General features: G+C 71.3%; 44 protein-coding genes, 2 tRNA genes and 6 pseudogenes (1 of these 52 cut by a window edge). 22 read left to right on the top strand and 30 right to left on the bottom strand.

Going from position 1 to position 57,531, the window contains the following annotated elements; translation table 11 throughout:
- On the top strand, positions 1–162 hold the 3' portion of the coding sequence (locus SSQG_RS19125; RefSeq protein WP_003991450.1) for a replication initiator. Its footprint begins 1,194 nt before the window's first position; the window shows 162 of its 1,356 coding nt (coding positions 1,195–1,356); its start codon lies off the left edge, out of view; its stop codon occupies positions 160–162.
- Positions 163–297: 135 nt separating this feature from the next.
- On the opposite strand, the gene SSQG_RS19120 is transcribed toward SSQG_RS19125, so the two are convergent.
- On the bottom strand, positions 298–1,863 hold the full coding sequence (locus tag SSQG_RS19120; RefSeq protein ID WP_244299174.1) for a recombinase family protein: 1,566 nt from the start codon (positions 1,861–1,863) through the stop codon (positions 298–300).
- Between the two features lie 73 nt (positions 1,864–1,936).
- Here SSQG_RS19120 and SSQG_RS38540 point away from each other — a divergent pair.
- Positions 1,937–2,068: pseudogene (locus tag SSQG_RS38540) on the top strand (thiamine biosynthesis protein ThiC); the annotation flags it as partial.
- Between the two features lie 53 nt (positions 2,069–2,121).
- Here SSQG_RS38540 and SSQG_RS19110 read toward each other — a convergent pair.
- The 3 genes from SSQG_RS19110 to SSQG_RS19100 all read right to left on the bottom strand — a co-directional run bounded on the left by SSQG_RS19110 (position 2,122) and on the right by SSQG_RS19100 (position 5,658).
- Positions 2,122–2,991, bottom strand: a complete 870-nt coding sequence (locus SSQG_RS19110; RefSeq protein ID WP_003991447.1) for a hypothetical protein — start codon at positions 2,989–2,991, stop codon at positions 2,122–2,124.
- 183 nt (positions 2,992–3,174) lie between these two features.
- Complete coding sequence (locus SSQG_RS19105) at positions 3,175–4,266, bottom strand: metallophosphoesterase family protein (RefSeq protein ID WP_003991446.1); 1,092 nt, start codon at positions 4,264–4,266, stop codon at positions 3,175–3,177.
- A gap of 279 nt (positions 4,267–4,545) precedes the next feature.
- Positions 4,546–5,658: a LacI family DNA-binding transcriptional regulator gene (locus SSQG_RS19100; protein ID WP_003991445.1), complete on the bottom strand. Its 1,113-nt coding sequence runs from the start codon at positions 5,656–5,658 to the stop codon at positions 4,546–4,548.
- 431 nt (positions 5,659–6,089) lie between these two features.
- Here SSQG_RS19100 and hisC point away from each other — a divergent pair, with 431 nt between their 5' ends.
- The 5 genes from hisC to SSQG_RS19075 all read left to right on the top strand — a co-directional run bounded on the left by hisC (position 6,090) and on the right by SSQG_RS19075 (position 14,582).
- On the top strand, positions 6,090–7,169 hold the full coding sequence (gene hisC, locus SSQG_RS19095) for a histidinol-phosphate transaminase (protein WP_003991444.1): 1,080 nt from the start codon (positions 6,090–6,092) through the stop codon (positions 7,167–7,169).
- Between the two features lie 199 nt (positions 7,170–7,368).
- Positions 7,369–8,877 (top strand): cytochrome ubiquinol oxidase subunit I, encoded by a 1,509-nt coding sequence (locus SSQG_RS19090; protein ID WP_003991443.1) that lies wholly within the window; start codon positions 7,369–7,371, stop codon positions 8,875–8,877.
- Positions 8,878–8,897: 20 nt separating this feature from the next.
- Positions 8,898–9,902 carry a cytochrome d ubiquinol oxidase subunit II gene (gene cydB, locus SSQG_RS19085; protein WP_003991442.1) on the top strand — a complete coding sequence of 335 codons (1,005 nt, stop codon included), beginning with the start codon at positions 8,898–8,900 and terminating at the stop codon, positions 9,900–9,902.
- 12 nt (positions 9,903–9,914) lie between these two features.
- Positions 9,915–13,406, top strand: coding sequence for a thiol reductant ABC exporter subunit CydD (cydD, locus tag SSQG_RS19080; RefSeq protein WP_039933114.1), 3,492 nt, complete (start codon positions 9,915–9,917; stop codon positions 13,404–13,406).
- Positions 13,407–13,523: 117 nt separating this feature from the next.
- Complete coding sequence (locus SSQG_RS19075) at positions 13,524–14,582, top strand: M23 family metallopeptidase (RefSeq protein WP_003991440.1); 1,059 nt, start codon at positions 13,524–13,526, stop codon at positions 14,580–14,582.
- Positions 14,583–14,598: 16 nt separating this feature from the next.
- Here the strand turns inward: SSQG_RS19075 and SSQG_RS19070 are convergent, their stop codons facing one another.
- From SSQG_RS19070 to SSQG_RS19055, 4 genes are all read right to left on the bottom strand, one after another.
- A complete protein-coding gene (locus tag SSQG_RS19070) occupies positions 14,599–15,486 on the bottom strand; it encodes an HAD family hydrolase (protein WP_003991439.1) in 888 nt (295 codons plus the stop codon).
- 86 nt (positions 15,487–15,572) lie between these two features.
- On the bottom strand, positions 15,573–16,475 hold the full coding sequence (locus SSQG_RS19065) for an LLM class flavin-dependent oxidoreductase (protein ID WP_039933111.1): 903 nt from the start codon (positions 16,473–16,475) through the stop codon (positions 15,573–15,575).
- Positions 16,476–16,559: 84 nt separating this feature from the next.
- Positions 16,560–17,108 (bottom strand): RNA 2'-phosphotransferase, encoded by a 549-nt coding sequence (locus SSQG_RS19060; protein WP_003991437.1) that lies wholly within the window; start codon positions 17,106–17,108, stop codon positions 16,560–16,562.
- A gap of 140 nt (positions 17,109–17,248) precedes the next feature.
- Positions 17,249–19,006: an SDR family oxidoreductase gene (locus SSQG_RS19055; protein WP_003991435.1), complete on the bottom strand. Its 1,758-nt coding sequence runs from the start codon at positions 19,004–19,006 to the stop codon at positions 17,249–17,251.
- A gap of 181 nt (positions 19,007–19,187) precedes the next feature.
- On the opposite strand from SSQG_RS19055, the gene SSQG_RS19050 reads away from it, so the two are divergent.
- From SSQG_RS19050 to SSQG_RS41415, 6 genes are all read left to right on the top strand, one after another.
- Positions 19,188–20,156 (top strand): ABC transporter ATP-binding protein, encoded by a 969-nt coding sequence (locus SSQG_RS19050; RefSeq protein ID WP_003991434.1) that lies wholly within the window; start codon positions 19,188–19,190, stop codon positions 20,154–20,156.
- Positions 20,146–21,063, top strand: a complete 918-nt coding sequence (locus SSQG_RS19045) for an ABC transporter permease subunit (RefSeq protein ID WP_003991433.1) — start codon at positions 20,146–20,148, stop codon at positions 21,061–21,063. The genes SSQG_RS19050 and SSQG_RS19045 overlap by 11 nt, the downstream gene beginning before the upstream one ends.
- Positions 21,060–21,971, top strand: coding sequence for an ABC transporter ATP-binding protein (locus SSQG_RS19040; RefSeq protein ID WP_003991432.1), 912 nt, complete (start codon positions 21,060–21,062; stop codon positions 21,969–21,971). Before SSQG_RS19045 ends, SSQG_RS19040 begins: the two co-directional genes overlap by 4 nt.
- A gap of 9 nt (positions 21,972–21,980) precedes the next feature.
- Entirely contained in the window at positions 21,981–22,700 is a 720-nt protein-coding gene (locus SSQG_RS19035; RefSeq protein ID WP_003991431.1) for an ABC transporter permease subunit, read from the top strand.
- 102 nt (positions 22,701–22,802) lie between these two features.
- On the top strand, positions 22,803–23,039 hold the full coding sequence (locus SSQG_RS19030) for a hypothetical protein (protein WP_003991430.1): 237 nt from the start codon (positions 22,803–22,805) through the stop codon (positions 23,037–23,039).
- 268 nt (positions 23,040–23,307) lie between these two features.
- Positions 23,308–23,413 (top strand) — tRNA-OTHER (locus tag SSQG_RS41415).
- Positions 23,414–23,492: 79 nt separating this feature from the next.
- Here the strand turns inward: SSQG_RS41415 and SSQG_RS19025 are convergent.
- The 9 genes and pseudogenes from SSQG_RS19025 to SSQG_RS18985 all read right to left on the bottom strand — a co-directional run bounded on the left by SSQG_RS19025 (position 23,493) and on the right by SSQG_RS18985 (position 33,440).
- Positions 23,493–24,311 carry an HAD family hydrolase gene (locus tag SSQG_RS19025; RefSeq protein ID WP_003991429.1) on the bottom strand — a complete coding sequence of 273 codons (819 nt, stop codon included), beginning with the start codon at positions 24,309–24,311 and terminating at the stop codon, positions 23,493–23,495.
- Positions 24,308–25,585, bottom strand: coding sequence for a serine--tRNA ligase (gene serS / locus SSQG_RS19020; protein ID WP_003991428.1), 1,278 nt, complete (start codon positions 25,583–25,585; stop codon positions 24,308–24,310). Before serS ends, SSQG_RS19025 begins: the two co-directional genes overlap by 4 nt.
- Before the next feature lie 517 nt (positions 25,586–26,102).
- Positions 26,103–27,035, bottom strand: coding sequence for a prephenate dehydratase (gene pheA / locus SSQG_RS19015; protein WP_003991427.1), 933 nt, complete (start codon positions 27,033–27,035; stop codon positions 26,103–26,105).
- A gap of 60 nt (positions 27,036–27,095) precedes the next feature.
- Positions 27,096–28,389 (bottom strand): annotated as a pseudogene (efeB, locus tag SSQG_RS19010) (iron uptake transporter deferrochelatase/peroxidase subunit).
- A 6-nt stretch (positions 28,390–28,395) separates the two neighbouring features.
- Positions 28,396–30,507, bottom strand: a complete 2,112-nt coding sequence (locus SSQG_RS19005) for a copper resistance CopC/CopD family protein (protein ID WP_039933107.1) — start codon at positions 30,505–30,507, stop codon at positions 28,396–28,398.
- Between the two features lie 13 nt (positions 30,508–30,520).
- Positions 30,521–31,000 carry a copper chaperone PCu(A)C gene (locus tag SSQG_RS19000; RefSeq protein ID WP_003991424.1) on the bottom strand — a complete coding sequence of 160 codons (480 nt, stop codon included), beginning with the start codon at positions 30,998–31,000 and terminating at the stop codon, positions 30,521–30,523.
- On the bottom strand, positions 30,997–31,650 hold the full coding sequence (locus tag SSQG_RS18995) for an SCO family protein (protein ID WP_003991423.1): 654 nt from the start codon (positions 31,648–31,650) through the stop codon (positions 30,997–30,999). The genes SSQG_RS19000 and SSQG_RS18995 overlap by 4 nt, the downstream gene beginning before the upstream one ends.
- Positions 31,651–31,745: 95 nt before the next feature.
- Complete coding sequence (locus SSQG_RS18990) at positions 31,746–32,486, bottom strand: YcnI family protein (RefSeq protein WP_003991422.1); 741 nt, start codon at positions 32,484–32,486, stop codon at positions 31,746–31,748.
- Between the two features lie 144 nt (positions 32,487–32,630).
- On the bottom strand, positions 32,631–33,440 hold the full coding sequence (locus SSQG_RS18985) for a hypothetical protein (protein ID WP_003991421.1): 810 nt from the start codon (positions 33,438–33,440) through the stop codon (positions 32,631–32,633).
- A gap of 246 nt (positions 33,441–33,686) precedes the next feature.
- On the opposite strand from SSQG_RS18985, the gene SSQG_RS18980 reads away from it, so the two are divergent.
- Positions 33,687–34,157, top strand: coding sequence for an ATP-binding protein (locus SSQG_RS18980; protein WP_003991420.1), 471 nt, complete (start codon positions 33,687–33,689; stop codon positions 34,155–34,157).
- A gap of 74 nt (positions 34,158–34,231) precedes the next feature.
- Here the strand turns inward: SSQG_RS18980 and SSQG_RS18975 are convergent, their stop codons facing one another.
- The gene (locus SSQG_RS18975; RefSeq protein ID WP_003991419.1) at positions 34,232–37,261 is read right to left on the bottom strand and encodes a glycine--tRNA ligase; all 3,030 of its coding nucleotides are present in this window, start codon (positions 37,259–37,261) and stop codon (positions 34,232–34,234) included.
- A gap of 252 nt (positions 37,262–37,513) precedes the next feature.
- Here SSQG_RS18975 and SSQG_RS18970 point away from each other — a divergent pair, with 252 nt between their 5' ends.
- Positions 37,514–38,377 carry a triphosphoribosyl-dephospho-CoA synthase gene (locus tag SSQG_RS18970; protein WP_003991418.1) on the top strand — a complete coding sequence of 288 codons (864 nt, stop codon included), beginning with the start codon at positions 37,514–37,516 and terminating at the stop codon, positions 38,375–38,377.
- Here the strand turns inward: SSQG_RS18970 and SSQG_RS18965 are convergent.
- Together SSQG_RS18965 and SSQG_RS18960 are read right to left on the bottom strand one after the other, a co-directional pair.
- Positions 38,367–39,830 carry an aminopeptidase P family protein gene (locus tag SSQG_RS18965; RefSeq protein WP_003991417.1) on the bottom strand — a complete coding sequence of 488 codons (1,464 nt, stop codon included), beginning with the start codon at positions 39,828–39,830 and terminating at the stop codon, positions 38,367–38,369. The genes SSQG_RS18970 and SSQG_RS18965 overlap by 11 nt on opposite strands.
- An 85-nt stretch (positions 39,831–39,915) precedes the next feature.
- Positions 39,916–41,427, bottom strand: coding sequence for a PP2C family protein-serine/threonine phosphatase (locus SSQG_RS18960; protein WP_003991416.1), 1,512 nt, complete (start codon positions 41,425–41,427; stop codon positions 39,916–39,918).
- A 502-nt stretch (positions 41,428–41,929) separates the two neighbouring features.
- On the opposite strand from SSQG_RS18960, the gene SSQG_RS18955 reads away from it, so the two are divergent.
- Positions 41,930–42,595, top strand: coding sequence for a bifunctional DNA primase/polymerase (locus SSQG_RS18955; protein ID WP_003991415.1), 666 nt, complete (start codon positions 41,930–41,932; stop codon positions 42,593–42,595).
- 55 nt (positions 42,596–42,650) lie between these two features.
- Positions 42,651–43,289: a hypothetical protein gene (locus SSQG_RS18950; protein ID WP_003991414.1), complete on the top strand. Its 639-nt coding sequence runs from the start codon at positions 42,651–42,653 to the stop codon at positions 43,287–43,289.
- A 235-nt stretch (positions 43,290–43,524) separates the two neighbouring features.
- On the opposite strand, the gene SSQG_RS18945 is transcribed toward SSQG_RS18950, so the two are convergent.
- From SSQG_RS18945 to SSQG_RS18935, 3 genes are all read right to left on the bottom strand, one after another.
- Positions 43,525–44,490: a DUF5926 family protein gene (locus SSQG_RS18945; protein WP_003991413.1), complete on the bottom strand. Its 966-nt coding sequence runs from the start codon at positions 44,488–44,490 to the stop codon at positions 43,525–43,527.
- A gap of 110 nt (positions 44,491–44,600) precedes the next feature.
- The gene (locus SSQG_RS18940; RefSeq protein WP_003991412.1) at positions 44,601–45,239 is read right to left on the bottom strand and encodes an ATP-binding protein; all 639 of its coding nucleotides are present in this window, start codon (positions 45,237–45,239) and stop codon (positions 44,601–44,603) included.
- Between the two features lie 170 nt (positions 45,240–45,409).
- The gene (locus tag SSQG_RS18935) at positions 45,410–46,237 is read right to left on the bottom strand and encodes a glycerophosphodiester phosphodiesterase (RefSeq protein WP_003991411.1); all 828 of its coding nucleotides are present in this window, start codon (positions 46,235–46,237) and stop codon (positions 45,410–45,412) included.
- A gap of 304 nt (positions 46,238–46,541) precedes the next feature.
- Between SSQG_RS18935 and SSQG_RS18930 the strand changes: the two genes are divergently transcribed.
- Positions 46,542–47,948 (top strand): S1C family serine protease, encoded by a 1,407-nt coding sequence (locus SSQG_RS18930; protein ID WP_039933100.1) that lies wholly within the window; start codon positions 46,542–46,544, stop codon positions 47,946–47,948.
- A gap of 63 nt (positions 47,949–48,011) precedes the next feature.
- A tRNA-Ser gene (locus SSQG_RS18925) sits at positions 48,012–48,098 on the top strand.
- A gap of 353 nt (positions 48,099–48,451) precedes the next feature.
- On the opposite strand, the gene SSQG_RS18920 is transcribed toward SSQG_RS18925, so the two are convergent.
- On the bottom strand, positions 48,452–48,787 hold the full coding sequence (locus SSQG_RS18920; protein WP_003991409.1) for a hypothetical protein: 336 nt from the start codon (positions 48,785–48,787) through the stop codon (positions 48,452–48,454).
- A gap of 170 nt (positions 48,788–48,957) precedes the next feature.
- Between SSQG_RS18920 and SSQG_RS18915 the strand changes: the two genes are divergently transcribed.
- Positions 48,958–49,752, top strand: a complete 795-nt coding sequence (locus SSQG_RS18915) for a glycosyltransferase family 2 protein (protein ID WP_003991408.1) — start codon at positions 48,958–48,960, stop codon at positions 49,750–49,752.
- A gap of 43 nt (positions 49,753–49,795) precedes the next feature.
- On the opposite strand, the gene SSQG_RS18910 is transcribed toward SSQG_RS18915, so the two are convergent.
- Both SSQG_RS18910 and SSQG_RS40970 read right to left on the bottom strand, forming a co-directional pair.
- Complete coding sequence (locus SSQG_RS18910; protein WP_039933098.1) at positions 49,796–50,557, bottom strand: PIG-L deacetylase family protein; 762 nt, start codon at positions 50,555–50,557, stop codon at positions 49,796–49,798.
- Positions 50,558–50,609: 52 nt separating this feature from the next.
- On the bottom strand, positions 50,610–51,023 hold the full coding sequence (locus tag SSQG_RS40970; protein ID WP_244299503.1) for a hypothetical protein: 414 nt from the start codon (positions 51,021–51,023) through the stop codon (positions 50,610–50,612).
- Between the two features lie 426 nt (positions 51,024–51,449).
- Here SSQG_RS40970 and SSQG_RS44030 point away from each other — a divergent pair.
- Positions 51,450–55,803 (top strand): annotated as a pseudogene (locus SSQG_RS44030) (hypothetical protein).
- 166 nt (positions 55,804–55,969) lie between these two features.
- Here the strand turns inward: SSQG_RS44030 and SSQG_RS42785 are convergent.
- Positions 55,970–56,050 (bottom strand): annotated as a pseudogene (locus tag SSQG_RS42785) (GNAT family N-acetyltransferase); the annotation flags it as partial.
- A gap of 20 nt (positions 56,051–56,070) precedes the next feature.
- Between SSQG_RS42785 and SSQG_RS18890 the strand changes: the two are divergent.
- Positions 56,071–56,310: pseudogene (locus SSQG_RS18890) on the top strand (GNAT family N-acetyltransferase); the annotation flags it as partial.
- On the opposite strand, the gene SSQG_RS18885 reads toward SSQG_RS18890, so the two are convergent.
- The 3 genes and pseudogenes from SSQG_RS18885 to SSQG_RS42780 form a co-directional block, all read right to left on the bottom strand.
- A complete protein-coding gene (locus SSQG_RS18885) occupies positions 56,289–56,834 on the bottom strand; it encodes a DinB family protein (protein WP_003991402.1) in 546 nt (181 codons plus the stop codon). The pseudogene SSQG_RS18890 and the gene SSQG_RS18885 sit on opposite strands and share 22 nt — an antisense overlap.
- 9 nt (positions 56,835–56,843) lie before the next feature.
- Positions 56,844–57,308, bottom strand: a complete 465-nt coding sequence (locus tag SSQG_RS18880; protein ID WP_003991401.1) for a hypothetical protein — start codon at positions 57,306–57,308, stop codon at positions 56,844–56,846.
- 97 nt (positions 57,309–57,405) lie between these two features.
- Positions 57,406–57,531, bottom strand: a pseudogene (locus SSQG_RS42780) (bifunctional DNA primase/polymerase); the annotation flags it as partial.

The raw sequence follows: 57,531 nt of genomic DNA, 5'->3' as shown, positions 1-57,531 counted from the left end.
GGTGTCGACGTCCCCGGGGCGGTTACGGAAAGGAACTGGCGCTACGTCGGCTCCGGCCATACCCCGGGCGCTGCGCTCATCGCCGCTGGAATCGCTGATGACATCGCTCAGAATCGCGCTGTCGCGCGGGAAGCTCTCCGAGCTGGCGGTGATGCCACCTGAGTACTTCTTCGGCGAAGGCCAGCACTGAGCGCGAGGAAGCAGCAGTACGAGCGTGGATCGAGCGGCGGCTACGCGACTCTCCCCCACTCTCCGATGACCAGCTGCGGAGCGTGGGGGAGATCCTCGGACTTCAGCTCATTCGGAAGTCCGCCACACAGGCTTGAGAAGCTCAGGGTCGAATGTCTTGTTGCCCTTGCCACCCGGCACTGCGATCACGGCGCTCAGAACCTTCTTGATCGCCTCGCGCTTCTGCGTGAGTGTCTTCGATCCCCACGCGTTCCTGACGTCTTCCTTGGCCTCCTCGGCCTCCGCCTTCAGAGCTTCGTGCGCCCGCTGATCCGCACGAAGCTCCTTGATCCGCCGTTCGAGGACCGGGAGATTGCGGAAGAACGTCTCATCGTCGATGTCCGTGTCCTCGTCGTCGTGCCAACGCCGCTCCAGCTCGTTGCGGCTCCTGACGGCTCGCTCCAGGGCATCGGCCTTGTCCCAGTCCGGTACATCCTGGGCCTTGCTCGCCGCGTCGCGCTCCAGCTTGGCGATGACTAGTTCCTCGATGGCCTTGTCCGTCTTGTCGCCCCGCTTGTAGGTCTTGTTGCAGCCGCCGTCCACGGTCTTCTTGCACATGTAGGCGTGCCGGTACTTGAGCCAGTCGTTCGCCTTGATTCCGATCATCTTGTTGTTGCAGACCGTGCCGTCTTCCAGCACGTGGCCGCATCGCAGGATGCCGGTCAGCAGGTACTTGTGGACCAGGCCACCGCGCGGCATCCCGGTTCCGCGGCCACGCTCCCTGATCTTGGCCGTGACCGCGAACCACTCCTTCGGAGTGATGATCGGCTCCCACTCGCCGACGATGGGTTGATCGTCGCCGTCACGGACAAGCTCGCCCTTGATCTCGCGATATCCGCACAGCCGCGCGTTCACCAGGACTTGCTTGACGGTCTGGTACTGGAAGGCGTTCCCGCGACTGGTGATGAAGCCGGCCTCCTTCCACCGGCGCGTGATCTCGGAAATGGAGGCACCCGCGATCACGTCCTTCACTGCCTGACGGATGGCTTCTGCCTCGTCCGGGCGCAACGAGACCTTGTCGTCCTCCCATCCGAAGGGGCGCCATGCGGCTACCGACTGCCCACGGATCGCCCGGCTCCGGTGGCTGTTCCTGCTCCTGCGCTCCTTCTTCCTCGTCTCGCTGAGGGACATGGCGACCCCCAGAAGCCCCTTGATCTCGAAGCCTTCGGCGTAGAGGTCCTGGATGCCATTCGAGTCGTGGTAGACCCGTCCTTCTTGCGTGGTGAACGCCTTCAGGTACCGCTCCCAGTCACTCGGGCGCCGGTACAGCCGGTCGTCGTTGACTGCCATGACGCCGTGGATCGGGTACCCGTCTGGCGTCGTCCCGGCAGCAAGATCGGCGAGCAGTTGCTCGAAGTCATCGCGAACGATGTTCTCCTTGCTCGCGCTCTTGTCGTTGTCCGTGTAGCGGTAGACGACGAGCCATCCGAACCTGCGGGCGGTCTCGGTCATGTCCCGGTGCTGGTCCTCGACGCCGTGGGCGTCCTTCACCCGGCCATCGAACGAGATCCGTGCGTAGCAGACGACGCACTTCAGCTCCGGGTCGGAAGCCAGCATGGCGCGCACTTCCTCGACGGACGGCAGTCCCTCGGGCGTACCTCGTAGCTTGCTGACCAACTCCTCGCGCTTGCCCACGTGTTCCCCCTCGGTCCATGTCTGGGCTGCTGGAACGACCGTAGCGCATGTGGAGGTTCCAGTAATTCTCTACAGCATGAAGATCTCACAGGACATCCGCCGTGAACACGGCGGCAGCCGGAGCGAGATCGAGGAGGGCATGGCCCAGAAGTCGAAGGAGTTCGCGGCGAGCGGGAACCGCGTGTACCTGCCGATCACGGACTGACACCGGCGCACACACCGGCGCACACACCGGGGCCGGGGGCCGGTGGCCCCCGGCTACTCCGGCTGGTGCTCCGGCCCTCCGAAGTCCGGGCTGCTGTAGTCCGGACTGCTGAAGCTGGGCCGCGAGCCGCGCTGTCCCTCCTCCGGGCTGGTGAAGCCCGGGCGGTCGTATCCGAGGTGCGGCATACGGCTGACCGGTGCGGACGAGGAGGTGTGGTGCAGCGCGGCCGCCCCGTCGGGGTCGACGAGGGCTTCCCGGAAGAAGGGCAGGACGCCCCGCTCCAGCAGTGCCTCCCGCCAGGCCTCCCTGGCCCTGTCCACCTCCCCCTGCAGCTCGCCGTACGAACCGCCTTCGGCCGTCGGCTTGTTGCGCAGGGCGGTGAGCAGCAGACCCACGGCGGCGACGAGGATCGCTATCGCGGTCACGGCACCGAACACCCAGCCCGTGGTGAGCATGGTCCGGGCGAACGCCTGTTCGGGATTGAGCATCTGCAGGATGTAGCCCACGAGCAGGAAGATCGCGGCGGCGGTGCCGGCCAGGACGGGCGCGAGCACGGCGACGACGGCGACGGCGCCGGCGCCGGCGGTCTCGGCGGCCACCTCCCCCATGGTCGCGGCGAATCCCGCGGCGCCCGTGTCCGGCTGGGAGGAGCCGGACTCGCGCATGGCCGGTTGGCCGGTCCGCACCGGCTGGCGCAGTTCGTCGCGGACCTTGACGTAGTGCTGGTACTCGGTCGCGGCGGCCGCCGTGACGATCGCGGTGGCGTTCAGCGCCATGGTGCGCAGTTGTTCGGAGTTGAGCCGCTGTCCGACAGCGGCGAGTTCCGGACGGTGTGGGGCGGAGCGCAGCGCCTCATCGAGGATCCGCTCGTATTCCTGGCGGTCCTCGCTCAGCAGGTGCTGCGGAACGCTGTTCATGTGCATCCCCCGATGCTCCGTAGGGCTTGGGGCTCGGCATGCTGACGAGCCGTCGGGCAGAAACGGAGGGGAGCCTGCTACGGATAAGCCGATGGTAGAGCCGTGGAGGCAGGCGGTGACAGGGGGTTTACCGAATTTGACCCTTCACCGGTCCGGTCCTGTGACGGGGAGCGCCTGCCCGGTGAACGTTCACGTATCCAGGGGCAGTTGCTGGACCAGCAGCTTTCCGGCCATGGTCACGCCGCCGTCCATCGCGATGGCGAGTCCGTCGGCGTAGACGTGCGGTCCCTCGATGACCGGGTCGCTGCTGTCCTCGTCGTCCTCGGAGCCGACCTCGCCCAGCAGATAGGGAATCGGGCTGTGTCCGTGAACGATGCGGGTGCCCCCGTACGTATCGAGCAGGGAGCGGACGGCGTCCGCGCCGCCCTCGTCGCGGAAGGAGAACCGCTTGGTGAACTTGCGGAACAGGTCCCAGACCTCGTCCGCGTCGTTGCGGGTGATCGTCTCGCGGACGGTGTCGTTGACCTCTTCGATGGACCGGCCGTAGTCGAGGTAGGCGGTGGTGTCGGAGTGCACGAGCAGGTGGCCGTCGACCTCCTCGACGGCGTCGAGGCGGGACATCCACTGCAGGTGGTGGTCCTGGAGGCGGTCCATGTCGGTCTTCTGGCCGCCGTTGAGCAGCCAGGCCGCCTGGAAGGTGGCGGTGCCCGCGCCGGAGTTGACCGGGGTGTCGCCGAACCGCTTGGCGCCGATCAGCAGCAGTTCGTGGTTGCCCATCAGGGCCTTGCAGTAGCCGCCGGCCGCGGCGGCCTCTGCGGACAGCCGCATCACCAGGTCGATGACGCCGATGCCGTCCGGGCCGCGGTCGGTGAAGTCGCCGAGGAACCACAGCCGGGCGGTGCCCGCGCACCACTGGCCGGCGGCGTCGAGCAGGCCCTTCTCCTGGAGGGCAGCCACCAGCTCGTCGAGGTAGCCGTGCACGTCGCCCACGACGTACAGCGGTCCCTGGCCGGTGTTCGGCTGCGGGGCGGCGGTGGTCTCGGGGTCTACGGTCACCTGGACAGTGTCACCCCGGTTGATGACGGGAAGGTCACGCTCGGTCGGCGTGTACCCCTCCGGGTAGGTCTCCGCGGGCGGCGGGGCGACGTCGCCGGGGTGGGCACTGTTGACGTACGGACCGGCCTCGTGGACGTACGCGGGCACCCGGAAGTCGCGCAACGTCGCCGTCCGCTCCGCCTCGGGTCCCTGACCGGCCCCCTGAGTCATCGACCCCTCCACCATCAGCCGCATCTGCACCGCATCGGACTGCCTGGTCGTAGCGGCCCGTGGGTGTCGTGGGCCCATCATAGGAATGCGGATCGCGCCATGTGATGACCCAGGGGTGGTGAATCAGAGCAAGAGTCCAGTTCACCGCGGCTTTCGCCCCGATTGGGCCGGGCTTTGACCACCGTGTGACCGCCCTTGCTCTCCTTCTCTTCGCGGGAACGATCCCTTCTCTGCGGGGGACCGGCCCCGTTTCTCCCCAGGGGGCGCCTGTCCCCCGGCCCGGGGAGGGGGCGCTTACGTCTGCTCGGGTGACCGCGGCGGGCTGACCGTCGTGCGCGGCGAGCGCCGCTGGGACGAGGTGCGCACGATCAGCTCCGTCGGTATCACCTGCTCGACCGGGTGGTCCGATTCCACTCCCTCGATGGCGTCGATCAGGAGCTGCACCACCGCCGTGCCGATGCGGCGGGGCTTCAGGGAGAGCGTGGTGACGGGTGGCTCGGTGTTGGCGTACACGGTGGACTCGCTGCAGCAGACCAGCAGCAGGTCGTCCGGTACGCGCAGGCCGTAGCGGCGGGCGGCGGCGAGCAGGTCGGTGCCGTTCGGGTCGAACAGCCCGTAGACCGCGTCGGGCCGGTCGGGGCGGGCGAGGAGCCGGTCGGCGGCGACGGCGCCCGCGCACGGATCGTGCGCCGGGTAGGCCTCGTACACCGGGTCCTGGCCGACGCGCTCGCACCAGCGCAGGTACGCGGTGGTCGACAGGTGGGTGTAGGTGTCCGTGGTCGTGCCGGTGAGCAGGCCGATGCGGCGGGCGCCGGCGGCGGCCAGGTGGTCGAGGATGCCGAGGACGGCGGCCTCGTGGTCGTTGTCGACCCAGGCCGTGACCGGCAGCGAGCCGGCCGGGCGGCCGTCGGAGACGACCGGCAGCCCCTGCCGGACGAGTTCGCTGACGACCGGGTCCTGGTCGGAGGGGTCGATGACGACCGTGCCGTCCAGGGCGACGTTCGACCACACGTCGTGGCGTGAGGTCGCGGGGAGGATGACCAGGGCGTAGCCGCGGGCCAACGCGGCGGAGGTGGCGGCTCGCGCCATCTCGGCGAAGTACGCGAACTCGGTGAAGGTGAAAGGTTCATCCCCGTATGTGGTCACGGTCAGGCCGATGAGTCCCGACTTGCCGGTACGGAGGGTCCGGGCGGCGGCCGAGGGGCGGTAGCCCAGCCGGTCGGCGACCTCGCGGACATGGCGCCGGGTGGCGTCCGGGAGCCGGCCCTTGCCGTTGAGGGCGTCGGAGACGGTCGTGATGGAGACTCCGGCGGCGGCGGCCACGTCTCTGATACCCGCCCGACCCGGTCGACTGCCTCGCCGTGAGGTTTCCGCGCGGCTCACCTGGTGCTTCCCTGCTGCTGTCATGGCGAGCCGATAGTAGGGCTCATGGGGTGGGGTAGTGCGGACGCATATGCACGCGTTGACAGGCACGTTTTTGCATGATCATTTAGCCCCAATTACTTTGGAAACCAAGGGTGTTGAGCGCTCCCATGGCAGTACGTGACGTGTCGGCGCGTGCGGGCCTGCCAAGGGGGCGATGTTGCGAAGAGGTCTCAACTCACCTGCATGGGGGATGCGCGCCACGGCGTACACCACCGGCGCGTAGATATATGTGAAGCGCGCCCCCGTATTCGTACGCCTTCGTACAGCCATGCCCCTGATGCCCGTGGGACGCGGGAGGCCGGTGCTCGCGGGTCCGCCGCGGCTATACGCAGCGCCGCCGAATCCTCATAAGGTGAGGAGTATTGGATGTCGGCGGCGGTCATGGGCCGCCGGTCTTCGCGAGGAGGACTGCGGTGAGCGAGACGAGCCCGAAGCTGCGTGCCGAGCTGGAGGGTATCCCCACCTACAAGCCGGGCAAGCCCGCGGCGGCCGGCGGGCCGGTGGCCTACAAGCTGTCCTCCAACGAGAACCCCTATCCGCCGCTGCCGGGTGTGATGGAGACCGTGACGGCGACGGCCTCCACCTTCAACCGGTACCCGGACATGGCCTGTACGGCGCTGATGGACGAGCTGTCCGAGCGGTTCGGCGTGCCCCTCGCCCACCTGGCCACCGGCACCGGTTCGGTCGGGGTCGCCCAGCAGCTGATCCAGGCCACCTCCGGTCCGGGCGACGAGGTGATCTACGCCTGGCGGTCCTTCGAGGCGTACCCGATCATCACGCAGATCAGCGGCGCGACGTCGGTGCAGGTACCGCTGACGGCCGGTGACGTGCACGACCTCGACGCGATGGCCGACGCGATCACCGACCGGACCCGGCTGATCTTCGTCTGCAACCCCAACAACCCGACCGGCACGGTGGTGCGGCGGGCGGAGCTGGAGCGCTTCCTCGACCGGGTGCCCGGTGACGTGCTGGTGGTGCTCGACGAGGCCTACCGCGAGTTCATCCGCGACCTCGAGGTGCCGGACGGTGTGGAGCTCTACCGCGAGCGGCCCAACGTCTGCGTCCTGCGGACCTTCTCCAAGGCGTACGGCCTCGCCGGTCTGCGCGTGGGGTTCGCCATCGCCCATGAGCCGGTGGCCGCGGCGCTGCGCAAGACGGCGGTGCCGTTCGGTGTGAGCCAGCTCGCGCAGGAGGCGGCGATCGCCTCGCTGCGCGCCGAGGACGAACTGCTCGGGCGGGTCGGATCACTGGTGTGCGAGCGCATCCGTGTGGTCGACGGGCTGCGCGCTCAGGGCTGGACGGTGCCCGAGACCCAGGCCAACTTCGTGTGGCTGAGGCTGGGGGAGCGCACGGTCGCGTTCGCGCAGGCGTGCGAGCAGGCGGGCGTGGTGATCCGGCCGTTCCCGGGCGAGGGCGTGCGCGTGACGGTCGGGGAGACCGAGGCGAACGACATCTTCCTGAAGGTGGCGGAAGGGTTCCACAAGGAGCTGTAGGGCTTCGCGAGGGCTTTGCGCGCCAGGTCGGGGGCCGAACGGGTTCGGCGCGGCGCGGGCACGTGCACTCAACGATGTGTTGAAGTTCGGGCCAGGGGGTTGACTGGGACTGGGGACCCCCTTACGTGCTCGAAAGTGCGTGCTGCATAATGGCTTGTGAATGTGAACGCTTTCACAAGCGTATGTAAGGAGCGGCCCCGTGGACCTGGCTTTGGCGCCGGAGACCCTGGCGCGATGGCAGTTCGGCATCACCACCGTCTACCACTTTCTGTTCGTCCCCCTGACGATCTCGCTGGCCGCGCTCACGGCCGGACTGCAGACCGCCTGGGTGCGGACGGAGAAGGAGAAGTACCTCCGGGCGACGAAGTTCTGGGGCAAGCTCTTCCTGATCAACATCGCGATGGGTGTGGTCACCGGCATCGTGCAGGAGTTCCAGTTCGGCATGAACTGGTCGGACTACTCGCGCTTCGTCGGTGACGTCTTCGGCGCGCCGCTCGCGTTCGAAGCCCTGATCGCCTTCTTCTTCGAGTCCACCTTCATCGGTCTGTGGATCTTCGGCTGGGACAAGCTGCCCAAGAAGATCCACCTGGCCTGCATATGGATGGTCTCGATCGGCACGATCCTGTCGGCGTACTTCATCCTCGCGGCCAACTCCTGGATGCAGCACCCGGTCGGCTACCGGATCAACGGGGCCAAGGGGCGGGCCGAGCTCACCGACTTCTGGCTCGTGCTCACCCAGAACACCGCCCTGGCCCAGGCCTTCCACACGCTGTCCGCGGCCTTCCTGACCGGCGGTGCCTTCATGGTCGGCATCGCCGCCTTCCACCTGGTCCGCAAGAAGCACGTGTCGGTGATGAAGACCTCACTGCGGCTCGGTCTGGTCACCGTCGTCATCGGTGGCATGCTCACCGCGATCAGCGGCGACACGCTCGGCAAGATCATGTACGAGCAGCAGCCCATGAAGATGGCCGCGGCCGAGGCACTGTGGGACGGCGAGAAGCCGGCGCCCTTCTCGGTCTTCGCCGTCGGTGACGTCGACAAGGGACACAACAAGGTCGCCATAGAGATCCCCGGCCTGCTGTCCTTCCTCGCGAAGGACGACTTCACCTCGTACGTGCCCGGCATCAACGACGTCAACAAGGCGGAGCAGGAGAAGTACGGGCCCGGCGACTACCGGCCCAACATCCCCGTCGCCTACTGGGGCTTCCGGTGGATGATCGGCTTCGGCATGACGTCCTTCGCCCTCGGCATGGCCGGGCTCTGGCTGACCCGCAAGAAGTTCATGCTTCCGCAGCATCTGCGGGTGGGCGACGACGAGGTGCCGCATCTCGTGCTGCTGCCGAAGAAGGCGCTCGGTCCGACCCTCACCAAGTGGTACTGGCGCATGGCGATCCTCACGCTGGGCTTCCCGCTGATCGCCAACTCCTGGGGCTGGATCTTCACCGAGATGGGCCGCCAGCCGTGGGTCGTCTACGGGCTGTTCCAGACGCGTGACGCGGTCTCCCCCGGTGTCTCCCAGGCCGAGGTCCTCACGTCGATGATCGTCTTCACCACGCTGTACGCGATCCTCGCCGTCGTCGAGGTCAAGTTGCTGGTCAAGTACGTCAAGGCGGGCCCGCCCGAGCTCACCGAGGCCGACCTCAACCCGCCCACGAAGATCGGCGGCGACTCCCGTGACGCCGACAAGCCGATGGCCTTCTCCTACTAGGCCGAGGGAGCTGCACAGTCATGGAACTGCACGACGTCTGGTTCGTCCTGATCGCCGTCCTGTGGACCGGCTACTTCTTCCTGGAGGGCTTCGACTTCGGGGTCGGTGTGCTCACGAAGCTGCTCGCCCGCGACCGGCCCGAGAAGCGGGTACTGATCAACACGATCGGCCCGGTCTGGGACGGCAACGAGGTGTGGCTGCTGTCGGCGGGCGGTGCCACCTTCGCCGCCTTCCCCGAGTGGTACGCGACGCTCTTCTCCGGCTTCTACCTGCCCCTGCTGCTCATCCTGGTCTGCCTGATCGTCCGGGGTGTGGCCTTCGAGTACCGCGCCAAGCGGCCCGAGGAGAGCTGGCAGCGCAACTGGGAGACGGCGATCTTCTGGACCTCGCTGATCCCCGCGTTCCTGTGGGGTGTGGCCTTCGGCAACATCGTGCGGGGCGTGAAGATCGACCAGGACTTCAACTACGCCGGTGGCGTCCTGGACCTGCTCAACCCGTACGCGCTGCTGGGTGGTCTGGTCACGCTGGCGCTGTTCACCTTCCACGGGACGGTGTTCGTCGGGCTCAAGACCGTCGGGGACATCCGGGAGCGGGCGCGGAAGCTGGCGCTGCGCGTCGGAGCGCTGACCGCTGTGCTGGCCCTCGCCTTCCTGCTGTGGACCCAGGCCGACCGGGGCGACGGGGCGTCGCTCGTCGCGGTGGTCGTGGCCGTGGTGTCGCTCGTCGTCGCGCTCGGAGCGGCCCGGGCGGGGCGTGAGGGCTGGGCGTTCGCCCTGTCGGGGCTCACCATCGTGGCCACGGTGGCGATGCTCTTCCTGACGCTGTTCCCGAACGTCATGCCGTCGACGCTGAACCCGGACTGGAGCCTGACGGTCACCAACGCCTCGTCCAGCCCGTACACGCTGAAGATCATGACCTGGTGCGCGGCGATCGCCACGCCGGTCGTGATGCTCTACCAGGGCTGGACGTACTGGGTGTTCCGCAAGCGCATCGGTACGCAGCACATCGCCGAGTCCGTGCACTGAGGTGTGTTTCACGTGAAACCAATCGATCCGCGTCTGCTCCGGTACGCCCGTGCCACCCGGGTCTTCCTGGTGGCGGTCGTCGCCCTGGGGGCCGTCGGGGCGGGGCTGGTCATCGCACAGGCGATGCTCATCGCCGAAGTGGTGGTCGGCGCGTTCCAGCACCGCATGTCGGTGGCCGACCTCGGCACTCCCCTGCTGTGGTTGGCCGCCGTCGCGGCCGGGCGGGCGCTGGTCGGCTGGCTCACCGAGCTCGCCGCGCACCGGGCGAGCGCGGCGGTGAAGTCCGAACTGCGGGGGCGGCTGCTGGAGCGTTCCGTGCGGCTGGGGCCCGGGTGGCTGAGCGGGCAGCGGACGGGTTCGCTGGTCGCCCTCGCCACCCGGGGCGTCGACGCCCTCGACGACTACTTCTCGCGGTATCTGCCGCAGCTGGGTCTCGCGGTGGTCGTGCCGGTCGCGGTGCTGGCTCGGATCGTCACCGAGGACTGGGTCTCCGCGGCCATCATCGTCGGCACCCTGCCGCTCATCCCGGTCTTCATGGTGCTGATCGGCTGGGCCACCCAGTCCCGGATGGACCGGCAGTGGCGGCTGCTCTCCCGGCTCTCCGGTCACTTCCTGGACGTCGTCGCGGGGCTGCCGACGCTCAAGGTCTTCGGCCGTGCCAAGGCGCAGGCCGAGTCGATCCGGCGGATCACCGGCGAGTACCGGCGGGCGACCATGCGGACGCTGCGGATCGCCTTCATCTCGTCGTTCGCGCTGGAGCTGCTCGCGACGATCTCGGTGGCGCTGGTCGCCGTGACGATCGGCATGCGGCTGGTGCACGGTGAGATGGACCTGTACATCGGCCTGGTCATCCTGATCCTGGCGCCGGAGGCGTATCTGCCGTTGCGGCAGGTCGGGGCGCAGTACCACGCGGCGGCGGAGGGGCTGGCCGCCGCCGAGGAGATCTTCGGCGTCCTGGAGACGCCCGTGCCGGTGTCCGGTTCGCGGGACGTGCCGACGGGCGCGGTGGCCTTCGAGGGTGTGACCGTCCGGTACCCGGGGCGGTCCGCGGAGGCCGTGTCGGACGTGTCCTTCACCGTGGCTCCCGGGGAGACGGTCGCGCTGGTCGGGCCGAGCGGTGCCGGCAAGTCGACGCTGCTGCAGGTCCTGCTCGGGTTCGTGCCACCGGCCGAGGGACGGGTGCGGATCGGGGGAGTCGACCTCGCCGACGCCGACCTGGAGCAGTGGCGTTCCCGGATCGCGTGGGTGCCGCAGCGGCCGCACCTGTACGCCGGGACGATCGCCGAGAACGTACGGCTGGCGCGGCCCGCCGCCGACGACGAAGCCGTACGCCGGGCGCTGCGCGACGCGGGGGCGCTGGAGTTCGTGGACGCCCTGCCCGAGGGGTTGGACACCGTGCTCGGCGAGGACGGGGCCGGGCTGTCCGCAGGGCAGCGGCAGCGGCTCGCGCTGGCCCGGGCGTTCCTCGCGGACCGGCCGGTGCTGCTGCTCGACGAGCCGACGGCAGCGCTGGACGGGGCCACCGAGGCCGAGGTCGTGGCGGCGGTGCGGCGGCTGGCGGCCGGTCGGACGGTGCTGCTGGTGGTGCACCGGCCGGCACTGCTGGGGGTGGCGGACCGGGTGGTGCGGCTGGCGGAGCCCGAGCCCACGGCCGTCCCTGTGACACGCCCCGCCGCACAAGGGGCTGAGGCCGGGGCCGCTCCTGCCGAGGCCGAGCTGCCCGCTCCGGCCGGATCGCTCCAGCAGACCGCCTCAGGGGGCCTTCTCGCCCGGGTCCGGGGCATGTCCGGCCCCCGGCGCGGGCGGCTGGGACTCGCGCTGCTGCTCGGCAGCCTCGCCCTCGGGAGTGCCGTCGGGCTCATGGCCACGTCCGGATGGCTGATCTCGCGGGCCTCACAGCAGCCGCCCGTGCTCTATCTCATGGTGGCCGTGACGGCCACGCGCGCCTTCGGGATCGGACGGGCCGTGTTCCGGTACGCCGAGCGGCTCGTCTCGCACGACGCCGTGCTGCGGATGCTGGCGGACACCAGGGTCGCGGTGTTCCGCAGGCTGGAGCGGCTGGCGCCGGCCGGTCTGCGCCGGGCCCGCCGGGGCGACCTGCTCTCCCGGCTCGTCGCGGACGTGGACGCGTTGCAGGACTACTGGCTGCGGTGGCTGCTGCCGGCCGGGGCGGCGGTCGTCGTGTCGGCCGCGTCCGTCGGCTTCACGGCGTGGCTGCTGCCGGAGGCCGGTGCCGTGCTCGCGGCCGGGCTGCTGGCGGCGGGCCTGGGCGTGCCCCTGGTCACCGGTGCGTTCGCCCGCCGAGCCGAACACAGGCTGGCACCCGCCCGCGGTGTGCTCGCGACGCGGGTGGCCGATCTGCTCACCGGCACCGCGGAACTGACCGTCGCCGGTGCCCTGCCCGCGCGGACCGCCCAGGCCCGCGAGGCCGACGGGCAGCTCACCCGGATCGCCTCGCGCGCTGCCACCGCCACGGCACTCGGCGACGGGCTCACCGCGCTGATCTCCGGCCTGACGGTCACCGCCGCCGCCCTGGTCGGAGCGCAGGCGGTCGCGGCCGGGCGGCTGGACGGCGTGGCCATGGCCGTGGTCGTCCTCACCCCACTGGCCGCCTTCGAGGCCGTGCTCGGGCTGCCGCTCGCCGTGCGGTACCGGCAGCGGGTGCGCCGGAGCGCCGAGCGGGTGTACGAGGTGCTGGACGCCCCGGAGCCCGTGCGGGAGCCGGAGCGGCCTCGGCAGGCACCCGCGTCGCCGTTCCCGGTGGCGCTCAAGGGGCTGGTCGCCCGGTACGCCGGGCAGGACCGGGACGCGCTCGCCGGACTGGACCTGACCCTCGAGGAGGGCCGCCGGGTCGCCGTGGTCGGCCCCTCCGGCTCCGGCAAGACGACCCTGGCGCAGGTACTGCTGCGCTTCCTCGAGACGGACGCGGGCTCGTACACACTGGCCGGCGTGGACGCGTACGCGCTGGACAGTGACGACGTACGCAGGCTCGTCGGGCTGTGCGCGCAGGACGCGCACCTCTTCGACAGCTCGCTGCGCGAGAACCTGCTGCTCGCCAGGAAGGGCGCCACCGAGGGCGCGCTGCGTGCCGCACTCGGCCGGGCCCGGCTGCTGGACTGGGCCGACAGCCTGCCCGACGGGCTCGACACGCTCGTCGGCGAGCACGGGGCCCGGCTGTCCGGAGGGCAGCGGCAGCGGCTGGCGCTGGCCCGCGCGCTGCTCGCCGACTTCCCCGTCCTGGTGCTCGACGAGCCCGCCGAGCACCTCGACCTGCCGACCGCCGACGCGCTCACCGCCGACCTGCTGGCCGCCACCGAGGGCCGTACGACGCTGCTCATCACGCACCGGCTGGCGGGTCTGGGCGCGGTGGACGAGGTGATCGTGCTGGACCAGGGACGTGTGGCGCAGCGCGGGGCCTATGCGGAGCTGGTGGCGGCGGACGGGCCGCTGCGGGAGATGGCGGCGCGGGAGGCGGCGTCGGAGGAACTGGCGGGAGCGCGGTAGCGGTCCGCAGCCCCCGCCGGGGCGGCTCGCGCGCACTGATCCATTCGGGGCACCCGGTCCCCCAGCCGTACGACGTGAACAGGACCGGGGCGCCGAGGCCGGGCGACGATCACTGACATGCGCTCATACCGCCGTCATCGGCTGCTCGTTCCGGTACTGCTGTGCGCCTTGGCCGTCCTGGCGGCCCGGCCCACCGCGGCGGACAGGCGGCACGGGAGCCGTGGTGCCGGGGACTCGGGTGTCAGCGCCGAGGTGGCGCGGCTGTACGAGGAGGCCGCGGTGGCGACGCAGCAGTACGAGACGGGGCGCAAGAGGGCAGAGGCGCAACGGGCCCGGGCCCAGCGGGCGGAGAAGCTGCTGGACCGCCAGCGGCGGCACATCGCCGGCCTGCACGAGGACCTGGGCCGGATCGCCCGCGCCCAGTACCGGGGCAGCGGTGGGCTGCCGGTGGCCGCGCAGATGATCCTCGCCGGCAGCCCCGAGGACCTGATGCGCGGTCAGCACGCCTTCTCGCAGGCGGACCTCGCCGTGAACAACGCGATCGCCAAGAGCCGTCGTGCCGAGACGCGGCTCGCCGCGGACGAGGCCGAGGCCGCGGCCCAGTGGCAGGCGCTGGACCGGCGGAACACCCAACTCGCCCGTCTGAAGGCGGGCATCGAGCGGAAGCTCGAGACGGCACGCACACGGCTTCAGAGGCAGGCGGACGCCTCGGTCGCCGCCGGGGCGTGCCGGGGGGCCGTCCGGCTCGACGAGCCGGAGACGGGGTTCACCACCGCGTGGGTCGCGCCGGTGGAGACGTACGAGCTGTCCGCGTCGTTCGGCAGCGGCGGATCGCGCTGGGCGAGCCGGCACACGGGGCAGGACTTCGCGGTGCCGATCGGCACACCGGTGCGGGCCGTGGGCACGGGCCGGGTGGAGAGGGTGTCCTGCGGCGGGCCCTTCGGCATCGAGATCGTGCTCAAGCACGCGGGCGGCTACTACACGCAGTACGCCCATCTCGCGTCCGTCGCGGTCGACCAGGGCCAGCATGTCCGCCCCGGCCAGTGGATCGGCCAGTCGGGCACCACCGGCAACTCCACCGGCCCGCACCTGCACTTCGAGACCCGGGTCACACCGGAGATGGGCTCCGCGGTGAACCCGGTGTCGTGGCTGGAGGAACGAGGGGTGACGCTCTGAGGCGGCCGTGCGAAGGCTAAGGAAGCTCCCCCAGCAGCCGCTCGATCACGATCGCCACGCCGTCCTCGTTGTTCGCGACCGTCCGCCCCGAGGCCGCGGCGATCACGTCCGGGTGGGCGTTGCCCATCGCGTACGACCGGCCCGCCCAGGTCAGCATCTCCACGTCGTTGGGCATGTCACCGAAGGCGACGACCTGCTCGTGCGAGATGCCGCGCTCGGCACAGCACAGGGCGAGCGTGCTGGCCTTGGACACCCCGGGACCGCTGATCTCCAGCAGTGCGCTGGGGCTGGAGCGGGTCACGCCGGCGCGGTCGCCGATGGCGAGCCGGGCCAGGGTCAGGAAGGCGTCGGGGTCCAGGTCGGGGTGGTAGGCGAGGATCTTCAGCACCGGCTCGCCCGCCGCCGGATGGTCCGCCGACAGCAACTCCTCGGCCGGAGCGAGGCTGTCGGGGATCTCCATGTGCAGCTTCGGATAGGCCGGCTCCTGGTAGAAGCCGTACGTCTGCTCCACCGCGTACACCGTGCCCGGCGCCGCCTCGCGCAGCAGCCGTACGGCGTCCAGGGCGTTCTCCCGTGCCAGCTCGCGCACCTTGACGAACCGGTGGGCGCCGGGGCCGCCGTGCAGGTCGACCACGGCCGCGCCGTTGCCGCAGATCGCCAGGCCGTGCCCGTGGACATGGTCGCTGACGACGTCCATCCAGCGGGCCGGGCGGCCGGTGACGAAGAAGACCTCGATGCCCGCCTCCTCGGCGGCGGCCAGCGCGGCGACCGTACGCGGAGACACCGACTTGTCGTCCCGCAGCAGGGTGCCGTCGAGGTCGGTGGCGATCAGACGCGGCGGGAGGGTCTCGGCCGCGGTCTCGGGCTCTCGGGTCGCTGAGGTCACCCGGCCATTGTCCCGCATATGCCTGCACGGTCGTGCGGGAGTCCGCACAGGTGAGTGGATACCGTCCTCACCTGCGCTCTCCCGGGGAAGCCGCCCGCAGGGCCTCAGCGCAGTTGCGCCGGGGCCTCCATGGCGATCTGTTCGAAGACCTTCTCGTCCGCCGCGAAGTTCGAGTCGGGAATGGGCCAGTGGACCACGAGCTCCGTGAAGCCGAGCTCAGCGTGCCGCCCGGCGAAGTCGACGAAGGCGTCCAGGGACCGGAGCGGGGCGCTGCGGTCCGGGGTGAAACCGGTGAGCAGGACCTTGTCGAGGCCGGTCATGTCCCGCCCGACCTCGGCGCAGATGTCGGCGAGCTTCTCCGTCTGACGGCGGATGGCCTGAACCGACTGCTCAGGGGTGCCGTTCTCGAACAGCTTGGGGTCGCCGGTGGTCACCCACGCCTGCCCGTGCCGGGCGGCCAGCCGCAGCCCGCGCGGCCCGGTCGCGGCCACCGCGAACGGCAGCCTGGGGCGCTGCACACAGCCGGGGATGTTCCGTGCCTCGTGCGCCGAGTAGAAGTCGCCCTCGTACGACACGCAGTCCTCGCTGAGCAGCCGGTCGAGCAGCGGGACGAACTCCGCGAAGCGGTCGGCCCGCTCGCGTGGGGTCCACGGGTCCTGGCCGAGCGCGGTGGCGTCGAAGCCGGTGCCGCCCGCGCCTATACCCAGCGTGATCCGTCCACCGGAGATGTCGTCGAGGGAGATCAGTTCCTTGGCGAGGGTCACCGGGTGCCGGAAGTTCGGCGAGGTCACCAGCGTGCCCAGCCGCAGCCGGTCGGTGCTGGCCGCGGCGGCGGTGAGCGTCGGCACGGCGCCGAACCACGGGCCGTCCCGGAAGGTACGCCAGGACAGATGGTCGTAGGTGTACGCGGTGTGGAAGCCGAGCTGCTCGGCACGGGTCCAGGCCGCACGGCCGCCTTCGTGCCAACGGCGGTAGGGGAGGATCACGGTGCTCAGACGCAGACTCATGGCATCGAGCGTAAGGGAGCCCCCGGGGGTCACCCGTGTTTCACGTGAAACAGTGACCGTGAGTCGCGGGGCGCGCGCAGCGGGTCAGCGCGGCTCGGGGAGGCGCAGATACGGCGGCGGCACGGCCTGGGTCAGCCACACGCCGTTCGCGCTCACATGGAAGACATGGCCGTCGCGCTGCATGGCGGCCGCGTCCACCGTCAGCACGATCGGCCGGCCGCGGCGGGCGCCGACCCGGGTCGCCGTCTCGCGGTCGGGTGAGAGGTGCACGGCATGCCGGTCCATCGGCCTGAGGCCCTCGGCCCGGATCGCGTCCAGGTGGCGGGCGACGGTGCCGTGGTACAGGTACGCGGGCGGGGTGGCCGGCGGCAGGCCCAGGTCGACCTCGACACTGTGGCCCTGACTGGCGCGGATCCGGGTGCCCTCGACGGCGAATCGCCGCTTGTCGTTGGTGGCGACGACATGGTCCAGTTCGTCGCGGGTGAACCGGAAGCCGTGCGTGGCGGCCGCGCCGATCAGGGTGTCGATCTCGACCCAGCCGCCTTCGTCGAGGGTCAGTCCGATCCGTTCCGGCTGGTGCCGCAGATGCTTCGACAGGTACTTCGACACCTTGACGGTGCGTCTCTCGTCCATGCCACCAGGGTGCGGGAGAGACGTGAATCACGCGATCGAGTTTCAGTACAGAGGTTTGATCCACAACCAAGTGGTGTTATCCACAGGGGAATTGGCGATTCTGTGGACAACTGGCCTTCACTTCACGGTTCTTGGGCCCGTCAGACCGGCGGTTTCATGCGCGCGATGCCTCGCAGCAGCCCCGGTGCGAAGCGCGCCAGCACCCGAGCACTCCGCGCCTCCGGCGTCACCGGCACCACCGCCTCGTTGCGTGCCACCGCCCGCAGAATCGCCACGGCGACCTTCTCCGGAGGATAGTTCCGCAGCCCGTACAGACGGGTGGCGCGCTGCCGGAGCCGCTTCTCCTCACCGGCGTCGACCCCGGCGAAGTGCGCCGTGGACGTGATGGCGGTGTTGACGATGCCGGGGCACACCGCCGTCACGCCGATGCCCTGACCGGCGAGCTCCGCGCGCAGGCACTCGCTGAGCATCAGCACGGCCGCCTTGGAGGTGCTGTAGGCGGGCAGCGCCCGGGACGGCTGGTACGCCGCCGCCGACGCCACGTTGACGATGTGGCCGCCCTGCCCGCGCTCGGCCATCCGCCGGCCGAAGAGCCGGCAGCCGTGGATCACGCCCCACAGATTGACGTCGAGGACCTTCCGCCAGTCCTCGGACGTGGTGGCGAAGAAGGAACCGGACAGTCCGATCCCGGCGTTGTTCACGAGGACGTCCACCACGCCGTACTCTCTGCCGACCTTCTCGGCGAGCTTCTCCACGGCCTGCTCGTCGGAGACGTCGGCCGTCTCCGCCCAGGCCGCCGGGGCGCCCGCGCGCCGGGCGGACTCGGCGGTGCGGACCGCCGCCTCGGCGTTCCTGTCGACGGCCACCACGCGCGCTCCGGCCTGGGCGAACGCGAGCGCCGTCGCCCGTCCGATGCCGCTCCCGGCCCCGGTGACCAGCACGAGCTGCCCGCCGAACCGCTCGGCGTGCCTGCCGCTCGCCGCGACCGGAGCCCGCCCCTCCTCGACCGACGTCACGAACTCGGTGATCCAGTTCCCCAGCTGGTCGGGACGGGTGCGCGGGATCCAGTGCCCCGCCGGAAGCGTCCGCCGGACCAGGTGCGGGACCCACCGCTCCAGTCCCTCGTCGAGCCGCTCCGAAAGGAAGCGGTCCTCCAGAGGCGTGACGATCTGCACCGGCACGTGGGCGTGCGCGTCGAGGCGTGGCCTGCGCAGCCGGGGCCGGACGTTGTCCCGGTACAGCCACGCCCCGTGCGCCGCGTCGGAGGGCAGCGACGCGGTCGGGTAGCCGTCGCCCGGCACCTTCTCGAGGCGCTCCAGCATCCCCGGCCAGCGCCTGCCGAGCGGGCCGCGCCAGGCGAGCTCGGGCAGCACGGGCGTGTGCAGCAGGTACACGTACCAGGACCGCGCGCCCTGCCCGAGGAGCTGCCCGACCCGGCGCGGGGTGGGCCGCTTCACGCGGCTGTTGATCCAGTGGCCGAAGTGGTCGAGGGACGGCCCGGACATCGAGGTGAAGGAGGCGATACGGCCCTCGGTGCGCTTGACGGTGGTGAACTCCCAGGCCTGCACCGAGCCCCAGTCGTGCCCGACCAGGTGCACCGGCCGGTCCGGGCTGACCGCGTCCGCGACGGCCAGGAAGTCGTCCGTCAGCTTCTCCAGCGTGAACCCGCCCCGCAGCGGCCGCGGGGCCGTCGACCGGCCGTGGCCGCGGACGTCGTACGCCACCACGTGGAAGTGCCCGGCGAGCCGCGCGGCCACTTCGGACCACACCTCCTTGCTGTCGGGGTAGCCGTGCACCAGCACCACCGTCGGCCGGTGAGGATCCCCCAACTCGGAAACGCACAACTCGACTTCGCCGGTCCGCACCCGGCGCTCCCGCGCCCCCTTGAGCAACGTCATCCGGCGAATCTGGCAGTTGTTAGAGAAGTCGTCAATAGGGCGGCCCTCGGGGGTTACCACGGCCGTGGTAACCCCCGAGAACCAGCTCCCCTAAGGGCCCGTAATACTCCAGGCTGATGTGAAGACAGCTCTGCGGAGTGACGACCGCCACGTTCACGGCCCCTACCGTCGAAGGGTGACTGTGATCGCGACCGAAAGCCTGAGCAAGCGGTTCCCCCGGGTGACCGCGCTTGACCGGCTCTCCGTGGACGTCGGGCCCGGTGTGACCGGACTCGTCGGAGCCAACGGGGCCGGCAAGTCCACACTGATCAAGATCCTGCTGGGTCTGTCCCCCGCCACCGAGGGCCGCGCCGAAGTGCTCGGACTCGATGTCGCCTCCAAGGGCGCCGACATCCGCGAGCGGGTCGGCTACATGCCCGAGCACGACTGCCTGCCGCCGGACGTCTCGGCCACCGAGTTCGTCGTCCACATGGCGCGCATGTCCGGCCTGCCGCCCACCGCCGCGCGCGAACGCACCGCCGACACGCTGCGCCACGTCGGCCTGTACGAGGAGCGCTACCGCCCCATCGGCGGCTACTCGACCGGCATGAAGCAGCGCGTGAAACTCGCTCAGGCCCTCGTGCACGACCCGCAGCTGGTCTTCCTGGACGAGCCGACCAACGGCCTCGACCCGGTCGGCCGCGACGAGATGCTCGGCCTGATCCGCCGGATCCACACCGACTTCGGCATCTCGGTCCTGGTCACCTCGCACCTGCTGGGCGAACTGGAGCGCACCTGCGACCACGTCGTCGTCATCGACGGCGGCAAGCTCCTGCGCTCCAGCTCCACCACGGACTTCACGCAGACCACCACGACCCTCGCGATCGAGGTCACCGACACCGACGAACACCCGGACGGCACCCACGCGGTGCGCGACGCGCTGCACGCGCGCGGGGTCAGCGTCGAGGACGGCGGCGGCCTGCCGGGCGCCGGCCACATCCTGCTGCTCACCGCACAGGGCGAGGAGACCTACGACCTGGTCCGGGACGTGATCGCGGACCTCGGACTCGGCCTGGTGCGCATGGAGCAGCGCCGGCACCACATCGCCGAGGTCTTCAAGAGCAGTGACGAGCACGAGCAGCGGAAGGAGGCGGTCGGCCATGGCGGTTGAGCACTCCACGGGGACACCCGCCCCGGCACCCGGTGACCAGACCCGCATCCACAACATCGGCTACCGCAACTACGACGGCCCCCGCCTGGGCCGTGCCTACGCCCGCCGCTCCCTGTACTCGCAGTCCCTGCGCGGCTCCTACGGCCTCGGCCGCTCGGTCAAGTCCAAGGTGCTGCCGATGCTGCTGTTCGTGGTGATGTGCGTGCCCGCGGCCATCATCGTCGCCGTCGCGGTCGCCACCAAGGCGGGCGCCCTGCCGCTGGACTACACGCGCAACGCGATCGTCATGCAGGCGGTCATCAGCCTGTACGTCGCCTCGCAGGCCCCCCAGTCCGTCTCGCGCGACCTGCGCTTCAAGACCGTGCCGCTGTACTTCTCGCGGCCCATCGAGACCGCCGACTACGTCCGCGCCAAGTTCGCGGCGCTGGCCTCGGCCCTGTTCATCTTGACCGCGGCGCCCCTGCTCGTGCTCTACGTGGGCGCGCTGCTGGCCAAGCTCGACTTCGCCGACCAGACCAAGGGATTCGCACAGGGACTGGTTTCCGTGGCGCTGCTCTCACTGCTGTTCGCCGGCATCGGCCTGGTCATCGCGTCCTTCACCCCGCGCCGCGGCTTCGGCATCGCGGCCGTGATCGCCGTGCTGACCATCACCTACGGTGCCGTCTCCACCCTCCAGGCCATCGCCGACGCGCAGGGCAGCAGCGACGCCGTGCCGTGGATCGGACTGTTCTCCCCGATCACGCTCGTCGACGGGGTGCAGTCCGCGTTCCTCGGCGCGACCTCCGCCTTCCCCGGCGGGGTGGGCCCCGGCCACGGGGAGGGCGTCGTCTACGTCCTGGTCGCTCTGGGCCTGATCGCCGCGAGCTACGGACTCCTGATGCGCCGCTACAAGAAGGTGGGCCTGTGACCACGCTCTCCATCGACCACGTCTCCCGCTGGTTCGGCAACGTGGTCGCCGTCAACGACATCACCATGACCGTCGGCCCCGGCGTCACGGGCCTGCTCGGCCCCAACGGCGCCGGAAAGTCCACCCTCATCAACATGATGGGCGGCTTCCTCGCCCCCTCCACCGGCACGGTCACGCTCGACGGCCAGCCGGTGTGGCGCAACGAGCAGATCTACCGGCACATCGGCGTCGTACCCGAGCGCGAGGCGATGTACGACTTCCTCACCGGGAAGGAGTTCGTCCTCGCCAACGCCGAGCTGCACGGCCTCGGCGCCAAGGCGGCCCAGAAGGCGCTCGCCACGGTCGAGATGGAGTACGCGCAGGACCGCAAGATCCAGACGTACTCCAAGGGCATGCGCCAGCGCGTGAAGATGGCCTCCGCCCTGGTCCACGACCCGTCGCTGCTCCTGCTGGACGAACCCTTCAACGGCATGGACCCGCGCCAGCGCATGCAGCTGATGGAACTGCTGCGGCGCATGGGCGACGAGGGCCGCACGGTGCTGTTCTCGTCCCACATCCTCGAAGAGGTCGAGCAACTCGCCTGGCACATCGAGGTCGTCGTCGCCGGCCGGCACGCGGCGAGCGGTGACTTCCGCAAGATCCGCCGTCTGATGACCGACCGCCCGCACCGCTACCTGGTGCGCTCCAGTGACGACCGCGCCCTCGCGGCCGCGCTGATCGCCGACCCCTCGACGTCCGGCATCGAGGTCGACCTCGCCGAGGGCGCGCTGCGCATCCAGGCCGTCGACTTCGGCCGCTTCACGGCCCTGCTGCCGCGGGTGGCCAGGGACCACGGCATCCGGCTGCTCACGGTCTCGCCGTCCGACGAGTCCCTCGAGTCCGTCTTCTCGTACCTGGTCGCGGCGTAGGAGGCCCTGATGTACGACCCCACAGTCGCCCGGCTCACGTACCGGGCCCTGCTCGGCCGGCGCCGGGCCCTCATCCTCGGTGCCCTGCCGCTGCTGCTGATCGTGATCTCCGTGGCGGTGCGCGCACTGGCCGGAGCGGACGACCAGACGGCGTCGGACCTGCTGGGCGGCCTCGCCCTCGCGACGATGGTGCCCCTGATCGGCGTCATCGCCGGGACCGGCGCGATCGGGCCGGAGATCGACGACGGCTCGGTGGTGTACCTGCTGTCCAAGCCGATCAAACGACCCACGATCATCTTCACCAAGCTGATCGTCGCGATCGCCGTGACCATGGTGTTCTCGGCGGTGCCGACGCTCATCGCCGGGTTCATCCTGAACGGCAACGGCCAGCAGATCGCCGTCGCCTACACGGTCGCCGCCCTGGTCGCGTCCATCGCGTACGCGGCGCTGTTCCTGCTGCTCGGCACGGTCTCCCGGCACGCGGTGGTGTTCGGCCTCGTCTACGCGCTGGTCTGGGAGGCCCTGTTCGGCTCCCTGGTGCCGGGCGCCCGCACGCTGAGCGTCCAGCAGTGGTCCCTGGCCGTGGCCCAGAAGGTGTCCGGCGGGGACCTGGTGAGCTCCGACGTCGGCCTGACCACGGCGACGGTGCTGCTGGTGGCCGTCACGGTCCTGGCCACCTGGTACGCCGGCCAGAAGCTGCGCTCGCTCACGCTCGCCGGCGAGGAGTGACGGTCCCGGGCCCTGACGGGGGCTTCACCCCTGTCCGGGCACACTGGGCAAACGGGATGTAGGGGCACCACACGGGAGTTGGACGGCCGGAAGGAGACAGGGATGGCGGGCGAGAAGGCTCAGCACGAGGACGGCGGTCAGGACGACGCCTGGGACGACCTCGTTCTGGACGAGGACTTCATACGCTCCGCCGAGACCTCCGAGCCGTCCGCCCGTGCCCGGATGCTCGCCGAGCGCTGGCGGCGCGAGGAGCCGGAGCCCCAGCCCTGGCGCTCCGACGAGCCGCCCGCGGGCTGGTTCTTCAGCAAGTCCCGCCGACGCAGGTGGCGCAGGCGCTGAGGCCGGGCGATTTAATCGGTGGCGTCCCATTCACCCGGCGGGCAGAGTGGTGGTGTTCACCCCGCCGGGCGAGGAAGTCCGGCGCCGAGTTCTGGGAGAGGAGCGGGACGATGTCCATGCACGGCAGTACGTCCAGCTCCCTTCAGGGCAGCCCGCGGCGGGCTCCGGAGTAGTCGCTACCGGCTCCGTAGAGCTCGCCCCACACGGGGAGCTGCCCGGGGCGGCCGCTTCGAGCACGCGACATCGCACTCGCGTGGGCCGCCCACCCGGAGGATTGGCCGAGTGGTAAGGCACCGGTTTGCCCTGCGTTTGATCAGAAGCAGCCGTGGTCGGGCTCGCAACAGCCCGCGCACGTTCGATCCGTGCATCCTCCGCCGCACGCAAGACCCGAATGCGCAAGACCCGAGCTCAAGACTTGAATGCGCAAGACCCGAATGCGCAAGACCTGAAGGCTCAGCTCAGCAACCGCTCCAGCACCACGGCGATCCCGTCCTCCTCGTTCGAGGACGTCACCTCGTCGGCCACCGCCTTCAACTCCTCGTGGGCGTCGGCCATGGCGACACCGTAGGAGGACCAGGCGAACATCGGCAGGTCGTTGGGCATGTCGCCGAAGGCGATCGTGTCCGCCGCCTTCACCTTGAGCCGACGGGCCGCCAGGGAGAGGCCCGTCGCCTTGGACAGGCCCAGGGGAAGGAGCTCGACTATGCCCTCGCCCGCCATGACGACGCTGACGAACCCACCGGCGGTCCGGGTCGCCACCTCGCACAGCTCGTCGTCCGACAGCGTCGGGTGCTGGATGTAGAGCTTGTTCAGGGGCGCGGTCCACAGGTCCGACGCGTCCGTGAACGGGGTCGCGGGGAGCGCCCCCTGGACCGCGTAGCCCGGGCCCACCAGCACCTCGCCGTCCAGGCCGTCGCGGCTCGCCGCCAGGTACAGCGGGCCGACCTCCGCCTCGATCTTCGCCAGCGCCACCCCGGCCAGCTGCCGGTCCAGCGTCACCGACGTCAGCAGGCGGTGGGCACCGGCGTCGTACACCTGCGCGCCCTGGCCGCAGACGGCCAGCCCCTGGTAGCCGAGCTCGTCGAGGATGGGCCGGGTCCAGGGGACCGCGCGGCCGGTGACGACGATGTGCGCGGCGCCCGCCGCGGCGGCAGCGGCGAGCGCGTCACGGGTACGGGGCGACACCGACTCGTCGGAACGCAGCAGCGTCCCGTCGAGGTCGGTCGCGATCAGCTTGTACGGGAAGCCGCCCGAAGGGGCCGTGTCGCTCACTTGGCCACCGGCTCCAGGACCTCCCGGCCGCCCAGGTACGGACGCAGCACCTCGGGCACGCGCACCGAGCCGTCGGCCTGCTGGTGGTTCTCCAGGATCGCCACGATCGTGCGCGGTACGGCGCACAGCGTGCCGTTGAGCGTGGCCAGCGGGCGAACCTGCTTGCCGTCACGGACCCGGATCGACAGCCGGCGGGACTGGAACTCGGCGCAGTCCGAGGTCGAGGTCAGCTCGCGGTACTTGCCCTGGGTCGGGATCCAGGCCTCGCAGTCGAACTTACGGGCGGCCGAGGAGCCGAGGTCGGCGGAGGCGACGTCGATGACCCGGAACGGCAGCTCCAGCGAGGTCAGCCACTGCTTCTCCCACTCCAGCAGCCGCTGGTGCTCGGCCTGCGAGTCCTCCGGGGCGACGTAGGAGAACATCTCGACCTTGTCGAACTGGTGCACGCGGAAGATGCCCCGGGTGTCCTTGCCGTGCGAACCGGCCTCGCGGCGGAAGCAGGGCGAGAAGCCCGCGTAGCGCAGGGGGAGGCGGTCCGCGTCGAGGATCTCGTCCATGTGGTACGCCGCGAGCGGGACCTCGGAGGTGCCGACCAGGTACAGGTCGTCGTCGGCGAGGTGGTAGACGTCCTGGGCGGCCTGGCCGAGGAAGCCCGTGCCCGCCATGGACTGGGGGCGGACCAGGGCCGGGGTCAGCATCGGCGTGAAGCCGGCCGCGGTGGCCTGGGCCATCGCCGCGTTCACCAGGGCGAGCTCCAGCAGGGCGCCGACACCCGTCAGGAAGTAGAAGCGCGAGCCGGAGACCTTGGCGCCGCGCTCGACGTCGATCGCGCCGAGGATCTGGCCGAGCTCCAGGTGGTCCTTGGGCTCGAAGCCCTCGGCGCCGAAGTCACGGATCGTGCCGTGCGTCTCCAGCGTGACGAAGTCCTCCTCGCCGCCCACGGGCACGTCCGGGTGGACCAGGTTGCCGAGCCTCTGGAGCAGCTCCTGGGTCTCGGTGGCGGCCGCGTCGCGTTCCGCGTCGGCGGCCTTGACCTCGGCGGCGAGCCGGCTCGCCTTCTTCAGCAGCTCGGCCTTCTCGTCCCCGGACGCCTTGGGGATCAGCTTGCCGAGCGCCTTCTGCTCGGCGCGCAGCTCGTCGAAGCGGACGCCGGACGACCTGCGCCGCTCGTCGGCAGAGAGGAGGGAGTCGACGAGCGCGACGTCCTCTCCACGGGCGCGCTGCGACGCGCGCACACGGTCGGGGTCCTCACGGAGCAGGCGAAGGTCAATCACGCGGTCAAGGCTACCGGTGTGGGGTGACCGCTCACGACTCACTATTCGGGTCGTGCATTACGTACCGTTATGGGTGAATTGCACCTAGTGTCAATAAAAGACGGCACTCTAGCCGGTACGAGGCATCCGCGGGGCGCCGCATTGACTCGACTTCCTTGTGGGGAACGGGACTTGGGGTTCGGTTGTCCACAGGAATCCACACCCGGCGCAGAGTTATCCACAGGCTGTGTGGAAGATCTGTGGACTTCGGAATTGATCACTCCGGAAGGCCGGATCACCCCTCAGAATTCCCAGCACAAACCTGCCCTATCCTCACTTTCGAGTGGGATTGGGTCCCCCTGAAGAGTTACACAAGGGAAAACGGTGGACGAAGGCCGATCTGCGTACCGATGGACCCTCAAGACCGCGTAGGGCGATTTGTCGACTGAATCATGCTGTGATGTCGACTTGTCCCCAGGTCGAGAAGCTGACCTGTGGATAACTTCTGTGGATAACGAAAATCAGCAGGTACGACCGCCTAGAAGCGCCCGTCCTGGCACTGCGCCACCCAGTCCGCCGCCGCCACGAACGCCTCGTCCGACGTCCCCAGACGGGGCGGCTGGACCTCCCCCGGCTGCATGTCCGCGCGGGGATAGGAGCCGAGGTAGCGCACCTGGAGGCAGATCCGCTTGAGGCCCATCAGGGCCTCGGCCACCCGGCGGTCGGAGATGTGGCCCTCGGCGTCGATGCAGAAGCAGTAGTTGCCGATACCCGCACCGGTGGGCCGGGACTGGAGCAGCATCAGGTTGATGCCGCGCGTGGCGAACTCGCCCAGCAGGTCACGCAGGCCGCCGGGGTGGTCGTCGCGCTGCCACAGCACGACGGAGGTCTTGTCCGCGCCGGTCGGCGCCGCGGGCCGGGCGGGCCGGCCGACCAGCACGAACCGCGTCTGGGCGTTCTCCGCGTCGTGGATCCCCGTCTCCAGGGCCTCGAGGCCGTAGCGGGCGGCGGCGAACTCGCCGGCGAAGGCGGCGTCGTACTGGCCCTCCTGGACCAGCCGGGCCGCGTCCGCGTTCGAGGCGGCCGACTCCCAGTGCGCGTCGGGGAGGTTCTTCTTCAGCCAGTTGCGCACCTGCGGCTGGGCGGCCGGATGGGCGGAGACCGTCTTGATGTCGGACAGCTCGGTACCCGGGCGGACCAGCAGCGCGAAGGTGATCGACAGCAGCACCTCGCGGTAGATCATCAGCGGCGCGCCGGCGACCAGCTCGTCGAGCGTGGTGGTGATGCCGCCCTCGACGGAGTTCTCGATCGGCACGAAAGCGGCCTCGGCCTCGCCGGCTCGTACCGCGTCGAGCGCGGACTGGACGGACACGTACGGAATGAGTTCCCGGGTGGCGGCCTCGGGAAGGGTGCGCAGGGCGACTTCGGTGAAAGTGCCCTCGGGGCCGAGATACGCATAGCTCGCTGGCATGACCTCACCCTAATGGGCTCGCGGAAACGACATCCCCCACAAGCCCACAGGGATGAACTTTCACCCCTCCAGCAACTTCTGTCCCACGTATTCGCCCTCCGCGGCCCCGCCCGGCACCGCGAACAGCCCGCTCGACTCGTGCCGGATGAACTCCGACAGGGCGTCACCGCGGTCGAGTTTGCGTTGCACCGGCACGAAGCCGCGGAGCGGATCGGCCTGCCAGCAGATGAAGAGCAGGCCCGCGTCGGGCACCCCGTCCGCGTCGATGCCGTCGTGGAACGAGAACGGACGGCGGAGCATCGCCGCGCCACCGTTCTGGTCGGGCCGGGTGATGCGGGCGTGGGCGTTGATCGGGACGGCCAGGTTGCCCTGGGAGTCGGTCTTCTCCAGGTCCATCGCGGTCGTCTCGGTGCCCCCGGACAGCGCCGCACCGTCCGACTTACGGCGTCCGATCACGTTCTCCTGCGCTGTGACGGAGAGCTTCTCCCAGTCGTCGAGGAGCATGCGGATACGGCGTACGACGGCGTAGGAGCCGTTCGCCATCCAGGCCGGTTCGCCCTGCGCGGGGACGAAGACGCGCTGGTCGAAGTCGGATTCGGCCGGCTTGGGGTTGCGGGTGCCGTCGATCTGGCCCATCAGGTTGCGTGCCGTCATGGGGTGGGCGGTGGCGCCCGGCGAGCGGTTGAAGCCGTTCATCTGCCAGCGGACCCGGGCCGCCGCGCCGGCGTCCTTCTGGATGGCGCGCAGGGCGTGGAAGGCGACGAGGCCGTCGTTGGCGCCGATCTGCACCCACAGGTCCCCGTTGCTGCGGTTCTTGTCGAGGTGGTCGGAGGAGAACTCGGGCAGCGGGTCCAGAGAGGCAGGACGCTGCTTCTCCAGACCCGTCCTGGCGAAGAAGCTGTGCCCGAAGCCGAAGGTGACGGTCAGCGACGAGGGTCCGGCGTCCCGGGCCACGCCGGTGTCGTCGTGCGCGCTCGGCTCGCCCGCCATCAGCCGCCGGGCCGTCTCCGACCAGCGGCGCAGCAGGGCGGCGGCTTCCTTGCGGCCGGCGCCCGCCGCCAGGTCGAAGGCGACGAGGTGGCCGTGGGACTGGAGGCCGTCGGTGATGCCGGGCTGATGTTTCCCGTGAAACATCGCCCGGTCGGTGCCGAGCGAGGTGAGTGGAGCGGAGGCCTCGGAGGGTGCGGCGGCGTATCCGACGGCGGCACCCCGCCGTGCCGAGCACGAGCCCGGTGGCACCGGCGGTGCCGAGCAGCCGCCGTCGGGAGATGCCCTCCGTGGCGGAGGCCGCTTCCCCCTCCTCCGGGGTGGCGCCGGGGGCAGTGCGGGCCTTCGGGATGGACTGGTCAGCCATGGTGGTTCAGCCGATCTGCGCGTTCTTGGTGACGGTCACCTCGTCGATGTCGGAGGTCCGCACGGTCACGTCGACCTTCCAGTCGCCGGCCATGGGGATCTGCACTCCGTTCGCCGACCAGTGTCCGGTAGCGATGTGGTCGGGGACGACGGGCAGGGGCCCGATGTCCTTGGCTCCGAGGGTGAAGTCGACCTTCACCTCGGGGATGTCGAAGGCCCGGCCGTTGGGCCGCTCCACGTAGACGTGCATCTCGTTGTCGCCCACGCGCGCGGGGTCGAGGTCGATCGTGACGACGCCCTTGCCGTCCTCGCCGCCGGTGTCGAAGGGCATGTCGAGGGTCAGCGCCCCGGACGCGCCCGTGTCGGCCTCGGCGGCTGCGGCAGCCGAGGTGGCCGCCCTGGCCTCCTGCTCCGTCCGTCCCGGCTCGGTCTGCGTCAGCACCGTGGTGACGGCGAGCAGGACCACGGCGATGCCGGCCTCGGCCAGCACGGAGCGGCGCAGGCCGGAACGGTCCGGGTCGGCGTCCCGCAGCCGCTTCTGCCGGGCGGCGTCGCGAGCGGCCCGCTGCCGGGCGAGTTGGGCGGCGCGCTCGGCGTCGGCGGGGTCGGCTGCGCGCGGCTCGTCGGGGTCGGAGTCGGAGCCGGAGTCGAGGTCCTTGCCGGGGCCGGAGCCGTGGTCGTCGTCAGCGTCAGCGTCGACAGAGGCAGAGACAGAGGCAGAGGCAGAGGCAGAGGCAGAGACAGAGGCCGATGCAGAGGCAGCGGCAGCGGCGGTGTCGGCATCCGTGTTCGTGCCCGCGTCACTGTCCGCGTCGGTGTGGCCGACGGCCTGGGCACCTGCCCCCGCGCCGACCCGCTCCTTCTCCCGTTCGGCCGGCACCGCGACCGTCTCCGCCAGCCGTCCCGTCCAGCGGCGCGAGATCCACGCGACACCGACCAGCACGGCCACGAGGGCGATCTTGGCGAGGAGCAGCTGCCCGTACCGCGTGTCCGTGAAGGCCGACCAGGAGCCGAGCTGGCGCCAGGACTGGTAGGCGCCGGTCGCGATCAGGGCGAGGACGCTGCCGAAGGCGACGGCGGAGAAGCGGCGTACGGCCGTGGAGTCGACGGGCGCGTCCGCGGGGGCCCGGTACAGGGCGACGAGGAGCGCGCCCAGCCCGCCGAGCCACGCGGCGACGGCCAGCAGATGGACGATGTCGACCGGCATGGCGATGCTCGCCTGGAGGCCGACCGAGGCGTGCTCGGACATGGCCCAGCTCGCGGCGATCCCGGCCGCCACGACGACGCCGCCGATCGCGAGCCCGAAGGTCAGGTCCCGCTTCTCCTGGGCGTCCTCCCGCTTGTCATACGCCCCGAACAGCACGGCGATGAAGAGCGCCGCCGCGGCGAGCAGCAGCAGCCGGGAGACCAGGGCCGCGCCGGTCTTGGTCTGGAGCACCTGTCCGAGCAGGGACAGGTCGAAGATGTCGGCGACCTTGCCGGAGCCGGTGAAGGAGCCGCGCAGGAGCAGCAGGGCGAGGGTCGCGGCGGTGAGCGCGAGCCATCCGGAGACGACGAACCGCTGCACGGGCCGTACCCCGGAGCCGCGCTGCCAGCAGGCGAGCACGAAGGCGGCGCCGCCGGCCATCACGATGAACCCGGCGTAGGACACGTACCGCCCGATTCCGTACAGCCAGCCGACGACCCCGTCGTCGGTCGCCTGCCCGGAGACCGCCGCGGAGGTCTTGGAGGGGGCGCCGATGGAGAAGGTGTAGGCCCCGGTGACGGGGTGACTGTCCGCCGACACGACCTGGTAGGCGACGGTGTACGTGCCGTCGGGCAGATCCGGCTGGAGCCGCACGGCGTACGTCGTGCCGCTGACGTTGGACGGCTCGCCCGAGTCGACGCGCTTGCCCTCGGGGTCGAGCACGCGCAGCGAGTCGCCGGACAGCGCGACCTGCTCGGAGAAGGTGAGCGAGATCCGGGCGGGGGCCTCCTGGACCACCGCCCCCTGCCCGGGGTCGCTGCCGGTCACCGCGGCGTGCGCGGAGGCCGGTCCGGCTCCGGCGAGGAGCGCGCAGGCCGCGGCCAGGAGCAGCAGCACCACGGTCCGGACGCGGGGGGCGATGGTCTGCGTCACAGGGGTCCCTCCCTCAGTGTCCGGTCTTCGGGGTGTAGGTCGCCGACTTCACCGGCATCTCGACCCTGACGGGGCCGGAGTGGGCGAAGCGCAGCTCGACGGAGACGGTCTGGCCCTCCTTCGGCTTGCGCTTCAGCTGCTCGAACATCAGGTGGTTCCCGCCGCTTTTGAGGACCAGTTCACCGTGTGCGGGGACCTTCAGGCTCTTGACCTCCCGCATGGCCTGGCCGGTGGTCTCGTGCACGGTGACCTGCCCGGCGACGTCGCTGGTGACCGAGGTCAGTTCGTCGGCGGCACCGCCCTTGTTGGCGATGGTGAAGAAGCCGGCCGCCATCTCGTCGGAGACCGGCTGCGGCATGTACGCGGAGCCGACGGAGAGTTCGGCCTTGCCGCCGGAACCGGAGCTCCCGGAGTCCGAGTCCGAGCCGCCGCAGCCCGCCAGTGCCAGCGCTCCGGTGAGGGCGAGTGCCGCCGGGCCGAGCCGCCGCCTCACGGCTTCTGCCCCTTGACGAGCTTGGGCAGGTCCTTGGTGTAGTCGTCGACGGTGGCGTCCTCGCCGTAGAGCACGTAGCCGCCGTCGGTCTTCGGCGAGAACGCGATGACCTGTGTGCCGTGCTCGGAGATGAGCTTGCCGTTCTTGTCCTTCTTCGGCGGGTCGAAGGCGATGCCGAGAGTGCGGGCTCCGGCCTGGATGGTCGAGAAGTCGCCGGTCAGACCGACGAACTGGGGGTCGATGCCCTTGAGCCACTTGCCGAGTTCGGCCGGGGTGTCACGGTCCGGGTCGGTGGTGACCAACACGACGCGCAGGTCGTCCTGTTCGGCCTTGGGCAGCTGCTTCTTGGCCACGGCGATGTTGCTCATGGTCGACGGGCAGACGTCGGGGCAGTGGGTGTAGCCGAAGTAGATCAGCGTGGGCTTGCCCTGGGTCTCCTTGCGGAGGTCGTACTTCTTGCCCTGCGTGTCGGTGAGGACCAGGTCCGGCTTCTCGAAGGGCTGGTCGAGGACGGTGGCGGCCTTGTCGCTGCCGGCCTCCTCCGACACCACGGCGACGGGCTTGTCGCTGTCGCCGCCGCTGCCGCAGGCGGTCAGGGTGAGGGAGGCGGCGGCGAGCAGTGCGGCCGCGGCGAAGGTCTTGGTGCGCATAGAAAAATGTCCCAGTTGTCGGTGACCCGGCGCGCACCGGGGTGCCCCCTGTGCGGGGGCGGGGGCCCGGTGCGCGCCGTGCAACGGAAGCAGCCTCAGGCGTTGGTGCGCCGACGCCCGGCGAGTACGCCGTAGGCGACGCCGGCCGCGCCGACCACGATGCCGACGACGCCCAGGACCCGGGCGGTGGTGTCGGTGTCGTCGGAGGAGCCGGAGTCGGCGGCGGTCTCGGCGGAGGCGTTCTCAGCCGACTCGGCGTCAGAGGCCTCGTCGCCCGAAGAGCCGTGGTGCCCGTCCTCGGAGGCGGCGGACAGCTCCAGCACCGGCGCCGGGTTGTCGGGCTCGTCCTCGCCTTTCTGCGGCACCTCGATCCAGCGGACGACCTCCTTGTTGGAGTACGTCTGGAGGGCCTTGAAGACCAGCTGGTCGGTGTCCTCGGGCAGGGTGCCGACGGAGACCGGGAACTTCTGGAAGAAGCCGGCCTCGATGCCGTCGCCGTCGGCGGTCCAGGTGACCTTGGTGACGGCCTCGGAGATCTTCTCGCCGTGCATCTCCAGCGGCTTGGCCAGCTTGGACTTGGTGACCTCGATCTTCCAGCCCGGGACCGGCTCCGGCATGACGGAGGCCAGTGGGTGGTCGGTGGGGAAGTTGACCTCGAGCTTGGTCGTGGAGGCGTCGTCGCGCTCGTTGGGGACCTTGAAGTCGACGACCGCGTAACCGCCCTTGGCGGCCTCGCCCTCGGGCTGCACGCTGACGTGCGCGAAGGCGGGGGCGGACAGGGCGAGCACGGTGATGCCGGCGGCGGCACCGGCCGCGGCGATACGGGAAGCCTTCATGGAAGGGGCACTCCGCTGTGAGTCGTTTTTCGATGGACGAGAGAGAAGAGGGATCCGCGCACGCGCGCGTGCCGCACGACGGCGGTCCCTTCTCCGGGTCGTCCGAAGAGATACGCGGAGAGACGGAGTGGTGTTCGCGTCGTGTCAGGCGGCGAGGGCGAGTGCGGATGCGGTGACCGCGGCGGCTGGCGGGCCACGCCGGACCACCGTGTGCTGGAGTGCGGTCGTGCGCGGCATCTCGGGCACGGGGCGCACGGCGTGCGCGGGGCGCGCAGATGCGTCGGGCGCGCCGGGGAGACCGGCGCGCAGGGCTCGAACCAGCGCGAGCGCGGCCCGCAGGGAGCGCACGAGCGCCCCTTCGGTGACGCCCTGCGCCGACAGTTCGGTGAGCCGCAGCAGAGCCAGGTCGCCGTGGCGCAGCAGCCAGCCGGCGGCGATCGCCGCGAGCACGTGGCCGAGCAGCATCGGCAGGGACGGCCACAGGGAGGCCGACGCCCCGGCGTCCGGCATGGGTGTGTGCGCTCCCGCGTCCGGCTGGACCCGGGCGTCGGTGAGGATCTTGTGGGCCTGTGCCGGGCTGATCGCCGTCGCCGTGGTCCCGCACACGAGGCGCGCGGCCTGCCGGACCAGCGCGGTGTCGCTCGTGCCCGCCGACGTCGACGCGGCGGCGGCCGTGCCGTGCTGGCCGAGTCCGAACAGGGTGTGCAGCACGGTCTGACCGGCGGCGAGCGCCGCGGTGATCACCGGCAGCGAGCGCACGCGCCCGGCGAGGGGTGCCGTGACCGCGACCACCCCGAGGAACCCGGCGCCGAGCGTCCACAGCGGGATGCTGTCGCAGGAGGCGAGTGCGTGACCTGCCCCGGCCAGCACGACACAGACCGCGGAGAACACCGCGGCCCGGACAATCCGGAGCGTGTGTCCGGGGCGCGTCGTGGGCGCTTGGGGGGCAGTCATGGCGGGCTCATCATCGCACTGGCCCCGCAGGCCCCGTACGGCAGGTCCGCAAGATGCGGAACAACCGAAACGTCACCGTCTGGCCCGGACCGCCCCCACATACACCGGCACCACTCTTCCCCAATACACCGATCAGGACCAGTGCGCATCCGCCGTATGGGCGGCGTCACGCCAACTTCACGCTTACGTGCGGGGACTCGGGGCAATACGTAACGGTATGTCGAGCCGCGGCCAGGAGGCTGGAGCATGAGCATCTGGTGGTCACTCCATCTGCGGCGTGAGGCTGCCAGCGTGCCACTCGCCAGGCGCCTGCTGATCGGCACCATGGAGACCGCGGGCGTCGATCCCGACATCTCCTACGACCTCTCCGTCGCGCTCAGCGAGGCGTGTGCGAACGCCGTGGAGCACGGTGGGGACATGGCGTGCGGCGGTCCTGGTTCGGAGGCGTACCGCGTCACGGCCTACCTCGACGGCGAGAAGTGCCGCATCGAGGTCGCCGACGCGGGTCCGGGCTTCCCCGGGGCGTCCGCGGGCCGTTCCCGCCCGCAGATCCGTCCCGCGCACTCCGACGCGGAGCACGGCCGGGGGCTGTGTCTCATCCAGGAGCTCGCCGACCACGTGCACATCAACAACAAGCCGGGCCGGGGCGGTGCCGTGGTGAGCTTCGACAAGGTCCTCAAGTGGCGCGAAGGCGCCGCGCCGCTGATGGCGGTCTAGCGCCTCGGCGTCGACACCGTTCGATCCGGGGGCGGTGTTTCACGTGAAACACCGCCCCTTCGCCGTGCTCCCGGTTACAGCGCGCCCCAGTCCAGCGTCGTACGCGCCAGCCCCGCCACCTCCGTGAGCAGCGCCAGCCGGGCCGCGCGGACCGCCGGGTCGGGGTCCATCACCAGCACCTCGTCGAAGAAGACGCCGATCGCCTCGACCAGCGGCCCGGAGACCTCGATCAGTGCGCCGAGGTCGTCCTCCCGGCCGTGCAGTGCCTGACGTACGGCCTCCGCGCTCTCGGCGAGACGCAGTTCGGCGGGCGCGGTCAGCAGCGACGGATCCGCCGCCTCGACGCCACCCTCGGGAAGGATGCGCACCACCCGCTGGAAGGCGGCCGCAAGGGCCTCGAAAGCCTCCGTCCCGATGTGCCGCTCCAGCGTGGCCAGCGTGCGGTCCCCGTACGCGGGCCGGTCGGCCCACCCCAGAACGGCCTGCACCAGCCGGTGCTCGTGCCCGGCGTCCGTGAGCTGCTGCTCGTAGCGCCGGGTGACCAGCTCGGCGGCCGCGGCCACCCGCTCGGCAGGCACCTCGACGCCCTGTGCGGCGTACCGCACGGCCGCCGCGCGCAAGCCGTCGCTCACCCGGAGACCGGCCACGGCGGGAGCGGTCCGCAGCACGTTGAGCAGCCCGATCGCGGCCCGCCGCACCCCGTACGGATCGGAGCTGCCGGTCGGCTCGGCGCCGATCAGGAACATGCCGGTCACCAGGTCGAACCGGTCGGCGAGCGACATCACGGCCCCCGCGTCCCCGGTCGGCAGCGCGCCACCGGCGGAGCGGGGCAGCTCCATCTCGGCGAGGGCCTCGGCGACCTCCGGCGACTCACCCGCCCGGCGGGCGTACTCCTCGGCCATCACCCCGGCGAGGCCGGAGAACTCGATGACCATCTGCGAGGCCAGATCGAACTTGGCCAGCGCACCGGCACGCCGGACGACGTCCACCGTCTCCTCGGCGAGCCCGGCACGCCGGGTCAGGTCGAGGGCCAGGACGGCGATGCGCTCGGCGCGGTCGGCGACCGTACCGAGCCGGTCCTCGAACGTCAGCTTGTCCAGCCGCCGGCGGAACTCGGCCGGCGTCACCTTGAGGTCGGCCCGCCAGAAGAACGCGGCGTCCTCGTAACGGGCCCGCAGTACCGCCTCGTTGCCCGCCCGCACCACGTCGTCGTCGCACAGGGCGTTGGCGAAGGTGACGAAGTGAGGCATGAGGCGCTCGCCGTCCATCACGGGCAGATAGCGCTGGTGCTTGCGCATGACGGTGGTCAGGACGCTCGCGGGCAGTTCCAGATAGCGCTCGTCGAACGACCCCCGCACGGCGTACGGGAACTCCAGGATGTCGGTGATCTCGTCGATCAGACCGGCCTGGTCCTCCACGTCGATCCGCCCGCCCACCTCGGCCGCCGCCTCCAGGGCGCCGCGCACCACCGCGCCGCGCCGGGCGTCCCGGTCGAGCAGGATGCCGTGCATGTGCAGGAAGTGCGGGTAGCCCTCGGCGGCGGTCACCCGGACCTCCGGGTAGGGGGCCTGGCGGTGCACGCGTGTCGTGTCGCCCGCGGTCAGCGAGGAGACGACCACCGGCAGGGGGGTGCGGCCGAGCAGGGCGAGCAGCCAGCGCACGGGGCGCGAGAACGACAGGCCCGGGTCGCTCCACCGCATGTTGCGGCCGGCCCGCAGCCCGGACACGACCTCGGCCAGAAGATCGCTGAGCACCTCGACGGCCGGACGCCCCTCCTCGTGCCGGGTGACCGAGACGTACTCGACACCCTTCACGTCGACGACCCGCACGTCCGCCGGATCGGCGCCCTGGCTGCGGGCGAAGCCCAGCAGCGCGGCGGTGGGGGCGCCGTCCTTGTAGGCCGCCGCGACCTTGGGGCCGCGCACGGTCCGCACGGTGTCCCGCTCGCGCGGCTGCACGTTCTCGACCGTGATCACGATCCGGCGCGGCGTGGCCATCACGGTGATCGCGCCGTGGCCCAGCCGGGTGTCGGCCAGTTTGGCGGTGACCGACTCGCGCACCGCCTCGGTGGTGGCCGGGACGTCGGCGTACGGCAGTTCCTCCACTCCGATCTCGAACAGCAGCGTCTCGACGCCGGGCACCTTGGGCAGCGCGGCGCGCTGTGCCGGGGCCGGGGCGGCCGCCACCCCCAGCGGATGCCCCAGCGCGGCCCGCCGGCGCTCCCACAACGTGGCCGTCTCGTGCGTCAGACCGCGCATCAGCGAGAACGCCTTGGCCCGCTCGGTGGTGCTGATCGCGCCGCGCGCGTCGAGCACGTTGAAGGTGTGGCTGCACTTGAGCACGTACATGTACGCGGGAACCGGCAGCTCCAGGTCGAGCAGGCGCCGGGCCTCGGCCGCGTACGACTCGAAGAGCCGGTGGTTGGTGTCGAGATCGGCGTCGTCGAGGTAGTAGCGGCTCATCTCGTACTCGTTCTGCCCGAACACCTCGCCGTACGTGATGCCCGGCGCGTAGACGATGTCCTTGAAGTGGGACACGCCCTGAAGGTTCATCAGGATGCGTTCGAGGCCGTACGTGATCTCCACCGACACCGGGTCCAGGGCGACGCCGCCGACCTGCTGGAAGTAGGTGAACTGGGTGATCTCCATGCCGTCCAGCCAGACCTCCCAGCCCAGCCCCCAGGCGCCGAGCGCGGGAGAGGCCCAGTTGTCCTCGACGAACCGCACGTCGTGCGCGTTCAGGTCGACACCGAGCGCCCGCAGGCTGCCCAGGTACAGCTCCTGCGGGTTGCCCGGGTCGGGCTTGAGGATGACCTGGAACTGGGTGTGGGTCTGGAGCCGGTTGGGGTTCTCGCCGTAGCGCGAGTCGTCGGGCCGGACGCTGGGCTCGACGTAGGCCACGCTCCACGGCTCGGGACCGAGCACCCGCAGTGCCGTGGCCGGGTTGGCCGTACCGGCTCCGACCTCCGTGTTCAACGGCTGCGTGATCATGCAGCCGTTGTCGCTCCAGTACTTCTGCAGGGTGAGGATGGCGTCCTGCATGGTCAGCGCCGTCTGGACGTTGTTCATGGTGATCGTCGCCTGTTCCCGGAGTCGGCTCGGCAAGGTGCGTCATGATCTCATACGTCAACTAGCGCTGACCTGCGGTTTTTTAGCCCCTGGCCGGATGCTTGCGGTGAGTTCACAGCAGTCTCTCAGCCCAGCCCCACGCCTCTGACGGGCGACGTCCCTAGATTCCCCGCTCATGACGGGAAACCGCAGGGACACCAACCAAGGGCTTCCTCACCCTGGGTATAGACCCGGACGCGGAGAACACGGACGCGGAGAACACGGGCGCGGGCGGCGGGGGAGGCGGCATTGAACAACCGTGAGGACGAGGCCCTGGCACAGGCCGCCGTCGACGCGCTGGTCGGTCAGCTGGCCCTGGCACCCAAGCCGGGCCTGCCCGACCCGCGCGACCTGACCGCCCGGGCCACCCGCCGGGACCACAGCGCCCTGCGCTGGTCGGCCAGGGCACTGCTCCCCGGCCTCACGGCGATGGCCGCCGCGGCCCGCCGCACGGGAGAGCCCAGTGCCCGGCTCCGCGCGGAGCTGGGCGCGATCGGTCGCTCGACGGAACACACGGTGGGTCTCGCGGGCGGCGGCCACCGAGGCGCCCTGTGGACACTGGGCCTGCTCGTGGCGGCAGCGGCACTCCACCCGGGAGCCGAGCCGGCGGACACCACAGCCCTGGCCAAGCAACTGGCCGCCCACCCGGACCGCCGCGCCCCCCGCCGCCCCTCACGCGGCTCCACGGTCTCGGCCCGCTACGGCGCGGCCGGCGCCCGGGGCGAGGCCAGAGCGGGCTTCCCGCATGTCCGCCGCGCCCTGACCGCCCTCGCGACCGCCCGCAAGCAGGGCGCCTCGGAACCCCAGGCCCGCCTGGACGCCCTGCTCACGGTGATGTCCACACTCCAGGACACGGAACTGCTGTACACGGCGGGGCCCATGGGCCTGCGTCATGTGCAGGCGGAGGCGCGCGGTGTCCTGGAGGCGGGCGGAACGGCGGCGGACCCGGGCGCGAGGGCGCTGAGAGCCCTGGACACGGACCTTCGCACGCGCGCCTGGGCACCCCGAGGCAGCGGGCCCCTGCTTTCGGGCGCGCTGTTCCTGGACGCCCTGGGGGCGCGCGGAACCGCGCGATCGACCACAGGCGACCCGCACCGGGGACTCAGCCCTTGACGGCGTCCATCCACGCCTCGACCTCGTCCGACCGCCGGGGCAACGCGGCGCTCAGGTTCCGGTTGCCGCTCTCGGTCACGAGGATGTCGTCCTCGATCCGCACCCCGATGCCCCGGTACTCCTCCGGCACGGTCAGATCGTCGGCCTGGAAGTACAACCCGGGCTCGACGGTCAGACACATCCCCGGCTCCAGCACACCGTCGACGTACGTCTCGGTCCGCGCGGCGGCGCAGTCGTGCACGTCCATGCCGAGCATGTGCCCGGTCCCGTGCAGCGTCCACCGCCGCTGGAGCCCCAGCTCCAGCACCCGCTCCACCGGCCCTTCGACGAGCCCCCACTCGACGAGCTTCTCGGCGAGCACCCGCTGCGCCGCGTCGTGGAAGTCCCGGTACTTCGCCCCGGGCTTGACCGCCGCGATGCCGGCCTCCTGGGCCTCGTACACGGCGTCGTAGATCTTCTTCTGGATCTCGCTGAACCGGCCGTTGACCGGCAGTGTCCGCGTCACGTCGGCCGTGTAGTACGTGTGCGTCTCCACACCCGCGTCGAGCAGCAGCAGATCGCCCGAGCGCACGGGCCCGTCGTTGCGCACCCAGTGCAGCGTGCAGGCGTGCGGACCGGCCGCGGCGATCGTGCCGTAGCCGACGTCGTTGCCCTCCACGCGCGCGCGGAGGAAGAACGTGCCCTCGATGTACCGCTCGGAGGTCGCCCGGGCCTTGTCGAGGACCTTCACCACGTCCTCGAAGCCGCGCACGGTCGAGTCGACCGCCTTCTGCAGCTCGCCGACCTCGAAGTCGTCCTTGACCAGCCGCGCCTCGGAGAGGAAGACCCGCAGCTCCTCGTCCCGCTCGGCGGTGACCTTGTCGGTCAGCGCGGCCTCGATGCCGGCGTCGTACCCGCGCACGACGCGCACCGGGCCGGTGGCCTCGCGCAGGGCCCCGGCCAGCTCACGCACGTCGGAGGCGGGGATGCCGTACAGCCGCTCCGCCTCGCTGAGGGAGTGGCGGCGGCCGACCCACAGCTCGCCCTGGCCGTCCAGCCAGAACTCGCCGTTCTCGCGGTCGGAGCGCGGCAGGAGGTAGATCGTCGCCTCGTGACCCTCGTCCCTGGGCTCCAGGACCAGGACGCCGTCCTCGGTCTGGTTGCCGGTGAGGTAGGCGTACTCGACGGAGGCCCGGAAGGCGTACTCGGTGTCGTTGGAGCGGGTCTTCAGGTTGCCCGCGGGGATCACCAGTCGCTCACCCGGGAAGCGCGCGGACAGCGCGGCCCGGCGGGCGGCGGTCTCGGCGGCCTGGGGGACGGGCTCGAGGTCACGCAGCTCGGTGTCGGCCCAGCCGCTCTTCATGTTCTCGGCAAGCTCGTCGGACACGCCGGGGTACAGTCCGTTCTTCCGCTGCTTGATGGGCTCTTCGCTCTCGTCCGGGGTCGCCGGTGTGAGCTCCTCCGCCACGGTCATCCTCCTCGATACGGCGCTGGACCGCCTCCACTGTACGGCGGCGCGGAAACGGTCTCAGGCCGATGACGAGGGACGACGAGGAGCGCTACTCGAAACGCACCGCCAGCAGCACGACGTCCTCCGCACCGCCGGCCGCGTCCAGTCCGTCCGGCAGCACGCTGCGCAGGACGTGGTCGGCGATCGCGCCGGGGTCGCGCCGCAGCGCCCTGGGGACTGCGGCGGCCGCCGCGTGCAGTCGGGCGAAGGCGCGGTCGGTGGTCTCGCCGGTGCGGTGCAGCAGCCCGTCGGTGTACAGCAGAACCGTCTCTCCACGGTCGGCGAGGATCTCCACGCTCGGCGCCTCCCAGCAGGCGAGCATGCCCAGCGGGGCGGAGACCGACGTCTCCACGAACTCGGTGCGGCGCTCCCCGACCAGCAGCGGCGGGCTGTGCCCGGCACCGGCCAGCGTGATCTTGCGGGCGGCCGGTTCGCAGTAGGCGAACAGGGCGGTGGCCGAGCGGGCCGGCTCGGTCAGCCGCAGCAGCAGCTCCAGGTCCGACAGGACGGCGACCGGGTCCTCCCCCTCCATCACGGCGTACGCGCGCAGCGAGGCCCGCAGCCGTCCCATCGCGGCGACGGCGCTGGGTCCCGACCCGGTGACGGAGCCGACGGCGAGGCCGAGGGCGGCGTCGGGCAGCGGCAGCGCGTCGTACCAGTCGCCGCCGCCCCGAGGGCCCGTGCGGTGCCGGGCGGTGAGCTGGACGCCGGCCACCCGAGGCAGCCGCGCGGGCAGCAGCTCGTCCGCCATGGTCGCCATGGACGCGCGTGTGCGCTCCAGTTCGAGGAGCCGCGCGAGGTGCTCGGCGGCGTACCGGGCGTACAGGCCGATGAGGTGGCGCTGCCGTTCGCCGGGCTCGGCGGGTTCGTCGTAGAGCCAGACGGCGGCACCGAGGCGGCCGGCGGTCTCGGTGGACAGGGGGAGGGCGTAGCTGGCGGCGTAACCGAGGTGCGCCGCGACCTGGCGGTGGCGGGGGTCGAGCCCCTCCTCGGCGAACAGGTCGGGCTCGGCGATGCCGTCCTCGCCGCCCAGTCCGTCGAGGATCCGGCCGTAGGACAGGGCGCTGCGCGGCACCGTCTCGATGTGGCCGAGATCGGCGCGCGCCAGGCCCAGACCGATGGTGGTGTCCGGGCCGAAGCCGTCGCCGGGTTCGAGTACGACGAGGCCGCGCCGCGCGCCCACCAGGGCGGCGCCGGCCCGCAGCAGTTCCTGGAGCGCCTCGTCGAGCCCGGTCGTGCGGGCCAGGCGCTCGGTGAGCTCGTGGAGGGTGGTGAGGTCGGAGACCCAGCCGGCGAGGCGGTCCTGGAGTACGGCGCCGGGTGGGCCGGGGGGAGGTGGCGGGGCGGTCGGGGAGGAAGTCGGCGCGACGGGCGCGACAGTGTGTGCGGGCGACGGAACCGTTGGATCGATTCCAGCCACTTTCGGAGGGTGCGGGGCGTTCATGGCATCCGGCTTTCCGGCCGGTGCGTACTGCTCAAAAGCATCGCAAACCCCCATGTCATTCTGCGCCGCTAGCAGTGTCTCCACATGTACACGCACTCGTGAGGGGATGTCCAGCATTGTCCTGCTGGGATTCCTGGTGTCCGAGAGAGCTGAGGGGGAAATGTTCCTTCCTCTTGCGTAAAAGCAAAGTTGGCTTAAAACTGCCGCAGTGGACGGCTTATTGCGGTCGACTGGGCTTGCTCGACGGAGCGTCACGACGGTCGTGATGGGTACGTACTCGGTGAAGGCCAGGGGTGGTCGGGAACCACCCGGAACCTGGTGACGGACCCGGGCGTCCTATCCACCGACGACCGTGCCCCATCCTCCCGTGGCGGAGGCGGAGAGAAATACGCGCGACGGCAAACGCCATACTTCGCCACCCCTACGCCACGCCCGTGCTTTTGACCGACGCAGTATGGGCGCGACGGCCGCGGAGGCAGCCAAAGCTCGACCCATAGGGGTTCCCCGTGCTTCCAGCAGGGGTGTGATGCGCCCATAGGTACGCACAGTGAAGTGATCGACACATGGTGTGATGTGGCCCACGGTGTTGCCGGCGTGCAACGGAAAGGAACGAGCGCTGATGCGCGAGATCCTCGGAAGGCGACGCAGGCTCCTGTCCCAGCGCAACGACGGGACGCCTGAGCTGATCGGCGCGGCCCTGACCTATGCGACCCAATGGCAGTGGCCCGTACTCCCGGGAGTGGCGGCGGACCCGCAGGGGACGGGCGGCTGTGCCTGCCCCGACCCGGAGTGCACCGTGCCCGGTGCGCACCCCTTCGACCCCGGCCTCCTCGCGGCCACCACCGACGAGCGCATGCTGCGCTGGTGGTGGGGCAACCGGCCCGCGGCGCCGATCATCCTGGCCACCGGCGGCAAGGCCCCCTGCGCGGTCTCGCTGCCCGCCCTGCCGGCCGCCCGCGCCCTCGAAGCACTCGACCGCACGGGTATGCGGCTCGGCCCGGTCGTGGCCTCCCCCACCCGCTGGGCGATCCTCGTGAAGCCGTACTCCATGGAGCAACTCGGCGAGTTGCTGTACGCCAAGGACTTCGTGCCCGGCTCCCTGCGCTTCCATGGGGACGGCGGCTACCTGGCCCTGCCCCCGTCCGAGGTGGGCCAGGGCGAGATCCGCTGGGAGCGGGCGCCGCTGCCCGGCTCCGCCTCGCCGTGGGTGCCCGATGTCGAGGCCGTCGTGGACGCCGTGGTCGAGGCCCTCACTCGTACGGGTGTGAGCGCGCCCGAGTTCTAACGAGCTAGGGCGCGCCGAGCCCGGCTTCCGCCCCGGCGCGTTATGTTCCGGGGCCATGCCGCGTCATGCCCGGGGCCGTTCCCGGGACCCTCGAAAGGTCCGTCTGTTCGCCCTCGTGGGCACCGTGGCGGTGTGCGCCATCGCACTGCCGCTGGCGGTGGCGTCCGGGTCCGTGGACTCAGGGAGCCGGGTGCGCTCCGAGAGGCCGGCCGCCGAGGTCGTGGCAGGCGGCGGCCCCGTGTCCGGTTCCGTACGGGAGGTACGTCCCTCCCGGCCCTCCCCGTCGCCCGCCGACGGCAAGGCGCCGTCCGCCGTCACCGGCCTCCCCACGCTCGGCCAGGGCCTGGCGACCGCGGTGCGCTGCGGTCCCGAACTCTCCTCCCCCGACGGCATCGAGGCGCAGACCTGTGTCGTGACGCAGGGCGCGGACACCTGGGCGCGGACCTACTACCGCAACGCGACCGGCCGGGCGCTGGACGCCGTACTGAGCCTCATGGGTCCCGGAGCCCGGACCGTGCGGATGACGTGCGCCGTGGGGGCGGAGGACGAGCCGCGGACCTGCGAGACGCCCCGGGAGCCCGCGCGGGGCGACCTGGCGGACCGCACGGCGGTCGCGGAGTTCGCCCGGCGGGCGGGTGAAGGACCGCTGCTGCTGCGCTCGGGAAGCAACTCGCCTGTGCAAGCGGGTAGTTGAAGAGCGGCTGCCGTTCCGTGAACGGATGCGCGCATGAAAAGACCCGGTTGCTGGCGACGGGGGATGCACCAGCAACCGGGCTACAGGAACGGTAACAAGAGATCGGCTGTTCGCAAATTCGATCTCGCCCTTTCCAGTCACTGACTGGCTTGTCCCGGCTGGGAGTTGTGGGGACCCTCACCCTGTCCCGGGGTGAGGGTCCGGCCGACCGGCGGCCGGACCCCGTGCCCTGTGGTCAGTTGAGCGTGACCTGCCGGTTGGTGAGGCCGCCCCGTGCGCGGCGTTCGTCCACCGTGAGCGGCGCGTCCGTCGCCAGGGCCGCGGCGAGGCGCTCGGCGAACTCCGCCGCCGGCTTCTCCACGTCCTCGGCCGTGACCCCGCTCGGCAGGTCCCAGACCGGCACGGTGAGCCCGTGAGCGCGGAAGGAGCCCACCAGCCGGGTGCCCTCGCCGAGGCTGGACCGGCCCGCGGCGTGCAGGCGCGCGAGGGCGTCCAGAAGCTGCTCCTCCGCGTGCGGCATGACCCACCGCAGATGGTTCTTCTCCGGCGTCTCGCACCAGTAGGCGGCGTCCACGCCCTGGAGCTTCACGGTCGGGATGGCCGCGGCGTTGGCCCGCTCCAGGGAGGCGGTCACGTCCGGCGTGGCGTTCTCCGGGTCCGGGACCCAGAACTCGAAGCCGCTGTGCACTTCTGGCTCGAAGGCGCCCTCCGGGTCGAGCAGATCCTGGAGCCGCGGACCGTCGGCCGGGGCGCGACGGCCCTGGACGGGGGTGCCGGGTTCCGCTTCCAGGGCGCGCTGGAGGGTGTCGGCGAGGTCGCGGCTGATGTCGCCAGAGGACGTGTCGTTCTGCAGGCCGAGCAGGACCGAGCCGTCGTCGCGGCGCAGGGCGGGCCAGGCCATCGGCAGCACCGTGGCCAGTGTGACCGCCGGGACGCCTTCGGGGAGGCCGCCCTTGAGGGTCAGCCCGACCGTGGCCGCCGGGACCAGTTCGCGCAGCGCCACCCAGTCGCACTCGCCGGGCAGGCCCTCGAAGGGGCGGTGCACGAGCTCGGTCGCGGCGTGCGCTGCGGCCCGCCCGTGACAGGCCTTGTAGCGGCGTCCGCTGCCGCAGGGGCAGGGCTCGCGAGCGCCGACAACCGGGATCTCTCCGTCCGTGATCTGCGGGCGCTTGGCCTTTGTCTGGGGTCGCTTCTTGGCCATCGATGGGTCTCCCGGTTACGGCTCGTCTCGTACGGTCGCGAGCCTAGCCGTTCAGACCTCGGGCGACGGGAACCTGTGGACAACACTCGGTCCGTCGCGGCGTACGGCGCTCAGTCCATGTCGTCGAAGGCGTCCGCGAAGTCCAGCCCGGGTATCCGGGAGACCGCCGGGGCGGTGATCCGTGCCGCGAAGTCGTCGCGGCGGTGACCGGCGTCCGGATCGTGCACGTCGTCGTGGACGACGACCCACACCGTGACCTCGCCGCGGATGTCGTCCCGGACACCCCAGTCGTCGGCCAGCGCGGTGATGATGTTCAGCCCACGGCCGCCGTGCGCCGTGACCGACGGGGTCGCCGGGGCGGGGCGGGTCGGGCCACCGCCGTCCGTGACCTCGACCACGAGCCGGCCGGACGGGTCCACACACCATGCGGCGCGCACGTCCCCGTCGCCGGAGAGGGCGTCACCCAGGGGCCTGCCGTGTTTGCATGCGTTGCTCAAGAGTTCGGAAAGAATCAGAACGGCGTCGTCGATGACCGATTCCGCGACACCACCGCTGCGCAACTGCGTCCGCATACGGTGTCTCGCTTCGCCCACGCCCTCAGGGCCATGGGGTACGGCCATGCTCGACGACGTGGGCACCTCCTGTGCCACCACCAACGCCACCCCCGAGACCTCCTTCGCCCCACGCCACGGTGTGGATGCCCCATTGGCCTGTACCGGAAACCGGCCAATCCACGTCCGGTGACGCATTCACCACGACCGCATACGGACCGAACGCGCCGGAGCACTCCCTGTGATCGTGTGGCTGAAATTCATCGATGTGGCCGGGACGCGAGGATCCCGGTAGGGGCGGCGTGAGGTCAAGGGGTGTGCGTGGGTCTGATGAGACTTATGTGGTGGGGCGCATGTGGTCGGGACCCTCAGCGGCCGAGCTGGTCCAGCACCGCGCGCGGGCGGTTGGTGATGATGGCGTCGACGCCCAGGCCGACGCAGAGGTCCACGTCCTCGGGCTCGTTCACGGTCCACACGTGCACCTGGTGACCGGCCCGCTTCAGGCGCTCGATGTAGGCGGGGTGGTTGCGCACGATCCGGATGGAGGGGCCCGCGATTCCCACGCCCGGGGGCAGCCGGCCGTCGCGCAGCCGGGGTGAGACGAACTGCGTCAGATAGACCGTCGGCAGCGTCGGCGAGGCGGCACGCACGCGGTGCAGCGAGCGGGCCGAGAAGCTCATGACCCGCACCCTGGACTCCCCGGCGGAGGGCGGGGCGTCCAGGCCGAACCGCTTCAGCAGCGCCAGCAGCCGGTCCTCGACCTGTCCCGCCCAGCGCGTGGGGTGCTTGGTCTCGACGGCCAGTTCCACCCGGCGCCCGGCGTCGGAGACGAGTCCGAGCAGCCGCTCCAGGGTGAGGACGGAGGTGGCCTCACGGTCCTCCGGACGGTGCTCCCAGTCGGGTTCCTCGTCGCGCCCCTTCCAGGCCTCACGCGTCTTCCAGGAGCCGAAGTCCAGGGCGGCGAGATCGGCGAGCTCCAGGGCCGAGACCGCGCCGCGGCCGTTGGACGTACGGTTGATCCGGCGGTCGTGCACGCACACCAGGTGGCCGTCGGCGGTGAGGCGCACATCGCACTCGAGGGCGTCCGCGCCGTCCTCGATCGCCTTGGTGTACGCGGCCAGGGTGTGCTCCGGGGCGTCCTCGGAGGCGCCCCGGTGGGCGACGACTTGAATGACATGCTGCCGTGCGTGGGTCACCGCGTCATGGTGCCACCGAGCGCGGGTACGCGTCCGGTCGGACGGACTCGACGGATGCACAGGTCCGGACGGAGGCATTGGGATTGCATCCTTTTAGCCGGTAATGACCTATATAAAGAATGGCCCCGGACGCACAGCCACCGCTTATGGTGCTCTGACGGCCCGTGGGAAAAGCTGACGGCATACAAAAGGTGTCGGCATACAAAGGGACAAGCACAGCTGTATCGCGCCGGAACCGTCGACCAGCGTGAAAAGCGTGACCGAGTGCGACCCAGGAAACAGCCGTGGATCGAGGAGAGAAGCTGTGAGCACCGAGAACGAGGGCACCGCGGTACCCCCCGCCCCGTCCGCACCCCCCGTGCCGGTGGACGCTCCCGCTGCTCAGGCGCCCCAGGGGCAGTCCGCGCACGGGCAGCCCACGGACGGGCAGGGCGCGCCCGGTGACGCCGCGCATCCCGGCGTCTCCTCCTCCGCTCCCGACCCGTCCTGGCCCCCGCCCCCGCCGCCGGGCGGCCCGTCGTACGGCGGCGGCGGTGACGGTTCCGGTGCGGGCCCGGGCGCCTGGGGCTCCTCGTACCAGCAGCCGGCGCCCAAGCGCGGGCGCCGGGGGCTGGCCGCGGCCATCCTGATCGCCGCACTGGTCGCGGGCGGCCTGGGCGGCGGCCTCGGCTACACGCTGGCGAAGAACAACGACGAGAGCACCGGCTCGACCACGGTCTCCGCCTCCACCAGCGGCGGCGACGTCAAGCGCGACGCGGGCACCGTCGCGGGCGTGGTCGCCAAGGCCCTGCCGAGCACGGTCACGATCGAGGCCGAGAGCACCAGCGGCGAGGGCGGCACGGGCACGGGCTTCGTCTTCGACAAGCAGGGCCACATCGTCACCAACAACCACGTGGTGGCGGAAGCGGTGGACGGCGGCAAGCTCACGGCGACCTTCCCGAACGGCAAGAAGTACGACGCCGAGGTCGTCGGTCACGCGCAGGGCTACGACGTGGCGGTCGTCAAACTCAAGAACGCCCCCGGCGACCTGAAGCCCCTCACCCTCGGCAACTCGGACAAGGTGGCCGTCGGCGACTCGACCATCGCGATCGGCGCCCCGTTCGGCCTGTCCGACACGGTGACGACAGGCATCATCAGTGCCAAGAACCGCCCGGTGGCCTCCAGCGACGGCAGCGGCAGCCAGGCCTCGTACATGAGCGCCCTGCAGACCGACGCCTCGATCAACCCGGGCAACTCCGGCGGCCCGCTGCTGGACGCGCAGGGCAATGTCATCGGCATCAACTCCGCGATCCAGTCCACCGGCAACGGCGGCTTCGGCACCGGCCAGTCCGGCTCGATCGGCCTGGGCTTCGCCATCCCGATCAACCAGGCCAAGTACGTCGCCCAGGAGCTGATCGAGACCGGCAAGCCGGTGTACGCGAAGATCGGCGCCTCCGTCTCCCTCGACGACAGCTCGAAGGGCGCGCAGATCACCGACCAGGGCGCGGGCGGCGCGGCACCGGTCGAGCCCGGCGGCCCGGCGGCCAAGGCGGGCCTCAAGCCCGGCGACGTCATCACCAAGCTGGACGACCGGGTGATCGACTCCGGGCCGACCCTGATCGGCGAGATCTGGACGCACAAGCCCGGCGACAAGGTCACGATCACCTACGAGCGCGGCGGCAAGCAGCACACGGTCGACGTCACCCTGGGCTCCCGCGTCGGCGACAACTGACCCCCACCCGCCCGCACCGACCCGTTACCCTTGTCCCCGCGCCGCCGATCACGGCAGGCGCGGGGAGGCGTGCCCGAGCGGCCGAAGGGAACGGTCTTGAAAACCGTCGTGGCAGCGATGTCACCGTGGGTTCAAATCCCACCGCCTCCGCGTGGTGAGCAGTGAGAACGGCCCCTGACCAGCAACATCGGTCGGGGGCCTTCGTCATGCTTGGTACCCGCCGGCGACCGCGATTCCCCGCGAGGCCCCGGCCTGTCGGGCACGGATGGGGCACAGGCACCGCAGCTGTGCGGGCCCCCACGGCGCGTACACGGAGCGCACCTGGTGGGTACGGCAACGGCTACTTCGGCTCTGAGTTGCTCGGCGGGCTGCTTGGCCTCTGAGGCGTCGGGCGTCGACCGCCCGCGCCGCGCTGAGTGACAACACCGCCATGCAGGCGGGTCGGAAGGGGTTCCGCTCGGTGGAGTGGCCCCCCTTCCGGATGCGGGTGATGTGTCCCGCGTCTACTGCTTGTGGTGGTGGGGCGTGCACACCGACTTGCTGTCGGTGACGTAGCAGCAACAGTGCCTCGGCTCGATCCCGCCTTCGTCCTCGATCCACTGGGAGCCGTCCCAGACGCGATCGGGAGAGGTGAAGACGATGTCCATCCTTCCGTCGGGAGCGATGCCCTGCTCGCGCCCCATTCCGCGTTGCTCCAGGTACTTGACCGGGTTGGCGAGCAGTGTCGTCAGGTCCTCCGGCGGAACGTCGTAGTGGTAGAGCGGCGCGTCACCCTCCATCCCGGGCACGCCTGGGCCTGCCAGCTTCACCACGTTCGATTCCGGATAGTTGTTGGCCATCCACTTCCTCCCGACGTTGAGTGTTGTGGGGTGCAGGGCTGGAGCCGCCTCGCGTCAGCACTTTATGTTCCTAATATCCTTATTTGAGGCATTGGTCAGGGGTGTCGTGCTCTGGCGTCGGTGGTGCGGCCGGGCGGCGCTGTGGGTTTCCGCAGGGCTATGATCGTTCGGTGATTTCGGCATCTGCGCAGGTCACAAACGTTTCGAGGGCGGGGCGCATCATCGTCGTCACCGCTGTGCACGGTCCGTCGGCCCGGTTTCTGCCGGAGGCCTACTCGTCCCTGCGAGAGCAGTCGCTGCCCGAGGGCTGGGAGTGGCAGTGGGTGATCCAGGAGGACGGGCAGAGCGAGGACGTACGGCCGTACGTGCCGGATGACGGGCGGGTGACGTTCCGGCAGGGCAGGGCCGGTGGGCCCGGGGTGGCCCGGACCATCGCGCTGGCGCACGCCGAGGGTGCGTACGTGAAGGTCCTGGACGCCGATGACCAGTTGGCGCCCGGTGCTCTCGCGCGGGATCTGGCGGTGCTGGAAGGCGACCGTGGCCTCGGGTGGGCGACGTCGCGCGTGCTGGACCTCCTGCCCGACGGGTCGACGGCCGGTTTCCCGGGGGACCCCGACCAGGGGCCGATCGAGCGCGGGGCCGTGCTCGACCACTGGAAGGCGAACGGTTTCCTCGCCCAGGTCCATCCGGCGTCCCTGTTCGTGCGGCGGGAGCTGCTCCTCGCCCTCGGCGGGTGGATGGCGCTGCCCGCCTCGGAGGACACGGGGCTGCTGCTCGCGCTGAACGCGGTCAGCCGTGGGTGGTTCTCGGGGGAGGTGGGCCTGCTGTACCGGAAGTGGGAGGGCCAGGTGACCGGCCAGGCGGCCCATGTGGACCGGGTCGAGCGAGATGCGCGGATGGCTGTGGTGGAGGCGAGGGCCAGGGCCTTGGCGCGGCTGCGGTGGGACTCTCCGGCCGGACTGTGAGGCCGAGCATGAGGCCGACCATGAGGCCTGACTATGAGACCGACTACGAGAGCAGCTCCGCCTGCGCCGGTGCCCTGGTGACCGGGTCGTGGCGGATGTACCACTCCGTGCCGAGCAGCCGCTCCCGCTCGGAGACGGTGAGTGCGGCGATCAGCCCGGGAGCGGCTCCTCGCCGGACCTCCGTCCGGTGGGCCAGGACCGCCGCGACCTTCTGCTCCAGCCAGGGCGTGACGTCGACCGTGGCGGTGACGCTCTCGTCCGGGACCGTGTGCGCGGCCTTGCCCCTGCGGGCCAGTTGCCCGCCCCAGGCCCGGACGGCGGAGTGCGGGTGCGTGGCCAGATACAGGGCGCTCGGCTGCCAGGGCTCGCCGGTGTCCGGGTAGCTGCGTTCGAGCCCGGCCGCGTGGACCGCGAGCAGGGTCACGCGGTGGGTGTGCACATGGTCCTCGTGGCCCGTCAGGCCGCCGTAGGCGTCGTGCGTGACGACGATCTCCGGGCGGACCTCCCTGATGTGCCCGACCAGTTCCCGTACCGCCTCGTCCAGAGGGACGTCCAGGAAGCGCGGTCTGCCGGGGGCCGAGGCCGGGAGGCGGGAGTCGGCGTAGCCGAGGAGGCGTGGCTTGCCGGCGCCGAGGATGTGGAGTGCTTCGGCCAGCTCCGCGGCCCGCGGGGTGTCCTGCGACCAGGTCGCCGTGACGACGGCCGTACGCGCGCCCGCGGCCGCGTGCCGGGCGAGTACGCCGCCGGCCGACAGGGACTCGTCGTCGGGGTGGGCGAAGACCGCGAGCAGGCTCGGCGTGGACATGGGCGACACCCTAGGACAGGGCTCGGTGAGCCCGAGCGCCGAAACAGGTCGTTCAGCGGGAGCCGGCCGTGGCGAGCCAGCGGGCGACGTGGCGGACGGTGGACTCGTCGAGCTGTTGCACAAGGGTCTGCACGGTCGTCTCGTCCTCGGGGGAGAGGTCGTAGAGGCCCGCCTTGGTCAGTCCGGCCATCAGGACCTGGTGGCGACGGCCCGTCATGCGCTCGGTCAGGGAGGTCGGTTCGCCCGTGGGGGCGGGGTCCGTGCCCGGCCGAGGTGAAGTGGCCTGCCGCTGCGGGGTGTCGTGGAGGTGCCACTCGCCGTCCCTCGGGCCCCACAGGGCGAAGGTCACGTCCTCCCCACGCGCGCGCAGGGTGTGGGCCATCTCGCCGAGGGCGTACAGCACGGGCGAACGGTGGGGCGATTCCGCTGCCGTCCGCCAGGAACCGTCGGCCGGGCGGTGGACCATCGCCACCCAGCGTAGGGTGCCCTGCGGTCGCGGGCTCTCGGGACGATTCTCCACTGCGCTCACCCCTGTACGTCTGTTGTCTGTACGTCGCTCCGGAGCGGTAAGGCGGGCCGGGCCGGGGCACGGCGGACCGACCATAGCTGACGGGTCGTCAGTTATCTAGGGTTGTAAGACGCGGTCCGCAGGGGAGGATCACCACGTCGTCCGGCACCGGTCCCTCCCCTCGTGGGGACCGGTACCGAACGGTGGAGCTACCGTCGTCCGCCTCCGATGGAGGCCGACCGGATGGATGCGCTGCTGGGTTGGGATCCTGCCAGTTACGGCACCCGACGAGGAGTTTCCGGTTCCGGTCGGACGCCATCGCCGCAGGTCAGGCGTATAGAGTGAGTTTTCCGGTCCGGACGTCCAGGCGGGGGAAGTTAGGGAGTGGAGACCTTGGGCTCCGACTCGGGGGCACGCACCGCCTTCGCGGAACGCCTCGCACTGCTGTACAAGGAAGCCGGCAACCCTCCACTCAAACGGGTGTCCGAATCTGTCGTACGGCTGCAGCGGATCGACGAACGCGGGCGTCCCGTGCGGGTGTCCGCCCAGCGCATCAGCGACTGGCGACGGGCCCGGAACGTGCCCGCTCAGTTCACCGCCCTCGCGGCGGTGCTGCACGTGCTGATACCCGAAGCGCGCCGCGCGCGGCCCACTCCGGTGTCCTCGGGGCTGTACGACCTCGCGCAGTGGCAGCGGCTGTGGGAGAGCGCGGTGGCCGACCCGGTCGGCGAGCGTGGCGCGGCCTCACCCGCGGAGGAGGGGCCCGCGGGTGACGCTCCGTCGGCGCCCGGTGGGGTGTGCCCGTACCGGGGGCTGGCCTCCTACCGTCGGGAGGACGCCAACTGGTTCTTCGGCCGGGAGCGGAGCACGGACGCGCTCGTGGCCCAGCTCCGGGCCGTGGCGGACACGGGTGGCCTGGTCATGCTCGTGGGCGCGTCGGGGGCGGGGAAGTCCTCGCTGCTGAACGCCGGGCTGGTGCCCGCGCTGCGGGACGGGGCACTGGGCGGCGACGGTGCCGGGAACGGCCCTGCGAGGAAGGTCGTGCAGTTCGTACCGGGCGGCGATCCGCTGGCGGAGCTGGCCCGGTGCATACCCGAACTCGGGCCCGTCGTCTCGGCCATGGCCGGAAGAGGGGCGGGGAGAGCCGACGGCTCGGCCATGTCGGGACCACGGGCGGCGCGCTTGGACGCCTCCGTCGCGGCGCGACCGGGGACGCAAGGGGCGGGCGAGCGGCCTGCCGGCACACCGGACCCGGACACACCCGACTCCGCCCCCACAGCAGCCGACCCACCGGCTGCTCCCGCCCCGGGCTCCGGTGCTGCCTCCGGCCGGGGTTTCGGCGCTGCTTCCGCCCAAGAGCCCGGCGGTGCGGGCCGGGGCTTCGGTGGTGCCTCCTCCCCAGGGCCGCGCGCGGCCTCCTTCCCGGGGCCCGGCCCTGCCTCCTCCCCGGAGCCAGGCGCGGCTTCCGCCCGGGATTTGGATGCTGCTCCCGGCCGGGAATCCGATGCTGCTTCCGACCCGCGGTCTGGTGCTGCTTCCGACCCGCGGTCTGGTGCTGCCTCCGACCCGCGGTCTGGTGCTGCCTCCGACCCGGGGCCCGGCCCTGCCTCCTCCCCGGAGCCAGGCGCGGCTTCCGCCCGGGGTTTCGGTGGGGCCTCCGCCGACGAGTCCGGCGCGGCCCCCGCCCGGGACTTGGGCGCTGCACCCGCCCCGGAATCCGGTGCTGCTTCCACCCCCGAGTCCGGTTCCGCCTCCGCCCGGGTGTTCGGCTCCGTCACCCCCGAGTCCGGTTCCGCCTCCGCCCGGGTGTTCGGCTCCGTCACCCCCGAGTCCGGTTCCGCCCCCGCCCGGGCATACGGCTCCGCCACCCCAGCGTCGGGCTCCGCCCCAGCCCCCACCCCCACCCCAGAAGCCGCCCGCGCCGCTGTTTCCGTCTGGGCGGGGCGGGAGGTGGGCCATGGTGGGCGGCCGGTGGTCATCGTGGATCAGTTCGAGGAGATGTTCACCCTCTGCCCGGTCGAGGCGGAGCGGCGTGCCTTCGTCGAGGTGCTGCACGCCGTGTGCTCGCCGGCCGGACCCGGCGACCCGGCTCCGGCGGTCGTGGTGCTCGGCATCCGCGCCGACTTCTACGAGCAGTGCCTGAGGTACCCCGAACTCGCCGACGCGCTCCAGCACAAACACATGGTGCTCGGGCCGCTGACCAGCGCGGAGCTGCGCGAGGCCGTCACCGGCCCGGCCAAGGCCGTGGGTCTGGAGCTGGAGCCGGGCCTGGCGGAGCTGATCGTCCGGGAGGTCAGCGCGGACGGCCCGCGCGGAGCGCAGAACGCGGGCGTGCTGCCGCTGCTCTCGCACGCCCTGCTCGCCACCTGGCAGCGCAGGAAGGCCGGCCGGCTGACGCTCGCCGGCTACCGCGCGGCCGGCGGCATCCAGGGCGCCGTCGCGGCGACCGCAGAACGGGCCTGGTCCGGCCTCGATCCGGCGGCGCGCACGGCGGCCCGGCTGCTCCTGCTCCGGCTGGTCCGGCTGGGCGAGGACACCCAGGCCACCCGCAGACGCGGCACCCGGCGCCAGCTGGCGGCGGAGGCCACCGACCCGGGGAAGACCGAGGAGTCCCTGGAGGCGCTGGTCCGCGCCCGTCTTGTGACGCTCGACGCGGAGACCGTGGAGATCACCCACGAGGCGCTGCTGCACGCCTGGCCGCGCCTGCGCGACTGGATCGACGAGGACAGGCAGGGCAACCTGCTGCGCCAGCGCCTGGAGGAGGACGGCAGGGCCTGGGAGGAGTCGGACCGCGACACGTCCCTGCTCTACCGGGGCTCCCGGCTGGAACAGGCCCACGGGTGGGCGAAGTCGGCCGGGGACACGTTCCTGACCCGCAGCGCGGTGGAGTTCCTGGCCGCGTCGGTCAGGCTGCGCAGGCGCATCATCTGGATCAGCCGGGGAGCGGTGGCGGCGCTGGTCGCCCTGGCGATCCTGGCCGTCGGGTCGGCCGTGGTCGCCTGGAAGCAGCGCGACGAGGCCGTCTTTCAACAGGTGCTCGCCCAGGCCGATCGCGTCCGGTCCACGGACCCGTCGCTGTCCGCGCAGCTCGACCTGGTGGCGCACCGGCTCCGGTCGGACGACGAGGGCGCGAACAGCCGCCTGATCTCCATCGTGAACGCCCCGCTGGCCACACCGCTGGTCGGGCACACGGGCGCCGTCTACCTCACGACGTTCAGCCCGGACGGCCGGACGCTGGCCACCGCCAGCTACGACCGGACCGTACGCCTGTGGAACGTGGCCGATCCGCAGCGTCCGAAGCCCCTGGGCAAGCCGCTCACCGGCCACACCAGTTGGGTGAGCAGCGCGGTCTTCAGCCCTCAGCCCGGACGGCCGCACGCTCGCCAGCGGCAGCGCCGACAACACCATCCGGCTCTGGAACACGGCCGACCCACGTCATCCGGCACCGGTCGGGGCACCCCTGACCGGTCACACCGGCGCGGTGTGGTCCGTGGCCTTCAGCCCCGACGGGAGCAGACTCGCCGCCGCCAGCGCGGACAGCACCGCGAGCCTGTGGAAGGTCGGTGACCCGGAGCACGCGTCGCAGGTCGGCGGACCCCTGGCCGGAAGCAGCGGCGAGATGTTCGCGCTGGGCTTCAGCCCGGACGGGCGCACCCTCGCCACCGGCGCGGGCGACAACACGGTTCGCCTGTGGTCGCTGCCGACGTCGGACATGACCGGCCGGATAGGTGTCTTCCGGCCGGACGGGCGGGTGCTGGCGACGGCGGCGCGTGACGAACGGGTCCGGCTGTGGGACGTGCGCAGGTCCGGCCGGCCCGTGCCGATGGGCGAGCCGTTCCGGCCGGGGAAGGGGGACGTGCGGTCCCTGGCGTTCTCCGCGGACGGCCGCACCCTCGCGGTGGTGACCGGCGGCCGGGCCGTGCAGCTGTGGAACCTCGACGATCCGAAGCACCCCGTGCGGTACGGGTCGCCCGTCGCCCTGCGCTTCCGGTTCGCCGACGCGGTGGCCTTCAGCCCGGACGGGAAGGTCCTGGCTACCACCTACGACGACCGCACCATCCAGCTGTGGAACGTGGCCGACCCGTCCCGTCCCCGCCGGCTCGGCGATCCTCTCAGCGGTCACAAGGGATACGTCAACTCACTCGTCTTCAGCCAGGACGGCCGCACGCTGGCCAGCGGCAGCGCGGACGGCACCGTCCGCCTGTGGAACCTGGCCGACCCCGGCCGTGCCGTCCTGCTCGGCGCCCCCCTCAAGGGCCACCTCGGCGCGGTCAACGCCCTCGCCTACAGCCCCGACGGCCACACGCTGGCCAGCGGCGGCGACGACAACTCGGTCCGCCTCTGGGACATCACGAACCCCGCGAAGACCTCCGGTATCGCGAGCCTCAAGGGCCACACGGAAGCGGTGGTGTCACTGACGTTCAACCGGGACGGCCGCACCCTGGCGAGCGGCGGCAACGACGGCACCGTCCGGCTCTGGAACGTCTCCGATCCCGCCAGGGCCACCGCGATCGGCCAGTCGATGAGCCCCGACGCCAAGAGCGGCGGCTTCCTGGCGTTCAGCCCGAACAGCCGCCTCCTCGGGGTGTCGAGCGGCACCGACACGATCCGGCTCTGGGACCTGGACGTCGACCGGGCGGTGGCGCGCATCTGCTCGATGACCCGGGGCGTTCTGACGCGGGACACCTGGCGCGAGTACCTGTCCCGGCTCTCGTACGACCCGCCGTGCGACGGCTGACGGAACCGGCTCGCACAACAGGGCGCTCTGGAAAGCCAGTTGAGTGAGACGAGTCACAACATCGCCCATACTGACGGAGTGGCGGCGTAGCCCGCGCAAGCGCTTGTTACCCTTGGCCATAGCCCGACCGCTGGTGCATCCCCCGTCGCCAGCGGTCGGGTTTTTCTCATCGCAGGTCGAGGCGCATCAGGATCCGGGGATGGCCGGCCAGGACCGAGGTGGTCGCCGCCGCGAAGGTGAAGCCGGCGCCTGCCGCCCCTGCCGCCCCTGCTGCCCCTGCCGTCCGGGCTGCGAGGCAGGGTCGAGGACGTGGTCGTCGACGACGCGGCGCGCGGCCGGGGTGTCGCGGGGCTGCTCATCGAGGAGGCGCTGGGGATCGCGCGGCGGGCCGGGGCCCGCACGGTCGACCTCACCTCCCGGCCCGACCGCGCCGCCGCGAACCGCCTCTACGAGCGGCTCGGTTTCCGGGCACGCCGGTCGACGGTCTACCGCCGCACGCCGGGCTGAGGGGCCGACGCGGCCCGCAGCAGCCGCAGTTGGCCGATCTCGCCGGCGTTCTTCATCAGCTCGGCGTTCACCCAGCCCGCCATGTGCGCGACGGTGTACTGGGGGTCGTCCGGCCAGGGGAACGGCGCCGTGGCGTCCAGGTCGGTGTCGGTGAGGCCGTCCAGGACCGACAGCCACTCGGTGCGCAGGCCGCGCAGCCACTGGACGGTCGGCTCGCCCTCGCCGGGCCATATGACGTCCGTGCGGTCACGGGGCGGACGCCCCTGCGCATGGTCCAGGGTGACGCTCCACCACCAGCCGATGTGCCAGCTCACCCAGGCGAGGGTGGGCACGGGCACCGGGTCGGGTTCGGTCTCCGCCCAGTCCGGTACCCAGGTGCCGTCGGGCCCTTCGCGCATCGTCCAGCAGAGCGGGGCGGGCTCCCAGAGGAAGTCCTCCGGCTCCAGCCGTTCCAGGTGGTACTCGAACAGCGACCAGGTCAACTCGAACTGCCAGCGCAGCAGTTCCGTTCGGGAAACGCTCATCGCCCGACCCTACGCAAGCACCCGCGCGTCCCGGGCCAGTCCCGCCCAGTCGAGGTCCCGCAGCCCGGGCTCCGCTTCGCAGCCGTACGGCAGCCGAGGCGTGGACTGGAACCAGAGCACCGCCAGCCGCGAGCGGTACAGCACCGGGTCGTGGACCGGGTCGAGGGCCGTGGAGTGGAACAGGCCGAGACAGGCCACGGCGGGCAGGACCTCGACGGGTCCGAGGCCGCCCGCGTACTGGTCGGGGTACTCGCGCGGCGGTGGCACGAGGTGGACGGGTGTGCCGGGGCGGTCCCGCTCGGCGGCGTGCAGCAGACCACGGATGCGAAGGTCGTTGACCGGTTTGCAGGGGTAGCCCGCCGGCAGGTCGCCGTACGTGGACGAGAACCGCAGGTCGGCGAGGTCCACCGAGCGGCCGGAGGCCAGGACGAGGCGGGCGAGCGCCATGGCCGGCACCTTGAGGTGGTGTTGCATGGGGGTCTTTCGGTGTTCGCGGGCGGTGTCCCGGCCCCGCTCGTCGGAGGTTGCCGTCCTGGCCGGTCCCTTCGGGGGCGGGGCCACCCGGCCCCGTTCAGGGCCGGTGTCCCGTCATCCGTGCCGCCGACGCGATCGTCGCCCGGGCCTCGCGTGCGGACAGGCCGGTGTCGATCGCCGCGTCGACCAGGGCGTCCACGAGCGCGGGGCCGATGCCGTCCTC

Source organism: Streptomyces viridochromogenes DSM 40736, assembly GCF_000158955.1.
In the GTDB taxonomy this organism is placed as follows: Bacteria; Actinomycetota; Actinomycetes; order Streptomycetales; family Streptomycetaceae; genus Streptomyces; species Streptomyces venetus.
This window is presented reverse-complemented; position numbering and strand designations above follow the sequence as displayed.

Excerpts from the sequence above, each read along its gene's own strand:
- cydB (WP_003991442.1), top strand. The coding sequence starts at position 8,898 with ATGGAACTGCACGACGTCTGGTTCGTCCTGATCGCCGTCCTGTGGACC.
- SSQG_RS18965 (WP_003991417.1), bottom strand. The coding sequence starts at position 39,830 with ATGACCGTGGCGGAGGAGCTCACACCGGCGACCCCGGACGAGAGCGAA.
- SSQG_RS18950 (WP_003991414.1), top strand. The coding sequence starts at position 42,651 with ATGCCGCGTCATGCCCGGGGCCGTTCCCGGGACCCTCGAAAGGTCCGT.
- SSQG_RS18980 (WP_003991420.1), top strand. The coding sequence starts at position 33,687 with ATGAGCATCTGGTGGTCACTCCATCTGCGGCGTGAGGCTGCCAGCGTG.
- pheA (WP_003991427.1), bottom strand. The coding sequence starts at position 27,035 with ATGCCAGCGAGCTATGCGTATCTCGGCCCCGAGGGCACTTTCACCGAA.
- SSQG_RS19035 (WP_003991431.1), top strand. The coding sequence starts at position 21,981 with ATGTACGACCCCACAGTCGCCCGGCTCACGTACCGGGCCCTGCTCGGC.
- SSQG_RS18920 (WP_003991409.1), bottom strand. The coding sequence starts at position 48,787 with ATGGCCAACAACTATCCGGAATCGAACGTGGTGAAGCTGGCAGGCCCA.
- SSQG_RS18960 (WP_003991416.1), bottom strand. The coding sequence starts at position 41,427 with ATGCTGGACATCCCCTCACGAGTGCGTGTACATGTGGAGACACTGCTA.
- SSQG_RS18885 (WP_003991402.1), bottom strand. The coding sequence starts at position 56,834 with ATGAGCGTTTCCCGAACGGAACTGCTGCGCTGGCAGTTCGAGTTGACC.
- SSQG_RS18985 (WP_003991421.1), bottom strand. The coding sequence starts at position 33,440 with ATGACTGCCCCCCAAGCGCCCACGACGCGCCCCGGACACACGCTCCGG.
- SSQG_RS19100 (WP_003991445.1), bottom strand. The coding sequence starts at position 5,658 with ATGACAGCAGCAGGGAAGCACCAGGTGAGCCGCGCGGAAACCTCACGG.
- SSQG_RS18910 (WP_039933098.1), bottom strand. The coding sequence starts at position 50,557 with ATGTCCACGCCGAGCCTGCTCGCGGTCTTCGCCCACCCCGACGACGAG.
- SSQG_RS40970 (WP_244299503.1), bottom strand. The coding sequence starts at position 51,023 with ATGGTCCACCGCCCGGCCGACGGTTCCTGGCGGACGGCAGCGGAATCG.
- SSQG_RS18955 (WP_003991415.1), top strand. The coding sequence starts at position 41,930 with ATGCGCGAGATCCTCGGAAGGCGACGCAGGCTCCTGTCCCAGCGCAAC.
- SSQG_RS19110 (WP_003991447.1), bottom strand. The coding sequence starts at position 2,991 with ATGCACATGAACAGCGTTCCGCAGCACCTGCTGAGCGAGGACCGCCAG.
- SSQG_RS19055 (WP_003991435.1), bottom strand. The coding sequence starts at position 19,006 with ATGACGTTGCTCAAGGGGGCGCGGGAGCGCCGGGTGCGGACCGGCGAA.
- SSQG_RS18995 (WP_003991423.1), bottom strand. The coding sequence starts at position 31,650 with ATGCGCACCAAGACCTTCGCCGCGGCCGCACTGCTCGCCGCCGCCTCC.
- SSQG_RS19060 (WP_003991437.1), bottom strand. The coding sequence starts at position 17,108 with ATGGACGAGAGACGCACCGTCAAGGTGTCGAAGTACCTGTCGAAGCAT.
- SSQG_RS19045 (WP_003991433.1), top strand. The coding sequence starts at position 20,146 with ATGGCGGTTGAGCACTCCACGGGGACACCCGCCCCGGCACCCGGTGAC.
- SSQG_RS19030 (WP_003991430.1), top strand. The coding sequence starts at position 22,803 with ATGGCGGGCGAGAAGGCTCAGCACGAGGACGGCGGTCAGGACGACGCC.
- SSQG_RS18880 (WP_003991401.1), bottom strand. The coding sequence starts at position 57,308 with ATGCAACACCACCTCAAGGTGCCGGCCATGGCGCTCGCCCGCCTCGTC.
- SSQG_RS18940 (WP_003991412.1), bottom strand. The coding sequence starts at position 45,239 with ATGCGTCACCGGACGTGGATTGGCCGGTTTCCGGTACAGGCCAATGGG.
- SSQG_RS19075 (WP_003991440.1), top strand. The coding sequence starts at position 13,524 with ATGCGCTCATACCGCCGTCATCGGCTGCTCGTTCCGGTACTGCTGTGC.
- SSQG_RS19065 (WP_039933111.1), bottom strand. The coding sequence starts at position 16,475 with ATGAGTCTGCGTCTGAGCACCGTGATCCTCCCCTACCGCCGTTGGCAC.
- SSQG_RS18990 (WP_003991422.1), bottom strand. The coding sequence starts at position 32,486 with ATGAAGGCTTCCCGTATCGCCGCGGCCGGTGCCGCCGCCGGCATCACC.
- SSQG_RS19070 (WP_003991439.1), bottom strand. The coding sequence starts at position 15,486 with ATGCGGGACAATGGCCGGGTGACCTCAGCGACCCGAGAGCCCGAGACC.
- SSQG_RS18945 (WP_003991413.1), bottom strand. The coding sequence starts at position 44,490 with ATGGCCAAGAAGCGACCCCAGACAAAGGCCAAGCGCCCGCAGATCACG.
- SSQG_RS19105 (WP_003991446.1), bottom strand. The coding sequence starts at position 4,266 with ATGGTGGAGGGGTCGATGACTCAGGGGGCCGGTCAGGGACCCGAGGCG.